At 71.0% G+C, this 57,237-nt stretch carries 52 protein-coding genes and 1 riboswitch (2 of these 53 running past the window's edge); of the genes, 33 read left to right on the top strand and 19 right to left on the bottom strand.

Going from position 1 to position 57,237, the window contains the following annotated elements; all coding sequences use genetic code 11:
• A protein-coding gene (locus JYA75_RS05535; RefSeq protein ID WP_065923318.1) for an SRPBCC family protein crosses the window boundary here: on the top strand, positions 1-567 show its 3' portion. It extends 111 nt beyond the left edge of the window; 567 of the gene's 678 nt are visible here — the last part of the coding sequence; its start codon lies beyond the left edge, outside the window; it ends in the stop codon at positions 565-567.
• Positions 568-676: 109 nt separating this feature from the next.
• On the opposite strand, the gene JYA75_RS05530 is transcribed toward JYA75_RS05535, so the two are convergent.
• The 3 genes from JYA75_RS05530 to JYA75_RS05520 are packed head-to-tail and all read right to left on the bottom strand — an operon-like array spanning position 677 to position 5,572.
• The gene (locus tag JYA75_RS05530; RefSeq protein WP_203329769.1) at positions 677-3,391 is read right to left on the bottom strand and encodes a molybdopterin cofactor-binding domain-containing protein; all 2,715 of its coding nucleotides are present in this window, start codon (positions 3,389-3,391) and stop codon (positions 677-679) included.
• Complete coding sequence (locus JYA75_RS05525; RefSeq protein WP_203329768.1) at positions 3,388-4,197, bottom strand: FAD binding domain-containing protein; 810 nt, start codon at positions 4,195-4,197, stop codon at positions 3,388-3,390. The genes JYA75_RS05530 and JYA75_RS05525 overlap by 4 nt, the downstream gene beginning before the upstream one ends.
• Before the next feature lie 4 nt (positions 4,198-4,201).
• Complete coding sequence (locus JYA75_RS05520) at positions 4,202-5,572, bottom strand: 8-oxoguanine deaminase (RefSeq protein ID WP_203329767.1); 1,371 nt, start codon at positions 5,570-5,572, stop codon at positions 4,202-4,204.
• A 142-nt stretch (positions 5,573-5,714) separates the two neighbouring features.
• Here JYA75_RS05520 and JYA75_RS05515 point away from each other — a divergent pair, with 142 nt between their 5' ends.
• The gene (locus tag JYA75_RS05515; protein WP_043796904.1) at positions 5,715-7,187 is read left to right on the top strand and encodes a PucR family transcriptional regulator; all 1,473 of its coding nucleotides are present in this window, start codon (positions 5,715-5,717) and stop codon (positions 7,185-7,187) included.
• A 10-nt stretch (positions 7,188-7,197) separates the two neighbouring features.
• Here the strand turns inward: JYA75_RS05515 and pucL are convergent, their stop codons facing one another.
• The 3 genes from pucL to uraD are packed head-to-tail and all read right to left on the bottom strand — an operon-like array spanning position 7,198 to position 8,961.
• The gene (gene pucL / locus JYA75_RS05510; RefSeq protein WP_185713288.1) at positions 7,198-8,112 is read right to left on the bottom strand and encodes a factor-independent urate hydroxylase; all 915 of its coding nucleotides are present in this window, start codon (positions 8,110-8,112) and stop codon (positions 7,198-7,200) included.
• Between the two features lie 4 nt (positions 8,113-8,116).
• Positions 8,117-8,443: a hydroxyisourate hydrolase gene (gene uraH / locus JYA75_RS05505; RefSeq protein WP_006944145.1), complete on the bottom strand. Its 327-nt coding sequence runs from the start codon at positions 8,441-8,443 to the stop codon at positions 8,117-8,119.
• Positions 8,443-8,961, bottom strand: a complete 519-nt coding sequence (uraD, locus tag JYA75_RS05500; RefSeq protein ID WP_203329766.1) for a 2-oxo-4-hydroxy-4-carboxy-5-ureidoimidazoline decarboxylase — start codon at positions 8,959-8,961, stop codon at positions 8,443-8,445. The genes uraH and uraD overlap by 1 nt, the downstream gene beginning before the upstream one ends.
• 155 nt (positions 8,962-9,116) lie before the next feature.
• Between uraD and JYA75_RS05495 the strand changes: the two genes are divergently transcribed.
• Positions 9,117-10,019, top strand: a complete 903-nt coding sequence (locus JYA75_RS05495; RefSeq protein ID WP_029546642.1) for an LLM class F420-dependent oxidoreductase — start codon at positions 9,117-9,119, stop codon at positions 10,017-10,019.
• A 19-nt stretch (positions 10,020-10,038) separates the two neighbouring features.
• Here the strand turns inward: JYA75_RS05495 and JYA75_RS05490 are convergent, their stop codons facing one another.
• Positions 10,039-10,767 (bottom strand): helix-turn-helix domain-containing protein, encoded by a 729-nt coding sequence (locus JYA75_RS05490; RefSeq protein WP_065923313.1) that lies wholly within the window; start codon positions 10,765-10,767, stop codon positions 10,039-10,041.
• A 92-nt stretch (positions 10,768-10,859) separates the two neighbouring features.
• Here JYA75_RS05490 and JYA75_RS05485 point away from each other — a divergent pair, with 92 nt between their 5' ends.
• The 5 genes from JYA75_RS05485 to JYA75_RS05465 all read left to right on the top strand — a co-directional run bounded on the left by JYA75_RS05485 (position 10,860) and on the right by JYA75_RS05465 (position 15,801).
• The gene (locus tag JYA75_RS05485) at positions 10,860-11,309 is read left to right on the top strand and encodes a hypothetical protein (RefSeq protein ID WP_006944152.1); all 450 of its coding nucleotides are present in this window, start codon (positions 10,860-10,862) and stop codon (positions 11,307-11,309) included.
• An 81-nt stretch (positions 11,310-11,390) separates the two neighbouring features.
• Positions 11,391-11,867, top strand: a complete 477-nt coding sequence (locus JYA75_RS05480; protein WP_006944153.1) for a hypothetical protein — start codon at positions 11,391-11,393, stop codon at positions 11,865-11,867.
• A gap of 13 nt (positions 11,868-11,880) precedes the next feature.
• On the top strand, positions 11,881-13,707 hold the full coding sequence (locus tag JYA75_RS05475) for a glycoside hydrolase family 15 protein (protein WP_239010532.1): 1,827 nt from the start codon (positions 11,881-11,883) through the stop codon (positions 13,705-13,707).
• 52 nt (positions 13,708-13,759) lie between these two features.
• Positions 13,760-14,401 carry a hypothetical protein gene (locus JYA75_RS05470; RefSeq protein ID WP_006944155.1) on the top strand — a complete coding sequence of 214 codons (642 nt, stop codon included), beginning with the start codon at positions 13,760-13,762 and terminating at the stop codon, positions 14,399-14,401.
• A complete protein-coding gene (locus tag JYA75_RS05465) occupies positions 14,398-15,801 on the top strand; it encodes an FAD-binding oxidoreductase (RefSeq protein ID WP_050036126.1) in 1,404 nt (467 codons plus the stop codon). Before JYA75_RS05470 ends, JYA75_RS05465 begins: the two co-directional genes overlap by 4 nt.
• 46 nt (positions 15,802-15,847) lie before the next feature.
• On the opposite strand, the gene JYA75_RS05460 is transcribed toward JYA75_RS05465, so the two are convergent.
• Complete coding sequence (locus tag JYA75_RS05460; RefSeq protein WP_080688420.1) at positions 15,848-16,294, bottom strand: MarR family transcriptional regulator; 447 nt, start codon at positions 16,292-16,294, stop codon at positions 15,848-15,850.
• Positions 16,295-16,535: 241 nt separating this feature from the next.
• On the opposite strand from JYA75_RS05460, the gene JYA75_RS05455 reads away from it, so the two are divergent.
• Complete coding sequence (locus JYA75_RS05455; protein ID WP_203329764.1) at positions 16,536-17,183, top strand: maleylpyruvate isomerase family mycothiol-dependent enzyme; 648 nt, start codon at positions 16,536-16,538, stop codon at positions 17,181-17,183.
• Positions 17,184-17,248: 65 nt separating this feature from the next.
• Here the strand turns inward: JYA75_RS05455 and JYA75_RS05450 are convergent, their stop codons facing one another.
• From JYA75_RS05450 to JYA75_RS05440, 3 genes are all read right to left on the bottom strand, one after another.
• Positions 17,249-17,914, bottom strand: a complete 666-nt coding sequence (locus JYA75_RS05450; protein ID WP_203329763.1) for an FMN reductase — start codon at positions 17,912-17,914, stop codon at positions 17,249-17,251.
• Entirely contained in the window at positions 17,911-19,056 is a 1,146-nt protein-coding gene (locus JYA75_RS05445) for an LLM class flavin-dependent oxidoreductase (RefSeq protein WP_203329762.1), read from the bottom strand. The genes JYA75_RS05450 and JYA75_RS05445 overlap by 4 nt, the downstream gene beginning before the upstream one ends.
• 93 nt (positions 19,057-19,149) lie before the next feature.
• A complete protein-coding gene (locus JYA75_RS05440) occupies positions 19,150-19,980 on the bottom strand; it encodes an oxygenase MpaB family protein (protein ID WP_043796829.1) in 831 nt (276 codons plus the stop codon).
• A gap of 258 nt (positions 19,981-20,238) precedes the next feature.
• Here JYA75_RS05440 and JYA75_RS05435 point away from each other — a divergent pair, with 258 nt between their 5' ends.
• Together JYA75_RS05435 and JYA75_RS05430 are read left to right on the top strand one after the other, a co-directional pair.
• Entirely contained in the window at positions 20,239-20,919 is a 681-nt protein-coding gene (locus JYA75_RS05435; protein ID WP_203329761.1) for a class I SAM-dependent methyltransferase, read from the top strand.
• Positions 20,920-20,975: 56 nt separating this feature from the next.
• The gene (locus JYA75_RS05430; RefSeq protein WP_044475677.1) at positions 20,976-21,806 is read left to right on the top strand and encodes an alpha/beta fold hydrolase; all 831 of its coding nucleotides are present in this window, start codon (positions 20,976-20,978) and stop codon (positions 21,804-21,806) included.
• Between the two features lie 9 nt (positions 21,807-21,815).
• Here the strand turns inward: JYA75_RS05430 and JYA75_RS05425 are convergent, their stop codons facing one another.
• Positions 21,816-22,799 (bottom strand): DUF389 domain-containing protein, encoded by a 984-nt coding sequence (locus JYA75_RS05425; protein ID WP_006932499.1) that lies wholly within the window; start codon positions 22,797-22,799, stop codon positions 21,816-21,818.
• 138 nt (positions 22,800-22,937) lie between these two features.
• On the opposite strand from JYA75_RS05425, the gene JYA75_RS05420 reads away from it, so the two are divergent.
• From JYA75_RS05420 to JYA75_RS05405, 4 genes are all read left to right on the top strand, one after another.
• Positions 22,938-23,288, top strand: coding sequence for a sigma factor-like helix-turn-helix DNA-binding protein (locus JYA75_RS05420; RefSeq protein WP_006932498.1), 351 nt, complete (start codon positions 22,938-22,940; stop codon positions 23,286-23,288).
• Complete coding sequence (locus JYA75_RS05415) at positions 23,240-23,686, top strand: hypothetical protein (protein ID WP_065923311.1); 447 nt, start codon at positions 23,240-23,242, stop codon at positions 23,684-23,686. Before JYA75_RS05420 ends, JYA75_RS05415 begins: the two co-directional genes overlap by 49 nt.
• An 84-nt stretch (positions 23,687-23,770) precedes the next feature.
• Positions 23,771-24,223 carry a DUF6069 family protein gene (locus tag JYA75_RS05410; protein WP_029546655.1) on the top strand — a complete coding sequence of 151 codons (453 nt, stop codon included), beginning with the start codon at positions 23,771-23,773 and terminating at the stop codon, positions 24,221-24,223.
• 401 nt (positions 24,224-24,624) lie between these two features.
• Complete coding sequence (locus JYA75_RS05405; RefSeq protein WP_203330149.1) at positions 24,625-25,794, top strand: globin domain-containing protein; 1,170 nt, start codon at positions 24,625-24,627, stop codon at positions 25,792-25,794.
• 13 nt (positions 25,795-25,807) lie between these two features.
• Here JYA75_RS05405 and JYA75_RS05400 read toward each other — a convergent pair whose 3' ends face one another.
• From JYA75_RS05400 to JYA75_RS05380, 5 genes are all read right to left on the bottom strand, one after another.
• Positions 25,808-26,299, bottom strand: a complete 492-nt coding sequence (locus tag JYA75_RS05400; protein ID WP_203329760.1) for a TspO/MBR family protein — start codon at positions 26,297-26,299, stop codon at positions 25,808-25,810.
• A gap of 35 nt (positions 26,300-26,334) precedes the next feature.
• Entirely contained in the window at positions 26,335-26,565 is a 231-nt protein-coding gene (locus JYA75_RS05395) for a hypothetical protein (RefSeq protein WP_029546658.1), read from the bottom strand.
• A 217-nt stretch (positions 26,566-26,782) separates the two neighbouring features.
• Positions 26,783-29,371, bottom strand: coding sequence for a cation-transporting P-type ATPase (locus tag JYA75_RS05390; protein WP_203329759.1), 2,589 nt, complete (start codon positions 29,369-29,371; stop codon positions 26,783-26,785).
• A gap of 180 nt (positions 29,372-29,551) precedes the next feature.
• A complete protein-coding gene (locus tag JYA75_RS05385; protein WP_029546660.1) occupies positions 29,552-30,853 on the bottom strand; it encodes an MFS transporter in 1,302 nt (433 codons plus the stop codon).
• A gap of 101 nt (positions 30,854-30,954) precedes the next feature.
• Positions 30,955-32,622: an AMP-binding protein gene (locus JYA75_RS05380; protein ID WP_203329758.1), complete on the bottom strand. Its 1,668-nt coding sequence runs from the start codon at positions 32,620-32,622 to the stop codon at positions 30,955-30,957.
• 287 nt (positions 32,623-32,909) lie between these two features.
• Between JYA75_RS05380 and JYA75_RS05375 the strand changes: the two genes are divergently transcribed.
• The gene (locus JYA75_RS05375; protein ID WP_203329757.1) at positions 32,910-35,228 is read left to right on the top strand and encodes an FHA domain-containing protein; all 2,319 of its coding nucleotides are present in this window, start codon (positions 32,910-32,912) and stop codon (positions 35,226-35,228) included.
• Between the two features lie 16 nt (positions 35,229-35,244).
• On the opposite strand, the gene JYA75_RS05370 is transcribed toward JYA75_RS05375, so the two are convergent.
• Entirely contained in the window at positions 35,245-35,823 is a 579-nt protein-coding gene (locus tag JYA75_RS05370) for a hypothetical protein (RefSeq protein ID WP_050036131.1), read from the bottom strand.
• Positions 35,824-35,913: 90 nt separating this feature from the next.
• Between JYA75_RS05370 and JYA75_RS05365 the strand changes: the two genes are divergently transcribed.
• Positions 35,914-36,963, top strand: a complete 1,050-nt coding sequence (locus JYA75_RS05365) for a helix-turn-helix domain-containing protein (RefSeq protein ID WP_037202103.1) — start codon at positions 35,914-35,916, stop codon at positions 36,961-36,963.
• A 7-nt stretch (positions 36,964-36,970) separates the two neighbouring features.
• Here JYA75_RS05365 and JYA75_RS05360 read toward each other — a convergent pair whose 3' ends face one another.
• Entirely contained in the window at positions 36,971-39,340 is a 2,370-nt protein-coding gene (locus tag JYA75_RS05360; protein WP_203329756.1) for an FdhF/YdeP family oxidoreductase, read from the bottom strand.
• 167 nt (positions 39,341-39,507) lie between these two features.
• Here JYA75_RS05360 and JYA75_RS05355 point away from each other — a divergent pair, with 167 nt between their 5' ends.
• From JYA75_RS05355 to JYA75_RS05280, 16 genes are all read left to right on the top strand, one after another.
• Positions 39,508-41,082: an FMN-binding glutamate synthase family protein gene (locus JYA75_RS05355; RefSeq protein WP_102800091.1), complete on the top strand. Its 1,575-nt coding sequence runs from the start codon at positions 39,508-39,510 to the stop codon at positions 41,080-41,082.
• A gap of 107 nt (positions 41,083-41,189) precedes the next feature.
• The gene (locus JYA75_RS05350; RefSeq protein WP_006943616.1) at positions 41,190-41,360 is read left to right on the top strand and encodes a hypothetical protein; all 171 of its coding nucleotides are present in this window, start codon (positions 41,190-41,192) and stop codon (positions 41,358-41,360) included.
• A gap of 313 nt (positions 41,361-41,673) precedes the next feature.
• The gene (locus JYA75_RS05345; RefSeq protein WP_006943619.1) at positions 41,674-42,705 is read left to right on the top strand and encodes a sulfate ABC transporter substrate-binding protein; all 1,032 of its coding nucleotides are present in this window, start codon (positions 41,674-41,676) and stop codon (positions 42,703-42,705) included.
• A 37-nt stretch (positions 42,706-42,742) separates the two neighbouring features.
• A complete protein-coding gene (gene cysT / locus JYA75_RS05340) occupies positions 42,743-43,594 on the top strand; it encodes a sulfate ABC transporter permease subunit CysT (RefSeq protein ID WP_082120333.1) in 852 nt (283 codons plus the stop codon).
• On the top strand, positions 43,591-44,397 hold the full coding sequence (gene cysW, locus JYA75_RS05335; protein WP_050036132.1) for a sulfate ABC transporter permease subunit CysW: 807 nt from the start codon (positions 43,591-43,593) through the stop codon (positions 44,395-44,397). The genes cysT and cysW overlap by 4 nt, the downstream gene beginning before the upstream one ends.
• On the top strand, positions 44,394-45,407 hold the full coding sequence (locus JYA75_RS05330; protein WP_029546667.1) for a sulfate ABC transporter ATP-binding protein: 1,014 nt from the start codon (positions 44,394-44,396) through the stop codon (positions 45,405-45,407). Before cysW ends, JYA75_RS05330 begins: the two co-directional genes overlap by 4 nt.
• Before the next feature lie 281 nt (positions 45,408-45,688).
• Positions 45,689-46,660, top strand: a complete 972-nt coding sequence (locus tag JYA75_RS05325) for an amino acid ABC transporter permease (protein ID WP_050036133.1) — start codon at positions 45,689-45,691, stop codon at positions 46,658-46,660.
• Positions 46,657-47,439: an amino acid ABC transporter ATP-binding protein gene (locus JYA75_RS05320; RefSeq protein ID WP_050036134.1), complete on the top strand. Its 783-nt coding sequence runs from the start codon at positions 46,657-46,659 to the stop codon at positions 47,437-47,439. The genes JYA75_RS05325 and JYA75_RS05320 overlap by 4 nt, the downstream gene beginning before the upstream one ends.
• Before the next feature lie 20 nt (positions 47,440-47,459).
• Positions 47,460-48,419, top strand: coding sequence for an ABC transporter substrate-binding protein (locus JYA75_RS05315; RefSeq protein ID WP_050036482.1), 960 nt, complete (start codon positions 47,460-47,462; stop codon positions 48,417-48,419).
• Between the two features lie 27 nt (positions 48,420-48,446).
• Positions 48,447-49,577, top strand: coding sequence for an FAD-dependent oxidoreductase (locus JYA75_RS05310; RefSeq protein WP_050036135.1), 1,131 nt, complete (start codon positions 48,447-48,449; stop codon positions 49,575-49,577).
• The gene (locus tag JYA75_RS05305; protein WP_029546671.1) at positions 49,574-50,077 is read left to right on the top strand and encodes a GNAT family N-acetyltransferase; all 504 of its coding nucleotides are present in this window, start codon (positions 49,574-49,576) and stop codon (positions 50,075-50,077) included. The genes JYA75_RS05310 and JYA75_RS05305 overlap by 4 nt, the downstream gene beginning before the upstream one ends.
• 227 nt (positions 50,078-50,304) lie before the next feature.
• Positions 50,305-51,549, top strand: coding sequence for an LLM class flavin-dependent oxidoreductase (locus JYA75_RS05300; protein WP_029546672.1), 1,245 nt, complete (start codon positions 50,305-50,307; stop codon positions 51,547-51,549).
• Entirely contained in the window at positions 51,546-52,904 is a 1,359-nt protein-coding gene (locus JYA75_RS05295) for an NtaA/DmoA family FMN-dependent monooxygenase (RefSeq protein WP_050036136.1), read from the top strand. Before JYA75_RS05300 ends, JYA75_RS05295 begins: the two co-directional genes overlap by 4 nt.
• A gap of 12 nt (positions 52,905-52,916) precedes the next feature.
• Complete coding sequence (locus JYA75_RS05290; protein WP_235431137.1) at positions 52,917-54,338, top strand: MFS transporter; 1,422 nt, start codon at positions 52,917-52,919, stop codon at positions 54,336-54,338.
• Positions 54,339-54,383: 45 nt separating this feature from the next.
• Positions 54,384-54,478: riboswitch (SAM riboswitch) on the top strand.
• Between the two features lie 204 nt (positions 54,479-54,682).
• On the top strand, positions 54,683-56,314 hold the full coding sequence (locus JYA75_RS05285) for an ABC transporter substrate-binding protein (protein ID WP_050036137.1): 1,632 nt from the start codon (positions 54,683-54,685) through the stop codon (positions 56,312-56,314).
• 3 nt (positions 56,315-56,317) lie between these two features.
• Positions 56,318-57,237, top strand: the 5' portion of a protein-coding gene (locus tag JYA75_RS05280; protein WP_203329755.1) for an ABC transporter permease. The gene runs 112 nt beyond the window's last position; only the first 920 of its 1,032 coding nucleotides appear in the window; it begins with the start codon at positions 56,318-56,320; its stop codon lies off the right edge, out of view.

Genomic DNA, 57,237 nt, shown 5'->3' with positions numbered 1-57,237 from the left:
GTCGACGGCAACACCTTCACCGGCACGGTGAAGATCAAGATGGGACCGGTACAGCTGCTGTACAAGGGCACCGGGGAGTTCGTCGAGACCGACGAGCAGGCCCGCCGGGCGGTCATGGAGGCCGCCGCGAAGGACTCGCGCGGCAACGGCACCGTGAACGCGACGTTCACGATCACCCTCGTCGGCGACGGCGACCGCACCGAGGGCACCGTCGTGACCGACCTGTCCATCACCGGCAAGCCCGCCCAGTTCGGGCGGGGCATGATCTCCGACGTCGGCGGCAAGATCATCGAGCAGTTCACGGCGTGCCTGGCGGACAAGCTCGGTGGCCCGCCCGCCCCGGTGCCGATGCCGGAGGCCGCCGCGCCCCCACCCCCGGCGGGCGGGGCCCCGGAGGTGACCCCGGCCGTGCCGGTGACGGCGGCACCACAGCCCACCGAGGCCGCGCCGCTGGACCTGATGCAGTACGCCCGCGGGTCCGTACTCAAGCGCGTCGGCCCGGCAGTGGCCGTGTCGGCGCTGGTGGCCCTGATCGTCTACCTGCTGCTGCGGCGCCGCCACCCCTGAGACCGCCTGTTCGCCCCTCCCCTCCTCGAGCGAATGTATCGTTCCGTCGGCCTGATCGAGTGAGCGATACATTCGCTCGGCACGGGCGGGCCGACGGAACCGGCGCCGATCACTGCAGCAGCCGCCAGATCCGGTCGCGGGAGAGCGGCAGCTCGTGCGGCCGGACCCCGATCGCGCGGCGCACCGCGTTCGCCAGCGCGGGCGCCACCGGGTTGAAGGGCGCCTCGCTCATCGACTTCGCGCCCATCGGGCCGAGCGCGTCGTAGGTGTCGGCGAAATACACCTCGGTGCGGGGCAGGTCGGCGTACTGCGGAATGTGGTAGTTCCGCAGCGCATCGGTGACGACGCGGCCGGTGGCGTCGGTGACGAGTTCCTCGTACAGCGCGACCCCGATCGCCTGGGCGGCGCCGCCCTCCACCTGGCCGCGGCACTGCTCGGGGTTGACCACGACGCCGGCGTCGGCGGCCTGCACCGACTGCAGGATCCGCAGCTCGCCGGTGCGCACGTCGACGGCGACGCGGAAGGCCTGCACGTTGAACGACAACGAGCGAGGCAGGCCGCCGTGGCTGCCCTCGGCCCGCAGCGTGCCGCCGGCCGCGTCGAGCAGTTCGCCGGGGCTGACGAGGCGGCCGCCCGCACGCACCCCGTCCGCCTCGGGCACCGCGTCGTCGGGGTCGGTGCCGGTGATCTGTCCGGCGAGTTTGACCATCCGCCGGCGCAGTTCCCGCGCGGCGGCGAGCAGGGCCTTGGCGGCGACGACCGTCCCCGACGATCCGTACGCACCGGTGTCGTGGGTGGTGACGTCGGTGTCGGACTGGCGGATCCGGATGCGGTCGGGGTGGGTGGCCAGCTCGGTGGCGACGATCTGGGTGTGCACGGTGGTGGTGCCGTTGCCGAACTCGGCGGTGCCGACCCGCGCGAGATAAGTGCCGTCGCGCAGCAGTTCGACGGACGTGTCGGCGACGTGCCCGCCCGGCGGGTTCGACGCGATCATCGCCAGGGCCATGCCCTCACCGACGCGCCACTGCGGCCCGGCCGGTTCCCCGGCACCGCCTCGGCGCATCGCGTCCTGCACCAGGTCCAGGCACTGGTCCAGCCCGTAGCTGCCGAAGATCAGATCGCCGCCCTCCGGGTGCGCGCCCACCAGGTCGTCGCCGGGCACGACGACGTTGCGCCGCCGCAACTCGTACGGGTCCATGCCGAGTTCGACGGCGAGCTCGTCCATCGCCGACTCGATTGCGAAGATGATCTGCCCCAGCCCGTAACCGCGGAACGCGCCGGAGGGACGGTTGTTGGTGTACACGGCCTGGGCGTCGACCCGCTTGTTCGGGCACCGGTACACCTCGACGGATTCGCCGCATCCGTGGAACATCACTCCCGCCGAATGGTTTCCGTAGGCGCCCGCGTCGGAGAGCACATCGATCGCCAGGGCGGTGAGGACGCCGTCGGCACCGGCCGCGACCGTGACGTCCACGCGCATCGGATGCCGGCACGGCGCGACGGTGAGCTGATCGGTGCGGGTGAACTCCCACTGCACCGGGCGTCCGGTGCGCAGGACGGCCGCCGCGACGACGTCCTCGGCGAGCATCTCCTGTTTGGCGCCGAAGCCGCCGCCGACGCGCGCGGCGAACACCCGTACCCGATCGCGGTCGAGACCGAAGATGTGGCACAGCTCGTCGCGGACGAGGAACGGCACCTGCGTGGAACTGCGGATCACCAGGCGGCCCCCGGTCGCGAGATCACCGCTGCCGTCGATCCACCCGATGGCGCCGTGGGTCTCGAGGTGGGTGTGCTGCACGCGCTGCGTCTGCCACCGGCCGCGCACGACGGCGGCGGCCGCGGCAACGCCGGCGTCGACGTCACCGACCTCGCCGTGCAGTTCGGCGACGAGGTTGCGCGACGGATCGGCGATGCGGTTCTCGGGTCCCTTGTCCGCGTGCAGCAGCGGAGCGCCGGGCCGGCGCGCCTCGTCCGGGTCCAGGACGTACGGCAGCACCTCGTATTCGACGGCGAGCAGGCGACATCCCTCCTGTGCGAGCGCCGGGGTCTCGGCGACGACGGCCGCGACCCGCTGCCCGTGGTGGCGCAGGATCCGGTCGAACAGCACGGTGTCGTCGGGGTCGTCGTCCCGGTGTTCGTGGCGGGCCGTGGAGTACGCGACGGCCGGGGCGTCGCGGTGACAGAGCACCGCGTGCACGCCGGGCAGTGCCTCGGCGGCGGTGGTGTCGATCGAGACGATCCGTGCGTGGGCGTGCGGGCTGCCGAGCACGGCGACGTGCAGCGCACCGGCGACGGTGGTGTCGAAGGTGTAGGGCTCGGCGCCGGTCACCACCCGCGCGGCGGCCGGGGCACGCAGGGACCGCCCGCAGGAGGGCCCGGGCGCGGGCGCCTCCACGTTGGTGACGCCGCGCAGCGCGTCGTCGACGGACCGGTAGCCGGTGCACCGGCACAGGTTCCCCTTGAGCCGGTTCGGCAGGTCCGTCAGATCGTCGTCGGTCAGGGTGGCGGCGGTGACGATCATTCCGGCCGTGCAGAATCCGCACTGGAACCCGGCGGCGTCGACGAACCGCTGCTGCAGCGGATGCAGATCGTCACCGGTACCGAGGCCGGCGACGGTGGTCACGGCGTGGCCCTCGGCACGCACGGCGGGAAAGACGCACGAGTGCACCGCCTCTCCGTCGACGAGGACCGAGCAGGCGCCGCAGTCGCCGGCGTCGCAGCCCTTCTTGACCTCGAAGTGGGCGTGCTCGCGCAGCAGCGTGCGCAGGCACTGTCCCGGCCGGGGGTCGGCGTCGAGTTCGCGGCCGTTGACGGTGAACCTCACGACAATTCCTCCCGGATCTCGTCGGCCAGGACGGCGGTGACGGTGCGGCGCCAGTCGGCGGCGCCGTGTGCGTCGGTGAAGTACGCGTCGGCCGGCACACCGGTACGCAGCGCGTCGGCGAGTTCGCCGGGCGTGGGTGGATCGGGGAATCGGAACACGTAGGGCCGCACGGTCGCGGCGGTCACCGACAGCGTGAAGGCGCCGTCGGGGCCGACGCGGCCGATCACCACCGCGCCGGAGCGGCCGAGTGGGGCGAGCGCGATCTTGCGGAACGCGGTGCGCGACGCCAGCGCCGCCGCGGGGACGTGCACGCTGCGCAGCACCTCGCCCGGCCCGAGCAGATTCGTTCCGTTTCCGGTAACGAACTGCTGCACGGGAATCCGTCGCTCCGCGCCATCCGGCGCCCAGATCAGGGCGGTGGCGTCGAGCGCCGTGGCCAGCGAGATCATCGCCCCCGCCGGGAACGCGAGGCAGACATTGCCGCCGACGGTGGCGCGCTTCCAGATCTTCCACGAGGCGAGCAGTGCCGCCGCGCACTGATGGAACAGCGCTGCGCTCGGCCATGTTTCGGTGCCCGACAGCGCGGCGAGGCGTTCCACGGTGCAGGTGGCCGCGATCTCGAGACCGGCGTCGGTGACGGTGAGAGCGGGCCAGCGCAGCCCGGACAGGTCCAGCAGCCGGCGCAGGTGCGGCTGCGGCTCGGAGAACAGCCACGTCCCGCCGCCGACGAACGCCGTAGCAGCGTCGGCGACGAGATCCTCTCGGGCGCAGGCTATGTCGTATGCAGTCACGGTGTGCAGGTCCATGCGCTCACCCCGCCTTCGCCACCAGGGCGTCGTGCGCGGCGGCAACCTCCGCGGCCACCGACGTCTCGTCGACGGTGCGCACCTCGTCGCGGCGCACCACCTCGCGACCGTCGATCAGCAGCAGCTCGAGCGGCGGCGGGGAGCCGAGCACGAGCGCCGCGACGGGATCGGTGATGCCCGCATGGGCGAGCGTGTCGATCCGCCACAGCGCGAGGTCGGCGAGCTTGCCGACCTCCAGGGAGCCGATCTCGTTCTCCCGGCCGAGGACCCGCGCCCCGCCGACGGTCGCCAGTTCCAGGCTCTGCCGGACCGTCATCGCGCGCGGCCCGCTGCGGGCCCGGGCGAACAGCGCGGCGTGGTGGGCCTCCTCGAGCATGCAGCACGACTCGTTGCTCGCCGCCCCGTCGACCCCGAGACCGAGCGGCACCCCCGCCGCGTACAGGTCGGCGGCGCGGGCGATGCCGGCACCGAGGCGGGCGTTGGACGTCGGGCAGTGCGCCGCGCCCGTGCCCGAGGCGGCGAGCACCCCGATGTCGCGGTCGTCCAGGTGCACGGCGTGCGCGTACCAGACGTCGGGGCCTGTCCAGTCGAGCGACTCCATGTACTGCACCGGATTGCAGCCGAACCGCTCCATGCAGAAGTCCTGCTCGTCGAGGGTCTCCGCGAGGTGGGTGTGCAGCCGCACCCCCAGATCGCGGGCGAGCACCGCGGACTGCTTCAGCAACTCCGTGCTCACCGAGAACGGCGAGCACGGTGCGAGCGCGATCCGCAGCATGGACCCGAACGACGGATCGTGCCACCTCTCCACGGCCCGTTGGCTCTCGACGAGGATGGTGTCGAGGTCCTCGACGACGTGGTCCGGCGGCAGGCCGCCCGCGCTCGCGCCGAGGTCCATGGATCCGCGGCACGGGTGGAACCGGACGCCGACGTCCGCGGCCGCGGCGATCTCCGCACCGAAGACGTCGCCGCCGTCGCGCGGGACCACGTAGTGGTGGTCGGTGCTGGTGGTGCAGCCGGTGCGGACGAGGTGGGCGAGGGCGCCCTTCGCCGCGACGTGCACGGCGTCGGCGTCGATCCCGCCCCAGACGGGGTACAGCGTCGTCAGCCACTCGAAGAGGGTGTGGTCGACGGCGAGGCCTCGGGTGATCCACTGGTACAGGTGGTGGTGGGTGTTCACCAGGCCGGGCGTCAGCACACAGCCGGTGCCGTCCACGAGGGTGGCGCCGGCGTAGCCGCGCGGCTCGCCGGCGCCCACGGCGACGATCCGGTTGCCGTCGACGACGACGTGCCCGCGCCGGTACTCGGCCCGTCCGGCGTCCATCGTCACCACGTGCGCGCCCTGGATCACGATCGGCCGGGTGGTGTTCGGCTGCATCGGCGTTGCTCCTCACGCTCGTCGACGCTCCCAGTCAACGCCCCGGAAACCGCAACATCCCGGTCGGCACACACGAAACGGAACCGAAATATCGGCTTCGTATTGTGCGATCGTCCAAACCCGTCACCCGGAGGTGAACGCCGTGCTGCTACAGGATGTCCTCGACGCACCGGAGCTCGGAATCCGCCTGCTGCACGGCGACTCCGATGCGCTCACCCGCCCGGTGCTGCGGGCGTGCACGACCGACATGCCCGATCCCACCCGCTACGTGAGCGCGGGATCGTTGGTGTTCACCGGCCTCGTCTGGCGGCGCACCGCGGCGGACGCGGACCTGTTCGTCACGCTGCTCGCCCGCGCCGGGGTCTCCGCCCTCGCCGCCGGGGAGGCGCTGCACGGGCAGGTGCCGTCCGACGTGGTCGAGGCCTGCGTCCGGCACGGGATACCGCTGCTCTCGGTGCCCGAGGAGGTGCCGTTCAGCCGGGTCATCGAGTACATGACCGGCCGGATGGCCGGGGCGCGGATGGACCGGTTGCAGACCGGCCTGGCCCGGCAGCGACGGCTGCTCACCGCGGTCGCCGACGGGTGCAGCCTCGACGAACTCACGGACCGGACCGCCCGGGAGTTCGGGGTGCCGGCGTGGCTGCTCACCGCCACCGGGATGCCCGTCGCCGGCGCCGATCCCCTGCCCGACGAGGATGTCGACGCCCTCACCAGGACCGCGCTGACCGCCGATCGCCTGCCCGCCGAGGTGGCGGGGGGATACACGGTGCTGCCCGTCGGTTCGGGGCTCGCCGACCGGATCGGCTCGTGGTACCTCGTGGTCCGGCACGCCGGCACCCCGGACGCGGAGTGCCTCGACGCCTTCGGCGAACTCGCCGCGGTGGCGGCCCTCGACCGGGTGCGGCGGGAGGAACGCCGCCGGCTCGGGTGGGAGGCCGCGGACCGGACGCCCCCCGGGGGCGACATCGACTGCGGCAGATCACCGGTCGCCGTGGTGGTCGACCGTGCCCCGGCCGGCACCCCGGAGCAGCGCGCCGCGATGCGGGCCGCCGTGCAGGACGCGTTGTCCGGCGCCGTCACCACCGTCGACGTCGCCGGGCGCGTCGTCGCGCTGGTCGACGGCGACGAGTCCGAGGTGGTTGCCGCGCTGCGGCGGCGCCTGGGGCGCCTCGCTCCCGCGCTGGCCCGGACTCGCCTACTCGTCGGTGTCAGTGCTTGCGGCACAGGCGAATCCGTTGACGGCGCGGTGCGCTCCGCGGCCGCCGCCGTCGCCGCGGCGCGCGGCGACGCGGGGGCGGTGTGCGTGCGGGCGGCCGAGCTCGATTCCGCGCTCGGGTTGTTCACCGCCGTTCCCGATCAGTTGCGCCGCGCGTTCGCCGGGCGCATCCTCGGTCCCGTGCTCGAGCACGACCGGCGCACCGACGCCGGGCTGCTCGCCACCCTCGAGGCGTTCCTCGACTGCGACGGCTCCTGGCGCCGCACGGCGGACCGACTGCACGTGCACCTGAACACGGTCCGCTACCGGATCGGCCGCGTCGAGGCACTCACCGGCCGCGACCTCGGACGCATCGGCGACCGGCTCGACGTGTACCTCGCCGTGCGCGCCCTGGCGTGAGGGCGGCGCGTCAGACGGCGCCGGTGTAGGCGTCCCAGGCGATCCCGGCGTCGGGGGCGTCCTCGCGCTGCACCGTCGCCTGGATGAGGCCGTAGGGCCGGTCGTCGGCGTGGAAGACCTCGTTGTCGTTGGCCACGCCGAACCGCTCGAGGTCGTAGACGAAGTGATGCTTGTTGGGGGCCGACAGCCGGATCTCGGCGACGAACGGGTACTTCTCGAGCACGGCGCGTCCCATCTCGAAAAGAGTCTGCTGCAGTGCTTTCGACTGAAGGTTCGCGAACCGCTCGAGCATGGTCGCCTTGATCCCGGCGTAGGTGGCGTCCCAGTCGACGTCGGTCGTGGTGAACCGCCACCTCGCGACGAGGCTCGTCGCCATCACCCGGTCGCGAGTCGGCTCGAGGACCGTGTACGGATCGGTGAGGAACCCGGCGAACTCGGAACCGGTGGACTTGAGTACGACGAGGTCCTTCAGCCCGCCGATCACCCATTCCCGGCGCGCCCGGCCGGAACCCTGGACGGTCACCGCGGCGGTGCGTACCTCGGAGCCCTTCCGGGTCCAGGTGTGGTCGTGCCCCACACCGTCGACGGCGACGCGCTCCCAGGCGTATTCCTCGATCTCGATGCGAGCCGAGTGGACGGGTTCGACGTCGTCGACGAAGTGCCGCGCGAGGGCGAGGGCGTAGGTCTCGACGAACTCGACGCCCTTGGCGTAGGCGTAGATCGTCTGCTTCTGGGTGTCGGTGGGCAGGACGGTGCCCTGGTCGCCCTCGAGGTGCGCGGCGCCGAAGTCGCCGCGCAGGCAGGACGAGACGTTCATGTCGCGGATCTCGTGCCGCGGGGTGTCGCGATGGATCCGCACCACGCGGTTCTCGGCCTTGCCGTACTGGTGCGGTCCGAGAACGATCTTGCCGGTCAGTTCGGTCATGGGGTCAGCTCCCGCGGTAGGTGGAGTAGGCGAACGGGGACAGCAACAGCGGCACGTGGAAGTGATTGCCGGCCACAGAGATCCGGAAGGTGACGACGACCTCCGGATAGAAGGGGACGATGTCGCGCTCGGCGAACCAGTCGCCCGTGCCGAAGGTGAGGGTGTAGGTGCCGGGCGGCAGGGGCTCGTCGGTCAGTGCGCGGATCCGGCCGTCGTCGTCGGTGCGTCCCGTCCCGAGGACGCTGCCGTCCGCGCCGGCCAGGGCGACGTGCACTCCGGCTGCCGGAGTCCCGGTGGTGGCGTCGAGCACGTGCGTACTGAGGGTGCTCATCACCCGCCCCCACGGGACGCGACGTCGGCCTCGTCGAGCACGAGACGTTCGAGCCGGAGCCGGGTGATGTCGGCCAGGGCGGAGCGCACCTCCGCGGCCTCGGTGGCGGGATCGTTGCCGAGGCGGCGGTGGAGGATGTCGAGCAGCTCGGCGGCGGACCGCCCGGCCGCGCGCACGAGGTACACGTGCCCGAACCTGTCCTCGTAGGCACGGTTGCCGACGGCGAGGGCGGCAAGGATCCGGGCGTCGGCGGTGGCGACGGCCGACTGCTCCCGCTGCGACGACGCGCTCTCCGAACGTTCCCCGATGCGCGGATGCCCGGCCAGGGCCTCGGCCCGGCCGTGGTCGTCGAGACCCGCGATCGCGACGGACACGGCGTCGAGCAGGGCCGGACGGTCGCCGTACGGGCGTCCGGCGGCCACCCGGGCGGCCCAGGTCGCGCCGGCGCAGCAGGTCGTCAGCAGCGCGACGGCCTCGGGTTCCGGCAGGGCGTCGAACTCGGCGACGGTGTACGGCACGGGAGCCTCCTTCGTTCCGGTGTCTCCACCCTCGCGCAGGCGGGGCGGCTCCCGGGGTGCCCGCAGCTACAAAGTCGGCCGCGGTCCGGCGGAGGGGTTTGGACGATCATCCAGGGCCGCGGTCCGGGCCGACCGCCACCGATCGACCGCCCGGAATGAAACCGGCGGCGACGGAGGTTGGACCCGGCGTGACGGATTCGACGAAGGCAGAGAACACGACGCAGACTCCCCCGCTCGGCCGCTTCGGCGTCTGGCGGCACGCGACCGGCCTCCCACCGGAGACCGGAGCCGAGATCGAGAAGCTCGGCTACGGCACCATCTGGATCGGCGGTTCGCCGCCCGCCGACCTCGAGGTGGCCGAACGCCTCCTCGACGCCACCGAGAACATCGTCGTGGCCACCGGCATCGTCAACATCTGGACCGCCCCCGCCGACGAGATCGCGGCCTCCTACCACCGGCTCGAGGAACGCCATCCCGGCCGCTTCCTGCTCGGTGTCGGCGTCGGCCACCCCGAGGCGCACGGTGAGACGTACCGCAAGCCCTACGCGGCACTGGTCGAGTACCTGGACGTGCTCGACCGCGAGGGCGTGCCCGAGGCGCGGCGGGTCCTCGCCGCGCTGGGACCGAAGGTGCTGAAGTTGTCCGCGGACCGGGCCGCCGGAGCCCACCCCTACCTCACCACCCCCGAGCACACCCGCGAGGCGCGCGCCGTTCTCGGCCCGGGCGCCGTGCTCGCCCCCGAGCAGAAGATCGTGCTGTCCACCGACGTCGCCACGGCCCGCACCATCGGCCGCAAGGCCGTGGCCAACCCGTATCTGAAGCTGCGCAACTACCGTGCGAATCTGGAACGCACCGGCTTCACCGCCGAGGAACTCGACAACGACGGCACCGACCGGGTCGTCGACGCGCTCGTCGCGCACGGCGACGCGGAATACATCGCGTCGCGTCTGCGGGAGCACCTCGACGCCGGGGCGGACCACGTCGCGGTCCAGGCCCTGCCGATGCGGGACGACCCGGTTCCGGCCCTGCGGGAGGTCGCCGCGGCGCTCGGGCTCTGAGGCCCGGAACCGCGACGACTCACCGCTCTACGCCCCGGATCCGGACGCAGCAGAACCCCGGTTCCGGGGCGAGTTCCGCGCAGAGCCGGTCGGTCCCGAGTCCGGCGACGACCCCGTCGAGCAGGGCGAGGTTCATCCCGCAGACCAGTTCACGGTGCTCGTTCGCCAGCCGGTCGAACGGGCAGTTCGCCAACCGCATCTGCCCGTCGCCGGACAGGCGCGGCTCGTAGCCGTGCCGGGCGAGCAGCCGCGCCATACGTTCGAGGTCGGTACCTCCCGCGTCCATAGGACCGGGCACCGTTCCGGCGGGCACGGCCGGGGTGGCCGCATTCGCGGCAATACGCCGGCCGTGCTCGACGGCAGCGGTCCGCACCGCCTCCGCGATGGGCACCGAGTCGCGCATCGACCGCTCGATCGCGGCCGCCAGAACCTCCCCGGCGAGGTCGTAGCGCCGCTCGGGCAGGGAGATCGACAGCTCGCGCGACGAGCGCCGATAGAGCTTCGACGGCCGTCCTGCACCCGGGCCCGTCCGCCCCGAGAGCCTGCGGTACTCCGTCTCGAGCAGGCCCTCCTCCACGAGCCGGTCGAGGTGGAACCTCGCTGCGTGCAGCGGCAGGCCTACCGCGGCCGCAGCCTGCTCGCGCCCGACCGCGTCCGTTTGTGCGGCGACGTAGCGGTAGAGGGACCTTCGAGCCGGGTCTGCCAGCGCACCGATCCCCGACGCCTGTTCGGCGAACTCGTCCTGCACGATTCCCCCTTCTAAAAGAGAAACTTCTTGACGTAATCTACGTCACACTTCTAAAATCAAATCTACTCTCTCTTAGAAGTCAGGAGACTTCGATGAGCCACACGCCCACCTCCCCCACCACGCTCCACTCCACCCCGGCCGGCACGAACGCCGGCGCCCGCCAGGCATTCGTCCTTCTCCGGACCGTGTTCACGGTGGCCCCGATCGCCTTCGGTCTCGACAAGTTCGCGAACCTGCTCACCGACTGGGAGCGCTACCTCGCACCCTGGATCGACGACCTCGTCCCGGGCACCGCCCACCAAGCCATGCTCGCGGTCGGCGTGGTCGAGATCCTCGCCGGCATCGTCGTCGCGATCAGACCCGCCATCGGCGGCTACGTCGTGGCCGCATGGCTGCTCGGCATCATCGTCGACCTGGTCACCCTCGGCGGCTACCTCGACATCGCGCTGCGCGACTTCGGATTGGCGGTTGCCGCCCTCGCCCTGGCCCGGCTGGCCACCGCCCCGGTGACTCGCCGCGGACCCACCCCGGGCACATCGTGAAACCGAGCCACCGGTTCACGGACGTCCGACGGCGACCGTGGACCGGCGGCAGCGACCTCCCCACCGAAAGGTGACTCCGCCATGGACTGGGCCGGATGGGCGCTCTTCGGATCGGTGGCCACCACCGCCCTGACCGCAGTCATGATCGCCGCCCAACTGGCCGGTTACAGCCGCCTGGATCTGCCGCTCGTGCTCGGCACCGTCGTCACCGCCGACCCGGATCGTGCCCGGGTGGTCGGATTCTTCATCCACCTCGCGATCGGCCAGGCCTTCGCACTCGGCTACGCCGCCACCTTCGCGCTGCTCCACCGGGCGACGTGGTGGCTGGGCATGCTGCTCGGCCTGCTGCACGTCGCGGTCGCCTTGACGGTCCTGCTGCCACTACTGCCGGGCGTGCATCCGCGCATGGCCTCCCATCGAGCCGGGCCACGGAGCACCGCGGTCCTCGAACCACCCGGACTGCTCGGCCTGAACTACGGTGCGCAGACCCCCGCCGTCGCCGTCGCCGCCCATCTCGTCTACGGCACCGCACTCGGCCTTCTTCTCCAGGTGCGCTGAAATGACTTTCAGGATGACCGATTTCGACGAGAGTGGCATCGAGGACAGGGCGGGCACGCAGACCCGGATCGCGGACTACGGCCTGCTGGGCGACACCCGCACCGCGGCCCTGGTCTCCGGCGACGGATCGCTCGACTGGCTCTGCGTGCCCCGCTTCGACGGAGATCCCGTCTTCGGCCGACTCGTCGGCGGAGCGCCGGCGGGGCGGTTCCGGCTCGGGCCCGAGGGGCATGCCACCGTCGTCCGGCGCCGCTACCGCACGCACACCGCAACGCTGGAAACCACCTGGGACCTCGGCAACACCCGGCTCACCCTGAGCGAGGCGATGATCGCGGAGGTGGCCGGACGGCTGCTCCCGGCGACCGTCCTCGTGCGTCGCCTCTCCGTCGAGGGCGAAACCGGGCGCGCCGTCGTCGAATTCGATCCGAGGCTCGGTGAACGCCACCGCCCCCCGAAGGTGCGGCGCGGTCCCGACCTCGTGTGCGAGTGGGGCTCGCTCGCCCTGTCCCTGGCCTGCGACTCCGGCACCCCGATCCCGCCGGGCCGGCCGACCTCGATCCTCGTGACCCCGCGGCATCCGGTCACCGTCGTCCTGACTGTGGCCCACCGCGAGCCGCTGATCCACCTCCCTCCCGCCGCGGCCTGGGAGCTCGTGACCGAGGACGAGGCACGCTGGCGGGCGTGGACGGCGGAGATCGCTCACGATCTGCCCTGTCGTGAGGCCGTCGTGCGAAGCCTGCTGACGCTGCGGCTGCTCACGTATTCCCCGTCGGGGGCGCCGATCGCCGCCCCGACGACGTCGTTACCCGAGTGGCCCGGCGGGGTCCGGAACTGGGACTACCGCTACGCCTGGCCGCGCGACGCCAGCATCGGCGTCGCAGCCTTCCTGGGCGCGGGCAAGGTCGACGAGGCACGCGGGTTCCTCGGATGGCTCCTGCACGCCAGCCGCCTGCAGCGGCCCCGCCTGCCGGTCCTGTTCACCCTCGACGGCCGGCACGCCCCCGCCGAACGCACCCTGCCGGGATGGCCGGGCTTCGCGGGCAGCGTACCCGTGCGGCTCGGCAACGACGCGGCCGATCAGCATCAGCTCGACGGCTACGGCTGGGTCGTCGACGCCGCATGGACGTTCGTCCGCTCCGGTCGGCCGCTGAATTCGGAAACCTGGCGCATGGTAAGGGGATTCGCCGATCACGTCTGCGCACGGTGGCGTGACCCGGACGCCGGCATCTGGGAGATCCGGGGCGACGCCGACCACCACGTGCACTCCAAGATGATGGCCTGGCTCGCCCTCGACCGGGCCCTGCGCATCGCCGAGACCCACCGCCTGTCCAGCCGTCGTCGCCGGCGCTGGCTCGCGGCGCGAGACGACCTCGCCGACGAGGTGCTCGCCCGCGGCTTCGACCGGATCGGAAATCGGTACACCCGCACCTACGGGTCGCGTGACATCGATGCCGCCCTGCTCGTGCTCCCCGTCCTGGGCATGGAGGATCCGGACTCGCACCGGGTGCGCGGCACGATCGACGCGATCCGCAGCGAGCTGTCGGCCGGAGGCCCTCTGCTCTACCGATATCCCCCCGGACAGGACGGGCTGCCCGGCGTCGAGGGCGCGTTCCTGCCGTGCTCCTTCTGGCTGGTCCAGGCGCTGGCCTTCACCGGCCGGCGGACCGAAGCCGGGGAACTGTTCGAAACGCTGCTGCGGCGCGCCGGCCCCCTCGGCCTGCTCCCGGAAGAGGTGGACCCGGGCACCGGCGCCTACCTCGGCAATTACCCGCAGGCGCTCACCCATGCCGCGGTGGTACAGGCCGCCCTCGCCCTCCGGGCTCACGGGGGATGCGGATGAGCGGGGCCTCCGGGACCTTCTCTCCCCGGCTCCGGTGTGGAACAGTTTCCTCATGGCGATCCTCACGATCGCAGGCGTCGCGACAGCGGTGAGCGCATTCGCCTTCTACCGCCGGTGGCACCTGCGGTGGGGAGCGACGACCGCCGAGCACGCCGGTGCGATGCCCGGAGACGACATCCTCTCCTCGGCGACGTTCACTGCGACCCGTGCCCTCACGATCGAGGCGCCGGCCGAGTGCGTGTGGCCGTGGATCGTCCAGGTCGGCTACAACCGGGCCGGCTTCTACTCCTACGACCGTCTCGACAATCTGGGGCGGCCCAGCGCGACGACGATCGATCCGCGCCTGCAGTGCATCGAGGTCGGCGACGTGGCGGCGCCGATGGCGAGTCGGGCCACGGCGGCGACGTCCTTCCGGGTGCACTCCTTCGATCCGGGGCGCTGCCTCGTCTGGGCGAAGCCGGATTCGACGTGGTCGTGGCGCCTCGATCCCATCGACGACGGGCGACGGACCCGGCTCGTGAGCCGGTTGAAGGCCTCCTACCGGCCCACGCCGTCGCTTCCGCTCACCGTCGCGCTGATGGAACTGGCCGATTTTCCGATGATGCGCAGGATGCTGCTCGGCATCCGGGAACGCGCCGAACGCCTCGCCGGAGACGATCCCGCCTGCTCCCGGCAACGTCTGGAGGACACATGACTCGTACGACCGGCGACCTCGGCATGCTGCGGGCCGCGATGGAGGGCCCGGTTCTCGGACCCGGCGACGCGGACTACGACGAAGCGCGCACGGTGTGGAACGCCGACATCGACCGCCGCCCGGCCGCGATCGCACAATGCCGGAGCACCGCCGACGTGAAGGCGGCGATCGCCTACGCGACCGAGCACGGAATGGAGATGGCCGTGCGCGCGGGTGCGCACAGCACCGCGGGCGCCTCCGTCGTCGACGACGGCCTGGTGATCGACCTCGGATCGATGGATCACGTCGTCGTCGACCCGGAGAGCAGGCGAGTACGGGTCGGCGGGGGCGCCCTGTTGCGTGACCTCGATGCCGCCACGCAGGCCCACGGGCTCGCCGTCCCGGCCGGTCTGATCAGTCACACGGGCGTCGCGGGACTGACGCTGGGCGGAGGAATGGGCTGGCTCACCCGGCAGGCCGGATTGAGCATCGACAACCTCGAGTCGGCCGAGGTCGTCACTGCCGACGGCCGGATCCTGCGTGCCGCCGAGGACGAGAATCCGGACCTGTTCTGGGCGATCCGGGGCGGCGGCGGCAACTTCGGGGTGGTGACGGAGTTCGAGTTCCGCCTGCACGAGGCCGGCCCCGTCGTGCAGTTCGGGCTCCTGTTCTGGGGCCTGGATCAAGGCACCGAGGTGTTGCGGCTCGCCCGGGAGGTCATCGATACGCTGCCCCGCGAGCTGAACATCGTGATCGCCGGCGTGAACGCCCCACCCGCCCCGTTCGTGCCCGAGCAATATCACCTCCAGCCCGGCTATGCCTTCCTCGTCACCGGTTTCGGAGCACCGCAGACGCACGAGGACGCGCTGGCGCGGATTCGGCGCGCTCTGCCACCGCTGTTCGAGTACGTCACGCCGATGCCCTACGTCGACGTGCAGCAGCTGCTCGACGAGGGCAACGCGTGGGGCTTCTACTGCTACGACAAGGGTTGCTACGTCGAAGATCTCTCCGACGATCTGATCGCGACAGTCGTCGATGTCGTGCCGCAGAAGAACTCGCCCCTGTCGCTCCTGTTGTTCTACCGGCTGGACGAGGCGTACTGCGAAACGAGGGAGGACGACACCGCTTTCGGCGGCGGACGGACGCCACGCTTCGCCGTCTTCATCGTCGGCGTCTGTCCCGATCCCGGTCTGCTGCCACCGGAGCGGGCCTGGGTGCGGTCCGTCTGGGAGGCCCTGCGCCCGTATTCGGTCGGCATCGGCGCGTACGTCAACTCCATGGCCGAGTTCGAACAGGACCGGGTGCGCGCCGCCTACGGCCCCACCAAATATGCCCGACTGGCCGAGATCAAGGCGAAGTACGATCCGCACAACGTCTTTCATCGGAACGCCAACATCGTTCCCGATGTACGGCGCGCGTGACACCGACGGATGAGCGCCCCACGTCCGGTGGGACGTGACCGGGCGACTACTCCCCCGACGGCCGGTACGGATCGGTGATCTCACGGAGCAGGGTGAGCGCCTCGCGCAGCTGCTTCATCCGGCGCGCGCCGAGATGCTCGGTCCACTCGGCCTCGATCCGCGCCTCCTCGGCCCGGGCGACGTGACCGGCCTCGGCGCCGCGCGGAGCGATCCGCACGAGTCGCGCGCGGGCGTCGGTGGGGTCGACCGTGCGTTCGACGTAGCCGGCCCGCTCGAGCTGGTCGACGAGGAAGCTGGCTGTCTGCTTGGCCACCTGGGCCTGTTCGGCGAGAACTGTCAGCCGGGTCCCACCGGGTCCGATCCGGGCGGCCACCCGCGCCTGGGCGAGCGTGATGTCGTCGTAGCCGGCGCGCCGCAGCGCCGCGAGAATGCGGTTCTCCGCCGAGCGCTGGGCGATGAACATCAGCACGGCGGCACTGAGGTCCTCGGCCATCATCCTCCCTTGCCGATAGTCCGATCATCGAACTATATTGGTACCAACATCGTACTGATTGTGCCCGTCCGGGAGGTGCGATATGACCGGCGAACCGATCGCCGGGGACTCGATTCCCCGCGGCCACGACGCCGTGCGCGTCTTCGAGGGCGCGAGTGCTGTCCGGCTTCGCGGACGTCTTCGAGCTCGAACGCACCAGGACCCGGCCACCGGTGTTCCGCTGAGACGGAAGGACCCGGCGATGAACGACGACGAGGTGTGGGCCGCGATCGACAGCGAGCGACGACGCACGGCGGACCTGCTCGGGCAGCTGTCCGACGACGAATGGGCACAGCCGTCGCTGTGCGACGGCTGGACGGTACGCGACGTCGCGGCCCACCTGACCCTGCAGCAGCTGACCGTCGGGGACTGCGTCCGGATGGTTCTGCGTCATCCCGGCCCGCTGAACTCGATGATCTGCGCCGCCGCCCGCCGACGGGCGGCCCTGCCGACCGACCGGTTGATCGCGGACCTGCGCGCGACGATCGGTTCCCGCCGCCGCAACGTGGGGCTGACCAGCCTCGAGCCCCTGAGCGACATCCTCGTGCACGGCCAGGACATCGCGATCCCGCTGCACCGCGACCTCGAGATGCCGGTGACCGCGGCGGCCGCGGCGGCCACCCGCGTGTGGTCCTTCGGCGGCAGGGGCAAGGCCCGGGTCTTCCGCTCCCTTCCGCTGCGCGGCTACCGGCTCACCGCCACGGACGCCGAATGGTCGGCCGGGGAGGGGCCGGAGATCCGGGGGCCGATCTCCGCGATCCTGTTGCTGCTCACCGGCCGCCGCGTGGCGCTGCCCCTGGTGTCCGGGCCGGGCGCGGACGAGTTGCGCGCGCGGTTGCCGGCCGGGTGATCAGGTTTCGGATGCGGCACGGCCTACCCGGCCCGCTCCGCGCCACGCCGCGGTACGACGAGTTCTCAACCCATGTGGGCGCGCAGCAGGTCCTGGAACGGCGTGCCGGGGGCGCGCAGCGAGTTCCCCGACGGGCGCGGCCGCGCCGGGGAGGACGCGGGCGTGAAGCCGTCCACACCGGTCCGTTCACCGACGACGAGCGCTGCGAGTTCCTCGGCCGCCCGCCGGATCCGGCTGCCGAGGGCGACGCCGGCCTCCCCGTCGCCGAAGTCCTCGGTCGCGGCGAACACGCCCGTGGGGACGACCACCGCGCGCAGGAACGTCAGCAGTGGACGCATCGCGAAGTCGAGCACCATCGAGTGCCGGGCCGAGCCCGCGGTCGCGGCGACGATCGTGGGCATGCCGTTCAGCGCGTCGGTGTCGAGCACGTCGAAGAACATCTTGAACAGGCCGCTGTAACTTGCGGTGAACACCGGAGTGACGGCGATCAGACCGTCGGCGTGCGACACCTGCTCACGCGCCCGCGCGACGGCCGGGGCCGGCAGGCCGCCGGTGGCGAACGTGGTCGCGAGATCGGTTGCGAGATCGCGGAGTTCGACCACCTCGACATCCGCGGACTCACCCCGCGCGCCGACCGCCGCGGTGACGGCGGCGGCGATCCGGTCCGCCAGCAGACGCGTCGACGACGGCTGCGAGAGCCCGGCGGTGACGACGACGATGCGGCGGCTCATCGGGCGTCGGCCTCCTCGGCGGCGGACAGATCCACCTTTGCGGGAACCACGAGGCGGTGCGGGGAATCCGGACCCGCGGCGACGAGCGAGGCGTGCGTCGGGGGCTCCGACGGCACGTGCGCCGGGCGGCGTCGTTCGAACTCGGTGCGCAGCACGGGCACGACCTCGCGGCCGAGGATCTCGATCTGCTCGAGCACCACGTCGAGGGGCAGACCGCCGTGGTCCATGAGGAACAGCTGCCGCTGGTAGTCGCCCGCGTAGTCGGCGAAGCCCAGGGTGCGCTCGATCACCTGCTCGGGGGTGCCGACGGTCAGCGGGGTCGTCGCGGAGAAGTCCTCGAGCGACGGTCCGTGACCGTAGACGGGGGCGTTGTCGAAGTACGGCCGGAAGACGCGCTTGGCCTTCTCCTCGGTCTCCGCCATGAACACCTGGCCGCCGAGGCCGACGATCGCCTGGTCGGCGGCGCCGTGGCCGTACTGCTCGAACCGGGTGCGGTAGAGGCTGATCATCTGCTGGATGTGTTCCCGGTTCCAGAAGATGTTGTTGTGGAAGAAGCCGTCGCCGTAGAACGCGGCCTGTTCGGCGATCTCCGGCGAGCGGATCGAGCCGTGCCACACGAACGGCGGGGTGTCGTCGAGCGGCCAGGGGGTCGAGGTGTAGCCGCGCAGCGGGGTGCGGAACTTGCCTTCCCAATCGAGGGCCTTCTCCCGCCACAGGCGGCGCAGCAGGTGGTAGTTCTCGATCGCGAGCGGGATGCCCTGGCGGATGTCCTTGCCGAACCACGGGTAGACCGGGCCGGTGTTGCCGCGGCCCATCATGAGGTCGACGCGGCCGCCCGAGAGGTGCTGCAGCATCGCAAAGTCCTCGGCGATCTTCAGCGGATCGTTCGTCGTGATCAGCGTCGTGGCCGTGGAAAGGATCAGTTTCTCGGTCCTGGCGGCGATCCAGCCGAGCATGGTGGTGGGCGACGACGGGACGAACGGCGGATTGTGGTGCTCGCCGCTCGCGAAGACGTCGAGCCCGACCTCCTCGGCCTTCAGCGCGATCTCCGTCATCGCGACGATGCGTTCGTGCTCGGTGGGTACGCGGCCCGTGGTGGGGTCGCGGGTCACGTCGCCGATGGTGAAGATGCCGAACTGCACGATGAGCCTCCGTCAATAGTTGATTACTCAACTATACGAACCGGTGCGGTGCGGGCGATATTCCGGCCACCCGGACACCGGCGCGGCGGCATGTCAGAAGACGGGCAGGCCCAAGCGGCGCCGCAGGCGCAGGTCGACCAGATACGCCTTCCACGGAATGCTCCACAGTCCCGGCGTCAGCCGGTGCACGGCGCGCAGCAGGCGCAGGTACCGGGCGAAGGCGCGCTGATCGTCCGACGACCACTCGAATTCCATGACCGCGCGGAATTCCGGCGGTAACGCTCCTCGTGTGACGAGCCGGAACGGGCGGCCGAGCGCTCGGTGTATCGCGTAGCCGGCCCGGCCCAGCCGGACCTCGAGGAAACGGAGGTCCGCCAGGGCGGCGAGATAGGTACGGACTTCGTCCGTCATCGACACCTCGTCCAGGCCCGCACGCCACACGCTGTCGTACTCCTCGCGCGTGACCGGCCACGCCCCGGGCCGCACGTTCAAGGTGGTGCCCAACGTGGCCCCGTCGCGAAGCACCCGCTCGTACTCGGCGTCGGTCAACGGACCGTGCAGGTATTCGTACTGGTCGACGAAGTACTTCAGCAGGCACACCGCCACCCACAACTGCAGCTTGGGAGAGTTGGCGCTGTAGGGGGTCACCGAATCCGGCCCGGACACGACCCGGGCGTGGATTCGCCGTACCGCTTCCCGCACGTAGGCGCGATCGTCCTCGTTGCCGAATACCGCCACCGCGAGGTACGTCGTGGTGGTGCGGGCGCGCTTGACGGGATGCAGATCCGCCCGGCCGGAGTGCACCGCGCTCTCGATCACTCCCTGCCCCACTCCGGGCACGGCCAGTTGCATGATGACATTCGCCGCGTTGATCGATCCCCCCAGAGGCGAGACAAGATCACCGACGGTACGGATCGTCCGCATACACCCTCCATCTGACAACGATCGTACTCACTTTACGCTGCACATCGACCCCACCTCAACGGCCCGCAGACCATTCGATCGAGCGTCGCCGGGTGCTCGCTACGGAGCGGGACGCGAGCGGGACCGTCTGCCGGGTCCACGATTCGGGCCCGCCCTCGGAGGCAGCCGAGGCACCATGTGTCGATCGGCATCGACGCCGGCGCGCCCGACCGCACAGGGCCGGCCGTCCACGGCCGGAAGTCACGAGGAAGGCACGGCATGGAACATGTCGACCGCGGCGCCCTGGACGCCCAGCGCGGACACTGGCAGCGCACCTATCGCGACAACCCGACGATGTACGGTCCCGCACCGAGCGAGCCTGCCCGGCGCGCCCTCGAGCTGTTCGACCGCGAGCAGGTGCGTGAGGTCCTCGAACTCGGCGCCGGCCAGGGCCGGGACACGCTGGCCTTCCTCCGGGCCGGGTTGTCGGTGACCGCGCTCGACTACGCGCCCGAGGGCCTCGGCGAACTCCGGCGCGTCGCGGCCGAGGCCGGCGTGGCCGACCGGCTCACGACCCGCGTGCACGACGTGCGTGAACCCCTGCCCGTCGCCGACGCGTCCGTCGACGCCGTCTACAGCCACATGCTCTTCAACATGGCCCTCACCACCGAGGAGATCGACGCGCTCGGCACCGAAGTGCATCGGGTGCTGCGCCCGGGCGGCTGGCACGTCTACACCGTGCGGCACACCGGCGACGCCCACTTCGCCACCGGGACGGACCGGGGCGACAACCTGACCGAGCACGGCGGGTTCGTCGTCCACTTCTTCGATCGGGCACTCGTCGAGCGTCTGGCGCAGGGATTCACCGAACCGCAGGTGGAAGCCTTCGAGGAAGGCGGCCTGCCGCGGCGACTGTGGCGCGTCACGCAGCAGAAGATCCGGCCCCCGCCCGCGGGATGACGCCCTTTCGCGCATTTCGCGCCCCCGGACACCCGCCGGACGCGAGGATGGGCGACATGGTCGGCAGGCTCGCCCTCGTAGGGCTGATCGCGGCGTGCAGCATCGCGACCGCCGCACCCACGGCGGGCGCCGAACAGCGTGCCGCGGAGGCAACGACCGGCCCGCCGCAGAGCACCTTCGGCGCCGCGCTCGCCTACTCGCTGGCGCATCCCGGCGTCGTCCCGGCCGGGACGAACGATGTCGACTGCGTGCCCACACCGGCGCACCCCGAACCGGTGGTGCTCGTCCACGGCTTCCTCGAGAACTCCTACGCCAACTGGGCCGGATTGGCACCGGCGCTGAAGGCCGAGGGGTACTGCGTGTTCGCACTCGACTACGGCGCACCGCCGGGCGAGCCGTTCAAGGCGCGCGGGCCGATCCCGGACGCCGCCGGCGAACTGGCGGCGTTCGTCGACACCGTCCTGGCCGAAACCGGCGCCGAGCGAGTGAGCATCGTCGGTCACTCCAAGGGCGGCGCCGTCCCCCGGTGGTACGTGCGGTTCCTCGGCGGGGCGGACAAGACCAGCCGCATCGTCGGGCTGGCGCCGGCGAACTACCCGTCGCTCGGGCCGCCGTCGGTCGCGCAGGATGCCGTGCTCGCCGAGCTCAACGCCGGCAGCGACACCGTCGAGGGCGTCTCCTACACGGTCGTCGCCACCAGATACGACCAGGTGATCATCCCCTACACGGCGTCGTTCCTCACCGGGCCCGGCGCGCAGAACATCCTGCTGCAGGACGTGTGCCCCGCGAACACCGCCGACCACGTCTCGATCCCCTACGATCCGGTCGCCGAGCAGCTGGTGCTGGCCGCGCTGGACCCGGCCGGGGCGCGGCCGGTCGTGTGCTGAGCGCCGCCCCTACCCGCCGGGCAGGCGCCGCGTTCCGCCGATCACGAGGGTGACCTCCACGTCGACGTCGCGCAGCCCGGCCTCGTTCAGGGCGTCGCGCAGGGTCGCCGGATCCGCCTCGGGCGGCGGCCCGAGCGCCTCGATCCACAGCACGGACTCGCGGAATCCGATGTCGGTGATCACCCAGCCCTGCTCCTGCGCCCACTGCTCCGCGACGGGGGCGACGTCGGCCTTCAGCGTCTCCTGCCGGATCACTCGCGTGCTGGACACCCCCAGGGGGACCGCGACGAGCACGACCGCGGCGACGACCGTGAGCACGCTGAGGCCGCGCAGGTCCCCGACCGTACGGCCGGCGCGGTGCGCCGCCCCGCGCACCCCCGCCAGCAGAAAGACCAGGGTGCCGGTGGCGACGATGGCGGCGACGTTGGTGGCGAACAGCAACAGGGCCCCACCGGCCTGCCGCGGCGCGCCGGACTCGAGGGTCAGGCCGACCACCGCGAGCGGCGGCACGAGCGAGATCGCGATCGCCACCCCGGGCAGGGTGTCGGACACATCGCGGCGCACCAGCGCGAAGGCCCCGACCGCACCGGTGGCCAAGGCGGCGACGAGGTCGATCATCCGCGGCGCGACCCGTCCCGCCACCTGGCTGTTGTTCTGCGCGAGCACGTCCAGCGGATCGAGCAGGCCCACCGCGAATCCGGTCGCGACCACCGCGGCCGATCCTGCCACGACGAGCAGCGCGGAGGCGATCAGGTTGCGGTGGTCGTTGAGGACGACGGCCAGCGCGGTCCCGACGATCGGCGTCATCAGCGGCGCCACGATCATGGCGCCGATGACGGTGGCGGTCGAGTCCGCGACGACGCCCGCCGAGGCGATGACCGCGGCCAGCACGAGCAGGGTCCAGAACGTCGCGCGCCGGGAACGGGGCCGGGCGTCCTCGGACAGGAACAGGGTGGAGGTCATCCGCTCGATGTCCTCGGTGGTGGGTCTCACGAAAGCCTCCTGGTGCGTCGTTCCGCGAGTGCATCACAGCAGACGCCGCGCGCCCACAGGATCGGGACACCGGTCCCTTCCGTCCGGGACACCGGTCGCGACACGATGTCCCGCACCGGACGGAGGAGGACGCACGCGGTGACGACGGACGAGGCGGTGACGACGGACAAGGCGGCGACACGACCCTCGACGCTGATCGCTGCCCTCCCGCACCGCTACCGTGCCGTGCTGCACTTGCGCATCGCGTGTGGCCTGTCGATCACCGACACGGCCCGTGCCCTGAACACCGATGCCACCTCCGTCCGGCTCGCCCAGCACCACGCCCTGAACCTGCTCCGGCAGCAGCTCGGCCACTCCCGGAACATGTCGGACCCCCGGCGCACACTGATCACAGAACCGGGGACCACCTCGCCCGGACGTACCGAGGAGGAGCGAGTGCCATGGAAACGGGGTGTGGGGCCTTCTTCAGCTGGACCTCACGACGGGTGACGTTGCCGCACTGCCTGCGTGCCGTCGCGGCGGGAACACCCACGCAGTCCGGGCTGACTCTCGATCACCGGGTCGCCTCGGGCACCGTCCGCGGCCGGCTGCTGGCCTATCACGACGCCGACGACGACGCCGACTACGTGGCCCTGCTGGTCGGCGACGTGGCCGGATCGGACGACGTGCCCGTGCGGGTGGTCGACGAGGAGCGACTGCTGGTGGAGGGTGCGCGCAGCACCGAGCCGGCGGAGATCCTCGTGGGCGCCCCCGACGCCCGCGACCCGGATGCGGAGCAGCGGGAGCTCGACCGGCAGCTGTGCCTGGGCGGCCCCGTGCGTTCGATGCTCGCGCATTCCGGTGCCCGTTCGGTCACCGTGGACTGGTGCGCGGTGGCCGCGGCATAGCTTGCGCGGAACGGACTTGACCTCGAGTCGACTCGAGGTTGAACGATGAGCGACGTCAGTTCATCGGCCCTTCCGGAGGACACCATGAGTGTTGTCAAGCCTCTCGACCGCACCACCACGTCGACCCTGCCCGCCTTCTCGCTCAGCCGTCCGATGGCGGTGCTCGTCCCGGTCGTCGTGGCTCTCGTCGCCAACGTCGCACTGTGGCTCGTCGGCCTCGCCGCCGGCGGCTCGTTCGAGGTGACCAACGGCGACACCGTCGAAAGCGCCGCCCCGGGCGGCGTTCTCGTCATGACCGTCGTCCCGCTCACCGTCGGCATGAGTCTCGCGGCGCTGCTCAGCCTGCGCTGGTTCGGCATCATCCGCGTCGCCGAGGTCGTCGGCGCGGTGGCCGCGCTCGGCACCATCGCGTCGACGATCGTCGCCGACTTCGACACCCCGAGCACGATCACGCTGTCGCTGATGCACGTGGTGATCGCACTTGTCGTCGTCGCGGGGCTCGAGGCGATGCGCAACCGCATTGCAGCCCAGCGGTAACCACCGGGGCGACGCAACCGTCCCGGGGAACCGGCCCGAAGGTCCCGATTGTCGCGGGACCTTCGGGCCGCCGCCGCACCCTCCGGCGACGGTGACCTACGGCACGGAGACCGACGCGTCTTCCGTTCCTCCCCCAGGCACCTTCGCGGCGATGCGGGCACCGCCTGCAGGTGGTGCCGGTCGCACACGCGGCGCCGGCATTTCGTCCACATGCTTCGTCCACAGGACCGAAGTACCCGACCGCCCGGGACGTACGTCCCGAGATCTGTTCCCCGGCCGACCGTTCCGGGCACAGGGCGATTCGCGACAAGCAGTATTCCGCCCTAGAGTCGCTCCCCGGTGCGACGCGTCCGGCATGCGCCGCGCCGCACACGGACAGGATCGCGGAGGTGGCGGACATTGTGGACCCGAGACTGTGTGCGCTGATCCGCAGTAACGTCGAGGCCGTGTCCGCCCGCCCGGACGGCCTGCAAACCCTGTCGAAAGCGTTCTACGCCAACCTGTTCGCGCGTCATCCCGAGACCCGGCAGTACTTTCCCGCCGCCATGGGCGAGCAACGCGAACGCATCCTGCACGCCGTCGTCCACGTGGTGGACCGGCTGAGCCGACCCGAGACCGTCGTCCCGTTCCTCGAGCAGCTCGGCCGCGACCACCGCAAGTACGGCATCGAGCTGTGGCAGTACAAGGCGCTCACCGAGGCCCTGATCGATGCGGTGGCGCAGGCCGCCGGCGACGACTGGACCACCGAGCTCGACGACGCATGGCACCACGCGCTGCACCTCGTCGCCACCACGATGACCGAGGCCGCGGCCGCCGAAACCGGCCCCGCCGCCTGGGTGGGCACCGTCGTGGAGCACCGCAGACCGCTCGACGACGTCGCCGTCGTGCGCCTGGGGCTCGACCAGCCGATGGCGTACGAGCCGGGACAGTACGTGAGCGTGCAGGTTCCGGGGCGGCCGCGCATGTGGCGTTACCTGTCACCGGCGACGCCGCCGGACGCGGACGGCGCCGTGGAGTTCCATGTCCGTCGCGTCTCCGGCGGCTGGGTGAGCCCGTACATCGTGAGCCACGCCCGCGTCGGCGAGACGTGGGTGCTCGGCTCACCGATCGGCGCCCTGGGGGCGGAGACGATGCGGCCCGGCCCCGGTCGGCCGCGCCCGCTGCTGATGATCGCGTCGGGTACCGCGATCGCCCCCATGCGGGCCCAGCTCATGGCCCTCGCCCGGCGTCCCGCCACGCGGGCGGTCACCGTGTTCTACGCCGGGCGCTACCCGTGCGATCTCTACGACCTGCCGACCCTGTGGCACCTCGCCCGCACCAACCCGTGGCTGACGGTCGTGCCCGTGACCGAGTCGCCGACCGACCCGTGGTGGTTCACCGGCCCCACCGATCCGCCGGCCGGGCTGTCCCTCCTGGAGGGCCCGGTGAGCCGGTGCGTCGCCGAGGCCGGGGACTGGTCGGGGCACGACGTGCAGATCGCCGGGTCCCCCGCCATGATCCAGGCGACCAAGTTCCGGCTGCAGGCCACCGGCGTGCCCGCGGACCGCATCCGCCACGACCCGCTCTACTGACGACCGCGCTCGGTCAGGACCGGTTGAGCCGCGCGATCCGGCCGCTGAGGACCGTGGCGAACGCGCACCACACCGCGTACGGGCCGAGCGCGGCCCCCGCCGCCGGCTTCGCGAGGGCGGCGCGGCGCGGCAGGTCGGCGCTGCTCACCGCGAGCGCCCCGGCGACCACCGTCGCCGGCACGAGCCGATGCGCCTTGAAGAACACCCACGACCAGGACGCGTTGAGTGCCAGGTTCACCGCGAGGGCGGCCCGGTAGTAGGTGGCCTCGTCGACCCGCGCCTCCGATTCGAGCTCGTCGATGGCCACCGCGGAACTCACCGCGATGTCGCCGTACAGCGCCGTCCACACGACGGGGAAGACCGCACTCGGCGGCTGGAACGACGGCTTGCGCAGTCGCCGGTACCAGCGTGTGTCCACGTCCCGGGAGGCGATCGATCCCACCACCGCCGTCGCGGCGGTCGCCGCGGTCGTTCCGAGCAACGTGCGGCCGAACATGCTCGACATACCTGCTCTCCTTACTCCCGCCGTCGGCGAGGTCGTCACATCGCGAGGTCGTGGATCTGGGGGAAGGGCCGCTGCGGATGCGGCGGCGAGGGCTCGGGATCCGGCTCCGGCGGGAACGGCGGCTGCGGCTCCGGTGGGGTCGGCACCGGGTTCGGCTCCGGTGGGAACGGCGGCGGCGGCGTGGGCGTCGGCGGGATCGGCGGGGCAGGCTCGGGTGAGCCCGGCTCCGTGTCCGGGTCCGGTGCGGTCAGGCCGGGGACGATCATGGCGGGTCACTTCCGATCATCGGCGAGCGGTGTTCCGGGGATACCCGGTGCCGCGGCGGCGCAACCCCAGGTTCGGCACGTCAACGACGTCGACGGCCCGCACGTCTCCGTAGTGCTTGTGCAGAGCCCTAACTGTGACGACATCCATGCGGCTCCTCCCCTTCGGTCCCATCGTGCGCGTGCGGCGGGATGCCCGCACCCCGAACGCCCCGGGGGCTCACTGCCGGCGACGGCGCACCCGCTTGTACACGGAGTCGACCACGAGGACCGCGGGGATGCCCAGCAGCGCGACCCCCAGCGCCTCGAGCGGCGGAACCGCGTGCCCGAGAACGTCGGCGACCGGGCCGACGCCGAGGAAGACGACGAGGGCGACGAGTTCGGCGAGCACGGCCCACAGCAGCAGCCGGTTCGAGCCCCACCCGAGCTGCCACGGCGGCCGGGTCGCGCTGCGACAGGCGAACGCGGCGCCCACCTGACCGAGGACGACGGCGGTGAACGCGGCACCGGAGGCAGCGAGGAGTGCCGTCCCGGTGGGAAATTCGCCCCCGGGGCGCCAGCCCGCGACGAGCAGCGCCACGAGGAACGCGCTCATCTCGACGATCGCCTCGGTCGGCCCGAGCACACCGAACACCCGGACCAACAGGGTTCCGTCGACGAGGTGGCGGCGTTCCGGCGGGCGTTTCAGCGTGTCCCGGCTCGGGGGCTCGCCACCGAGGGCGAGCGCCGGCAGCAGATCGGTGCCGATGTCGATGCACAGGATCTGCAGCACCCCCAGGGCGAGCGGGAACTGCCCGCCCGACAGGCCCCACAGCGCGAAGGGCGTCAGTTCGGCCACGTTGGAGGTCAGGTGATAGCTGAGGAAGCGGCGGATGTTGGCGTAGGTGGCACGGCCCTGTTCCACCGCGGTGAGGATGGTCGCGAAGTCGTCGTCGAGCAGCACCAGATCGGCGGCCTCGCGCGCGACGTCCGTGCCGCCCTCACCCATCGCCACCCCGATGTCGGCCTGCCGCAGGGCCGGTCCGTCGTTGACGCCGTCACCGGTCATCGCCACCACGTGGCCGCGGTCCTGCAGGGCCTTGGCCACGCGCAGCTTCTGCTCGGGCGAGACGCGGCTGATCACGATGCCGTCCCGGTCGAGCAGGGCACCGAGCAGCTGATCGTCCTCGGGCAGGTCCTTGCCCTGCACCACCCGGCCCGCGGGCCCGAGCAGCCCGATCTCGCGGGCGATGGCGCGCGCGGTCTCGGGATGGTCGCCGGTGAGCATCGCGACCTTGATGCCGGCGCCGCGGGCGGCCCGCAACGCGGCCGGGACGGCGGTCCGCGGCGGATCCTCCATGCCGAGCAGGCCGAGGAGTTCGAGGTCGCGTTCGGCGAGGTCCGGGTCGGTCTCCGCGCCGGGATCGGTCAGGGTCCGGCGGGCGACGGCGAGCACCCGCAGGCCCCGCGACGCCATGTCCGCGAGCGCCTCCTCCGCCCGGTCGACGAGTTCGCCCGGGTCGGCGCAGCGCGGAAGCACCGCGTCCGGGGCGCCCTTGAGGAGCAGCTGCCCGCCCACGATCACCGATTCGCGGCGGCGCCGGGGGTCGAACACGAACCGGCGGGTGACCGGCCCCGGCTGTGCGCCGGGGCCGGCGAGACGGGCCGCGAACGCGGCGATCGCCGCCTCCATCGGGTCACCGACCGCCCGCCACTCGTCGTCGTCGTCGAGGGTGATCCCACCCTTCGAGGCGGCCGCACCGGCGAGACCGGCGGTCGCGGCCGCCGCCACCGCCGGCTCCGGGCCGGTCACCTCACCGGTGGGCGCATACCCCTCCCCGCGCACCGCCACGGTCCCGGCCGGGGTCCACGCCTCGACGACGTTCATCTGGTTCTGGGTGAGCGTGCCCGTCTTGTCGGTGCAGATGAACGTCGTCGAACCGAGGGTCTCGACGGCCTCGAGGTTGCGCACCAGCGCGTTGTCGCGGGCCATGCGCTGCGCCCCCATCGCCAGCGACAGCGTCACGGTGGGCAGCAGTCCCTCGGGCACGAGGGCGACGGTGATGCCCACCGCGAAGAGGAAGGCGTCCTGCCAAGAGATCCCCACCAGGAGAGACACGGCGAAGAACACCGCGCCGACGCCGACGGAACCGAAGGCGAGCGTCCGGACGATGCGCTGGATCTCCAGATCGAGCGGGCCGGGTGGACGTCGCACCGAGGTGGTCAGGGCCGCGATACCGGCGAGGCGGGTGTTCGCACCCGTCGCCGTGACGATCCCTTCGGATTCGCCCTCGGCGACGAATGTTCCGGCGAACACGGCCGCGCCGGCCGTGCGGAGCACCGGTTCGCTCTCCCCGGTGAGGGTGGATTCGTCGAAGGTGCAGCGGCCCGCGACCGCGAGGGTCAGATCGGCCGGGACCCGGTCGCCGCCGGTGAGCACGACGACGTCGCCGACCACCAGGTCACGGGCGTCGACGGTGCGCAGCGCCCCGTCGCGCCGCACGACGATGGTGGTGGGCAGCAGCTCCCCCAGGCGTTCGGCGGCCTTCTCGGCGCGCTCCTGCTGCACGAAGGCGAAGATGCCGTTGACGACGATCACCACGATCACGGCGATGCCCAGCTCCGGCATGCCCGCGACGAACGCGAGGGCCGAAGCGAACCACAACAGCAGCGCGAAGAAGTGCGTGAGCTGCGCGATCAGCCTGCGCCACCACGGCACCCGTCGCGCGGCCGGAAGCTGGTTCGGCCCGTCCCGGCGGAGCCGCGCGGCGGCCTCCCGGCCGGTGAGCCCGTCGCTGTCGAGCAGCTGCGCACCGGAATCTGCCTGCACACCGCCTCCTCGCCCACGGGATCGACGTGTCACCGCGACGAGGAGCGGGTACAGCACGCCGGGACCGGTCCCGCCGCTGCGGCAGCCCCAGCGTAACGGCATCCGGTCCGGGCCGCGGGACGTCGCGGGACACGGCTGCGCCCCGCCGTTCCGTGCCGGCGGGGCGCAGCCGATCGTCCGTCAGGCGTGTTCGAGGCGGATGCCCTTGGTCTCCTTCATGAAGACGCAGGCGATGCCGGTCAGCACGCACAGCACCATGATGTACACGCTGAACGCCCATCCGATGCCGCGGCCGATCAGGAGCTGATTCAGGTACGGGGCGGTTCCGCCGAACACCGCGACGGAGAACGAGTACGCGAAGCCGATCGCCTGGGTCCGCAGCCGGGTGGGGAAGCTCTCCGACAGCGTCGCCGACAGCACCGACGCGGGGACGGACACGACGAGCAGCGCGACGGTCGTCGCGACGAGCAGGGTCCATCCGGCCGAGGAGATCATCATCGTCAGCGGCAGCTGCAGCACGAGCATCAGTGCGGCGAACGCGAACAGCATCGGGCGGCGGCCGATCCGGTCGGACAGCATGCCCCAGAAGGGCAGGGAGACGAGCGCGATCGACTGGGCGATCACCGACATCCAGTAGGCGACGTCGGGGTCCATCCCCTGCTGGGTGATGGCGTAGGTGGCGACGTACGACGTCCAGGTGTAGTGGGCGGCGGTGATGCCGGAGGTCATGCCGATCATCAGCAGGATCGCGCGGACGACGGTCTTCCGCGGGATGCGCGGCTGCTCGTCCTGCTCCTGGTGGGCGTCGAACACGTCGCTCTCGTCCATGCTGCGACGCAGGTACAGGGCGACCAGGGCCAGGCAGGCGCCGATGAGGAACGGGATGCGCCAGCCCCATTCGGCGACGGCGGTTTCGGAGAGCGACGAGGTGACGGCGCCACCGATGCTGTAGGCGAGGACCGAGCCACCGAAGATCGCGATGAAGGCGACGCTGCCCCACATCCCGCGACGGTGCGGCGGGGCGATCTCACCGACGTACGAGTAGGCGGTGGCCGATTCGCCGCCGTGGGCGAAGCCCTGCATGATCCGCGCGGCGAGCAGGATCAGCGACGCCCACGCCCCGATGGACTCGTAGGTGGGCATGATGCCGATGACGAGGCTGCCCGTCGCCATCATGAGCATCGTGGTGACGAGGACGAACTTGCGGCCCCGCCGGTCGGCGATGCGGCCGAACACGATGCCGCCGAGGGGGCGCATGAGGAAGCCGACAGCGAAGACCGCGAGCGTGGACAGCAGCGCGGAGATCGGATCGGAGTTGTTGAACATCACCGCGGCGATGAACGGTGCGAAGACCGCGTAGGCGCTCCACTCGTACCACTCGAGCACGTTGCCGACCGCGCTGGCGAACAGCGATTTCTTCTTCGATGCCAGGGTGGGCGCGGTGTCGACCGCACCCCGGGTGTTCCGGACGTCGGTGTTCACGTCGTATCTCTTTTCGTTCGCGGGAGCGGTGGCCGAATGTCACATGGGTTCGATGTGACCGAACCCGTGTGACATTCGGTCACGCCGGAGGGGACGGACCGTCAGGCGGTCGGGGTGGGGATCGCGCGGTCGCGCAGGTCGCTGCGCCGGATCTTGCCGGTCTGGGTCTTGGGGAGGTTCTCGACGATGTGGACCCGGCGGGGCCGCTTGTAGGCGGCGAGGCGGTCGCGGACGAAGTCCACGAGCTCGCGCTCGGTGGTGTGGGCGTCGCGTTCGAGCGACACGTACGCCACCACGGATTCGCCCTGGTAGTCGTCGGGCTGGCCGACGACGGCGGCCTCGTGGACGGCGGGATGCTCGTACAGGGCGTCCTCGACCTCGCGGGGCCACACCTTGTATCCGGAGACGTTGATCTGGTCCTTCAGGCGGTCCACCAGGTAGACCCAGCCGTGCCGGTCGATGATCGCACCGTCGCCGGTGCGCAGCCGCCCGTCCGGCAGGGTGGCGGCGGACGCCTCGGGGTTGCGCCAGTACCCGGAGATCACCTGCGGGCCGGACAGTTCCAGTTCACCCTGCTTGCCGGGTTCGACGTCGGCGCCGTCCGCATCGACGACACGCGCGTCGAGCAGGGGCAGCGGGACGCCGATCGCGAGGGTGCCGCTGGCGGGGTCGACGGGTGCCCGCCGCCCGGGCGGTACCGCGATCACGCCGGAGGAGGTCTCGGTCATGCCGTAGGCGTTGTGGATGTACTTGCCGAACTTCGCTTCGAACTTCTCCACGGTCGCGGGCGGGATCGGCGCGCCGCCGGAGTAGAGGGTCTTGATCGAGGCGAAGTGGCGGGCCTCGGCGCCGGGGGTTTCGTACAGGGCGTTGAACACCGTGATCGAGCCGATCGTGAACGTGACCCCGTGCTCGACGAGGGCCTCGAGCGCGACCTCGGCGTTGAAGCGGTTCGCGAAGACCAGGGCGGTGTCGTGCACCAGCGCCAGCGTGGCGTTGATGACGGCGCCGGTGATGTGGAACAGCGGGGCGACGGCGAACACCGCGTCGCCGGCGGCCAGGCCGACGAAGGAACCGAAGGTGGTGGCCACGGCCAGCACGTTGGCGTGTGTGTTCATCGCACCCTTCGGCGGACCGGTGGTGCCCGAGGTGTAGGCGAGCAACGCGACGTCGTCGCCGGTGATCTCGACGTGGGGCGGCCGCCGGCCCCGGTGTTGTTCGATCAGCTCGACGAGGTCACCGTCGGGCGCGGCCACGGCGCGGTCCGTCGACGGGAAGACCCGGGCGTCGTCGCGGGTCTGGAAGTCCAGGTCGCTGGTGCTGAGGATCCACCGCACGGAGCTGTCGCGGACGGTGTCCGCGGTCTCCGCGACGGCGGTGTCGGCGCACACGATGCCGACGATCTCGGCGTCGTCGACGAGGCGGCGCAGTTCGGCCCGCCGGTACATGGGGTTGAGCACGAGCGCCGCGGCCCCGAGCTTCCACAACGCGAGCAGGGTCAGCGCGTACTGGGGGATGTTCTGCAGGTAGATGCCCACCCGGTCGCCGCGCTGCACCCCACGGGCGGCGAGGGCGACGGCGAGGGCGTCGGAGAGCTCGTCGGTCTCGCGGGCGGTCAGCACACCGTCGAAGTAGGCGATGGCCTTGCCGTCCGGGTTGGCATCCACGCGGGCGCGCCACGCGTCCACCAGGGAGACGAACGGCACCGCCGGCTCGGGATCGAGCCCGTTCGGGTAGAGCGCGGTCCAGGGGCGCTTCTCGGACGTCACGACGCAGTTCCTTCCACTCGACTGCGGAACCTTCCCCGCCACGACCGATCGCTCGGTCGGTAAGCGGTCTGTTAGTAGTGTCCTGGGCCACACAAGCGCCTGTCAAATCGGGCACACCACACTCGCGCCGTCCTCGTCGACGGCCTGGCCTGGGCATTCCCGGAGTGGGAGAATCGGAGATCGACCGGCTCCCGGCGCACGATGCGACGAGCGGTCGGAAATCGTCGGTGGGCGGTCGAGGACCGCACGTCGGTGCGAGCGGACACGTCTGACGGAAGGCCGAGACGATGGACGACCTGGAGACCCGGCACGCGCAGGTCCTGCTCGAATGGGACGACGGACGCGCCGGCTACGGCCCCGGCGCGACGGTGCGCATCGGCCGCGACCGATCGATGGACGTCACCCTCGACCACCCGGTGGTCTCCCGCGAACACGCGTTCCTGCACTGGGACGACGGGTGGTATCTCGTCGACTCCGGCAGCAAGAACGGGCTTTTCGTCGACGGCCGCCGGGTGGAGCGGGTCCGGGTCACCGGGACCGTCGTCGCCAGGCTCGGCGACCGGGCCGAGGGACCCGACCTCCGGATCTCCGTCGCCGAACCCGAGGCGACCCGCGAACGCAGATGGGGCCTGCTCGACCAGCTGACCGCGGTCCGCGCCGGCGACACCCGCGGACCGCTGCGCCGGCCCCGCCCCGCGCCCCGGCCCGGCGACGTGTCGATCGGCCGCGCCGCCGACAACGCCGTCGTCGTCCCCGACGTCCTGGCCTCCCGGCAGCACGCGGCCCTGCGCACCGGACCGTCCGGTCTCGAGATCGAGGACCTCGGCAGCGTCAACGGCACCTTCGTCGCCGGCACCCGGATCACCCGCGCCGCCCTCACCGAGGGCGACGTCGTGACGATCGGCAACACCGACCTCGTCGTCCGGGACGGCACCCTCGTCCCCCGGGAGAAGGTGGTGGCTCCCGCGACCGGTGGCCTGCGGGTCCGCGCCGTCGGGCTGACCATCGACGGGAATCGTCGACTGCTCCACGACGTCACCCTGGCCGCGCCGCCCGGCACGCTCACCGCCGTCATCGGCCCCTCCGGCGCCGGCAAATCCACCGTGGCCAAGATCGTGTCCGGCACCGGCAACCCCACCGACGGGGTCGTGGAGTTCGACGGCCACAGCGTGCACGCCGAATACCAGGCCCTGCGCTCCCGGATCGGTCTCGTCCCCCAGGACGACGTGCTCCACCGGCAACTCACCGTCCGCGAGGCCCTCGGCTACGCCGCCGAACTGCGGCTGCCGCCGGACACCACCCGCGCCGACCGCGACGAGGTGATCGCCCGGGTGCTCGCCGAGCTACAGCTCACCGAGCACGCCGGCACCCGCGTCGACCGCCTCTCCGGGGGCCAGCGCAAGCGCGCGTCGGTCGCCCTCGAACTGCTCACCGGGCCGTCGCTGCTGATCCTCGACGAACCCACCTCCGGCCTCGACCCGGCGCTCGACCGGCAGATCATGACCACGCTGCGCCGCCTCGCCGACTCCGGCCGGGTCGTCCTCGTCATCACGCACTCGCTGTCCTACCTCGAACTGTGCGACCAGGTGCTGCTGCTCGCCCCCGGCGGCAAGACCGCCTACGTCGGGCCGCCCGGCGAGGTCGGCACCGCCCTCGGCAGCACCGACTGGGCGGAGATCTTCGCCCGCGTCGCGGCCGAACCCGACGCGGTGCACGCCGAGCACCTCGCCCGCAGCGCGGCCGTCGACCATCCCCCCGCCGCCGCCCCCGGGCCGCTGGGCCGCCCCGCCCATACCTCCCGCCGCCGACAGCTGAGCACCGTCGCCCGGCGGCAGATGCGGCTGATCCGTGCCGACCGCGGCTACCTCGTCTTCCTGTCGCTGCTGCCGTTCATCCTCGGCGGGCTGTCGATCCTGGTGCCCGGCAGCGACGGATTCGGCCCACCGAGCCCCGGGGCGGAGCCCGGCGAGCTGGCGTTCATCCTCATCCTGCTGATCCTCGGCGCCTGCTTCATGGGCTCGTCGCTCACCGTCCGGGACCTCGTCGGTGAACGGATGATCTACCACCGCGAACGCGCCGCCGGGCTCGCGCCCTCGGCGTACCTGATCGCGAAGATCGTGGTGTTCTGCGCCGCCGCGATCGTGCAGTCGCTCGTGCTGGTCCTCGTCGTCCTCGTCGGCAAGGGCACCCCCGGGCCCGGCAGCGTGATCCCCTCCGGCAGCGTCGAACTCGTCGTCGACATCGCGCTGACCACGTGCGCCTGCGTGGTGGTCGGCCTGGCCCTGTCGGCCGTCGCCCGGTCCGGCGAACAGGTGATGCCGCTGCTCGTCGTGACGGTCATGGTGCAACTCGTGCTCAGCGGCGGCCTGATTCCGATCACCGGGCGCGCCGTGCTCGCCCAGCTGTCGTGGCTGTCGCCGTCGCGCTGGGGCTATGCCGCGACCGCCTCGACCGTCGACCTGCGTGCCAAGGACCCGACCGCCGAGGCCGACGTGCTGTGGCAGCACGCCCCGTCGTGGTGGCTGCTCTCCACCGGGATGCTGCTCCTCCTCGGCATCGTCTACGCCACGTTCACCTACACCCGGTTGCGGCTGCGCGCCCGGTGAGCGCGATGCCGATGTCTCACACGAGGACGAGCGCGACGGCGACCGCGATGTCGAGGACGGCGCAGAACTCGGCGAAGGAACGGTCCACGGTGACGCGGAGCCGATGGTGGACGAGATCCCACACGCCGTGCAGGAACCATCCGGCCGCGACGATGTACCGGGCTACGTCCGGATCGACGGCGAGCGCGACCAGGCCGAGCGCCCCGAAGGCGACCATGCCGGCCGCCTGGACGAGGAAACGGCGGTCGCGCAGCCGGCCGCGCACCGCGCCCACGACGACCACGACCGCCGCCGCGGCGCCGATCAGCACCGTCGACGGCACGACGTCCAGCGCCCGCACCACGAACCACGCCGTGTAGGAGGCCGGGAACACCACCCACACCGCACGCGGGCGGTCGAGCACGGCCGTGACGAGATACAGGAACGGCAGCAGCATCATCATCTCGGTGAGGATCTCGACGCTCGCCTCGGCGGGCGTGCCGATCAGAGCGAACGCAAGAGCCGCCACCGTCGGCCAGCGCTGCGCCAGGAAGGCCGGCCCGGCCGAGCGGCGCGATGCGGGGCGGGCCGTGCTCACGGCCGTCGTGGTGTCCATGAGGTCTCCCGGGGGCAGTGGTGGGGGATGCCTCCACGATCGGCGGCCGGGGCCGGCCGGGCGAGACCCGGGCGCCGGACAGGTCCGGAAATTTGGGATCCCTGTCCGCCGGACACGTCGCGTCCGGGCCCGGCTCCGGTTACGGTCGACGGTGTGGACGAACGACTCGTGGTGGTCGTCGGCTACGACCGGGCGGAGCTGCTCGACATCGCCTGCGTGACGACCACGTTCGCGGCGGCGAACCGGTTCGGCGCGGTCCCGGCGTACCGGGTCGAGCTGGCCACCCCCGGCGGGGCCGCGATCACCTGCGACACCGGGCTCGTGCTGGCCGGACAGCGACGGCTCGAGCGGCTCGTCGGAACGCTCGACACCCTCGTGGTCTCCGGTGGCTTCGGGCACATCGACATGGCCGACGACGCCCGGTTCGTCGGCCACGTGCGCCGCCTGGCGCGGGACAGCCGCCGGGTGGCGTCCGTGTGCACGGGCGCCTCCGTCCTCGCGGCCGCCGGTCTGCTCGACGGCCGTCGCGCCACCACTCACTGGGCGTTCGCCGATCGGCTCGCCGCGCGGTATCCGCAGGTGCAGGTGGATCCGTTGCCGATCTTCGTGCGCGACGGGCACGTCGCCACCGCCGCCGGCGTGACCAGCGCCCTGGACCTCGCCCTCGCGTTCGTCGAGGAGGACCACGGCCCCGACATGGCCCGCCGGGTCTCCCGGGCCCTCGTCACCTACCTGCAGCGGCCGGGCAACCAGGCGCAGATGAGCATGTTCACCACGGCCCCCGAACCGAAGGACCGCGGGATGCGGCGCCTCGTCGACCACATCACCACCCACCTCGACGGCGATCTGTCGGCCGCCGCGCTCGCCGCGCGCGCCGGGATGAGCGAACGGCACCTCACCCGGATGTTCCTGCACCACCTGCACGACACACCCGCCCGCTACGTCCGCCGGGTTCGGCTCGAGTCCGCCGCCGTCCTGCTCACCACCACGTCGCTGCCGGTCACGGCGGTCGCGGCGCGCTGCGGCTTCGGCACGGCCGAGACGCTGCGGCAGGCGTTCACCCGTCGCTACGGGGCGTCACCGGCGGCGTTCCGCGCCGGTCACTCGCGTACCGCGGCCCGGCACACCGGGGCCGGCTGAGCGGGTCTCAGGACAGGTACTCGGGGTCCGGGCAGGTCTTGTGCGACCAGTCCGACCCGAGGCGGCCCTGGTGCGAGTCCTCCGGGCACTCGCCGCTGCGCTCGCCCGCGCGCGCCAAGGACACCACGACGGATTTCGAGGTAGGGCAATTGCTCTGGCGTGCAGTCGAATCCAGCGGTACCAGCTCGTTGGTCTCGGGATAGTAGGCGGCCGCCGAGCCGCGCGGCGTGTCGTACTCGACGATCCGGAACGACCGCGCGCACCGGACCCGCTCGTCGCCGTCCCACCGGGTGAACAGGTCGACCAGGTCGCCGTCGTCGAAGCCGAGGGCGGCGATGTCGTCGCGGTGCAGGAAGATCACCCGCCGCCCGCCCTCGATGCCGCGGTACCGGTCGCTCAGCCCGTAGACGGTGGTGTTGAACTGGTCGTGGCTCCGCAGGGTCTGCAGGATCACGTGCCCCGGGGGCACCTGCAGCACGTCGATCGGGGAGACCGCGAACTCGGCCCGCCCGGAGGCGGTGTGGAAGGAGCGCGAATCGCGCGGCGGATGCGGCAGGACGAAGCCGCCCGGCCGCCGCACGTTCACGTCGTAGCTCTCGCACCCGGGCACCACCCGCGAGATCAGGCCGCGGACGACGCCGTAGTCGTCGCGCATCGCCTTCCAGCCGAGGCCGTACCGGTCCCCCAGCGTGGCCTCGGCGATCCGGGAGACGATCTCGACCTCGGACTTCAGGTGCGCGCTCGCCGGCGGCAACGGTCCGCGGGACGCGTGGACCGAGCACGTGGAGTCCTCGACCGTCACGAACTGCGGGCCCGACGCCTGCACGTCCTGCTCGGTGCGGCCCTTGGCCGGCAGGATCAGCGCCGTCTCGCCGCACACGAGATGCGACCGGTTGATCTTGGTGGAGACCTGCACCGTCATCCGGGCCCTGCGCATCGCCGCCGCGGTGACGTGGGTGTCCGGCGCGGCCTGCACGAAGTTGCCCCCGAGCCCCATGAAGAAGCGGGCCCGGCCGTCGCGCAGGGCCCGGATGGAGTCGACGGTGTCGAAGCCGTTCTCGCGCGGCGGATCGAAGCCGAACTCCCGTTGCAGCGCATCGAGGAAGTGGGCCGGCGGCCGCTCCCAGATACCCATGGTGCGGTCGCCCTGCACGTTCGAATGCCCGCGCACGGGGAACAGACCCGCGCCCCGCTTGCCGATGTTGCCCTGCGCGAGGGCCAGGTTGGTGACCTCCTTGATGGTGGCCACCGCGTTGCGGTGCTGGGTCAGGCCCATCGCCCAGCAGAACACCGTCGCGCGCGAGTCGCGCAGCAGCGTCGCCGCCTCGGTGATCTGCTCCCGCGACAGCCCCGTGGCGGTGGTGACGACGTCCCAGTCGACGCCGGCGACGTGGTGGCGCCACTGCTCGAAACCGTGGGTGTGCCGTTCGATGAACTCGTGGTCGAGCGCGTCCCATTCCACGAGCAGCGAACCGAACGCCTGCAGCAGCGCGAGGTCGCCGTTCAGCGCGATCGGCAGGTGCAGGTCCGACAGGTCGGTGCCGCGGCCGACGACCCCGCGTGGGGTCTGCGGATTGCGGAAGTTGACCAGGCCCGCCTCGCGCAGCGGGTTGATCGACAGGATCGTGGCGCCGTTGCGTTTCGCCTTCTCGAGGGCGGTCAGCATGCGCGGATGGTTCGTCCCCGGATTCTGGCCCTGCAGGACGATGAGCTCCGCGTGGTACACGTCGTCGAGCGTGACGCTCGCCTTGCCGATGCCGATCGACTCCTGCAGCGCGATGCTGGTGGACTCGTGGCACATGTTGGAGCAGTCGGGCAGGTTGTTCGTGCCGAAGGCCCGGGCGAACAGCTGGTAGGCGAATGCCACCTCGTTCGAGGCACGCCCGGAGGTGTAGAAGATCGCCTCGTCGGGGCTGTCGAGCGCCTCGAGTTCCGCACCGATCAGGGCGAACGCCTCGTCCCAGTCGATCGGCTCGTAGTGGGTGGCGCCGGGCCGCTTGATCATCGGATGCGTGATGCGGCCCTGCCGGCCGAGCCAGTGCTCGCTGTGCGAATCCAGGTCGGCGATGCTGTGTGCGGCGAAGAACTCGGGAGTGGCACGGCGCCGGGTCGCCTCCTCCGCCACCGCCTTCGCACCGTTCTCGCAGAACTCGGCGACCGATCGATGTCCCGGGTCCGGATCGGGCCACGCACAGCTCATGCAGTCGAAGCCCTCGGCCTGGTTCAGCCGCAACAGCGTCTGCGCCGTCCGGATCGGTCCCATCCGTTCGAGGGACCGCTTCAGCGACACCGCCACCGCGGTCGGGCCCGCGGCGTGATCCTCGGCGTCGTCGACCTCGAGGTCGCGCTCGTCGTAGTCCCGATCGTGTCTGCGCATCGCCGGCCCCTCGTCGTCCACACCGTGTCCGCGGTCGTCCACACCGTGTCCGCGCGCCCGGGTGCCCCGCGCACGCGTGTCGGTGCACTGCCTACCCGCCCGGCCCGCTCCCGAAACCGCGTTCACGAAGGTCGGCGGGCATCGCGGCAGCGTCGTACGGTGGCCCCATGAAGTGGTCGAAAGCCCTCGGAATCCCCGCCGCGGCGATGGCCGCGGTCGCCTCGTACGACCTGCTGCAGCGACGCCACGCGCTGCTACGCAACTTCCCCGTCGTCGGGCACGGCCGCTACCTGCTCGAAGCGGTCGGTCCCGAGTTGCGGCAGTACATCACCACCGGCAACGACGAGGAGCGCCCCTTCACCCGCGATCAGCGTCGCTGGGTGTACGCGTCGTCGAAACTCGTGAACAACACCTTCGGTTTCGGCACCGACAACGACGTCGAATACACCGACGGTTACACGATCATCAAGCACCGCACGTTCTCCGAGACCCCGCCGTCGGCGGCGCCGCACGCCGGGGAGGAGCTGCGGATCCCGTCGGCGAAGATCCTCGGCGGGGCGCGCGGGCGGGCGAAGGCGTTCCGGCCGCAGTCGATCGTCAACATCTCGGCGATGAGCTTCGGCTCGCTGAGCGGGGCCGCCGTCTCGGCGCTCAACCGCGGTGCCGCCGCCAGCGGGTGCCTGCACAACACCGGCGAGGGCGGGCTGTCGCGCTACCACCGCAACGGGGCAGACCTGATCTTCCAGATCGGCACCGCGTACTTCGGCTGCCGCGACGAGGAGGGCCGGTTCGACCTGGCCCGGCTGAAGGCCGTCGTCGAGTCGGCGCCGGTGCGGGCGATCGAGATCAAACTGAGCCAGGGTGCCAAGCCCGGCCTCGGCGGCCTGCTGCCCGGAGCCAAGGTGACCCCCGAGATCGCCGAGATCCGCGGCATCCCGGAGGGTCGCGACTGTGTCAGCCCGTCGCGGCACACCACGTTCCACGACGTCGACAGCATGCTCGACTGGATCGAGCTGATCGCCCACGAGACCGGGTTGCCGGTCGGCATCAAGTCGGCGGTCGGCGACATGGCGTTCTGGCAGAACCTCGTCGACGCGATGTGCAACTCCGACCGCGGCGTCGACTTCGTGACGATCGACGGCGGCGAGGGTGGCACGGGCGCCGCGCCGCTCGTGTTCACGGACGCGGTCTCGCTGCCCTTCCGCAGCGGCTTCGCCCGGGTCTACAAGCTGTTCACGGAGGCGGGCCTCAGCGACGACGTGACGTTCATCGGCGCCGGCAAGCTCGGACTGCCCGACAACGCGGTGGTGGCGATGGCCCTGGGCTGCGACATGGTCAACATCGCGCGGGAGCCGATGCTCGCGATCGGCTGCATCCAGGCCCAGAAGTGCCACACCGACCGGTGTCCGACGGGCGTCGCCACCCAGAACCCGTGGCTCGAGCGCGGCCTCGACGTCGAGCTGAAGTCGGTGCGCGCCGCCAACTACATCCGGGCGCTGCGCCGGGACATCTTCAAGCTGGCCGAGGCGTGCGGCGTCGCGCATCCCGGTCTGATCACCCCGACCGACGTCGAGGTGGCGGACGGCAACCGCCGCGCGATCACGCTCGCGGAAATGTACGGCTACCAGCCCGGCTGGGGCCTGCCCGGCGCGTCGGACCGGGAAGAGATCACGCGGCTGATGCTCGGGGTCGCCGCGGCCGAGGGGGGCGAGGGCTCGCCCGGCGCGCGCACAGTGCCGTGACGCGGGTCGGGTCGCTGTCCAGAATCCGGACAGTTCGGGGCGCCGATCCCGCGTCACGCTGGAGCACGACCACTCGCGACACCGCGGAACCCGCCGGGAGGCAGATCGTGATCGACAAGATGTACGCCACGGTTCTCACCGTCGGCGGTGTCGTGTTCGCCGGCTGCCTGCTCCTCGGCGAGGCGATGGACGCGATGGGCGGCGGGGGCGGCGGTCGCGTCACCGGACTGCGCGCGCTTCCGGGCGACACCGCCGAACAGGCCGAGTGCCTCTGCTAGAGTCTGCCGCGTGTCCGCTACCGCCGTGCCTCGCGTCCGCCATGAACTGGCGCTGATCGCTGTCGGCGTGCGCGCGGTCGCCGACGTCGACTGTCGTCGCTGACTCCCGTCACCAACCCTTGCGGCATCGTTGCCGCCCCCGGTTGCCGAGGAGTCGCGTCGCCCCGTCCGGCGTGACATTCGTCGGCCCGACTCGTTCGGGTCCACGTCTCCGCCACCTTCGTCCGTCCTGCGAAGCGTCTCCTCGAACCGGTGTGCCCGGGTCCTCCCCCGGTCTCGCACAGAGACACTCCTGCAGGAAAGGCATCACCTCATGAAGAGACGTTCGGGTCTGTTCGTCACCGCCCTCGCCGCCCTCGGCGCGACCGTGCTGACCGCGTGCTCCGGCGGATCCAGCGACACCGTGGGCGGAGGTGAGAGCAGCGGCGACGGCTCCGGCGGCACGATCAACCTGTACGCGTACGCCGTGCCGAAGCCCGGATTCGACAAGCTGATCCCCGCCTTCCAGGCCACCGAGGAGGGTGCGGACGTCGAGTTCCAGCAGTCCTACGGCGCCTCCGGCGATCAGTCCCGGAAGGTCAAGGACGGCGCCGAGGCGGACTTCGTCAACTTCTCCGTCGAGCCGGACATCACCCGTCTCGTCGACGCCGGGCTCGTCGAGGCCGATTGGAACTCCGGTCCGTACAACGGAATTCCCTTCGGTTCGGTGGTGACGATCGTGGTGCGCGAGGGCAACCCCAAGAACATCACCGACTGGGACGACCTGCTGCAGCCCGGCCTCGAGGTCGTCACGCCCAACCCGTTCAGTTCCGGCTCGGCCAAGTGGAACCTGCTCGCCCCCTACGCGGCGAAGAGCGACGGCGGCGCGAACCCGCAGGCGGGTCTGGACTACGTCACCACACTCGTGAACGAGCACGTCAAGATCCAGCCCAAGTCCGGTCGCGAGGCCACCGAGGCGTTCCTGCAGGGCTCCGGCGACGTGCTGCTCAGCTACGAGAACGAGGCGCTGTTCATCGAGCGCAACGGCGACCCTGTCGAGCACGTCACCCCGCCCACCACCTTCAAGATCGAGAATCCGGCTGCAGTGCTCACGAATTCGAAGAACGCCGAGAAGGCACGGGCGTTCGCGGACTTCCTCTACACCCCGCAGGCGCAGCGTCTGTGGGCGGAGGCGGGCTTCCGTCCCGTCGACCCCGCGGTGGCGGAGGAGTTCGCGGCCGACTTCCCGCAGCCGGCGAAGCTGTGGACGATCGCGGACCTGGGCGGCTGGAAGGCCGTCGACGAGCAGTTGTTCAAGGCCGAGACCGGCTCGATCGCCGTGATCTACGACAACGCCACGAAGTAGAGCCCGGACAGTGAGTATCACCGACAGCGCCACCGGGGTGGGATCGAGGCCGGCTCCCGCCCCGGCGGCGCGCCGCCGCACTCCGCTGCGTGCAGCCACCGGCACGGTCGGACCGCTCGGCATCGGAGTGGCCGTGCTGTGGCTGTCCGTCATCGTTCTGTTGCCGCTCGCGGCGCTGGCCACCGAGGCGTTCGCCGACGGTCCGAGTGGCTTCTGGAACGCCGTCACCGCCCCGGCCGCGCTGGCGACGCTGCGGATCACCGTGGTCGTCTCCGCAATCGTCGCGGTCGTCAACGTGGTCATGGGCACCCTCATCGCGTGGGTACTGGTGCGCGACGAGTTCCCGGGCAAGAAGTTCGTCAATGCCCTGATCGACCTGCCCTTCGCGCTGCCCACCATCGTGGCGAGCATTGTGCTGCTGGCGCTGTACGGGCCGGAGAGCCCGATCGGTATCCATCTCAACGCCTCCCAGCCGGGGCTCGTCGTCGCGCTGGCATTCGTGACGCTGCCGTTCGTGGTGCGTTCGGTGCAGCCGGTGCTCCTCGAAGCGGACCGAGAGGTGGAAGAGGCCGCGGCGTCCCTCGGCGCGAACAACCTGACCATCTTCCGGTCCGTGGTACTGCCCGTGCTGACCCCGGCTGTCGTCAGCGGTGCCGGGCTCGCGTTCGCCCGTGCCCTCGGCGAATACGGATCGATCGTGCTCATCGGCGGTAACATCCCGTACGAGACCCAGGTGGCGTCGCAGTACATCCAGCAGCAGATCGAGATCGACCGCCCGGTGAACGCTGCCGCGGTGTCCGTGGCACTGCTGCTCATCGCCTTCGTCGTGCTGTTCGTGCTGCGCCTGGCAGCCGGACGCAGCCTGCGCCGGGAGGAGGAGGACCGATGAAGGTCTCCCCGTGGACGCGAATCTCGCTGCGGACGATCGCACTCGCCTACCTGTTGGTCCTGTTGCTCGTTCCGATCGGGGTGATCCTCTACCGCACATTCGAGAACGGCGTGGGTGCGTTCCTCCAGTCGATCAGCACGCCCGCGGCGATCTCGGCGTTGAACCTGTCGCTGCTGATCGTCGCCATCGTGGTGCCCGTCAACGTCGTGTTCGGTGTCGTCGTCGCACTTGCGCTCGTGCGCGGCCGGTTCCGCGGCCGCGGGCTGCTGCAAGCCGTGGTGGACCTGCCGTTCGCCGTCTCGCCGATCGTCGTCGGTGTCGCCCTGATCATGCTGTGGGGTGCCGGCGGGTGGTTCGGAGGTGTCGAATCCCTCGGATTCAAGGTGATATTCGGGCTACCGGGCATGGTGATCGCCACGATCTTCGTCACCTTGCCGTTCGTCGTGCGCGAGGTCGAACCGGTGCTTCACGAGATCGGCCAGGAACAGGAGCAGGCCGCCGCGACACTCGGCGCGAACGGCTGGCAGACGTTCCGGCGCATCACCCTCCCCTCGATCCGGTGGGGCCTGACGTACGGCGTGGTCCTCACCGTCGCCCGCGCGCTCGGCGAGTTCGGGGCTGTCATCATGGTCTCGTCCGGCTTCCCCGGCGTGTCCCAGACCCTGACGTTGCTGGTGCACTCCCGCTACATCGACGACCACAACACCTTCGGCGCCTACTGCGCCGCGACCCTGCTCATGGCCATCGCCGTGATCGTGCTGCTGCTGATGACCCTGCTCGACCGCAAGAGGAGTACCAGATGATCACCGTCACGGGCGCACGAAAGAACTACGGCGACTTCGCGGCCCTCGACGACGTCGACATCGAGATCCCGTCCGGGTCGCTCACCGCGCTGCTCGGACCCTCGGGGTCCGGTAAGTCGACGCTGCTGCGGTCCATCGCCGGACTGGAAACCCTCGATGACGGCATCGTGCGCATCGGCGGCGACGACGTGACCGGCGTGACCCCGCAGAAGCGGGACATCGGTTTCGTCTTCCAGCACTACGCGGCGTTCAAGCACATGACCGTCCGCGAGAACGTCGCGTTCGGATTGAAGATCCGCAAGCGGCCCAAGACCGAAATCGGCCGCCGCGTCGACGAACTGCTCGGCATCGTCGGGCTCGACGGGTTCCAGCAACGCTATCCGGCACAGCTGTCCGGCGGCCAGCGCCAGCGCATGGCCCTGGCCCGCGCCCTCGCCGTCGATCCCAAGGTGCTGCTGCTCGACGAACCGTTCGGCGCGCTCGACGCCAAGGTGCGCGCCGACCTGCGCACGTGGCTGCGCCGCTTGCACGACGAGGTGCACGTGACCACCGTGCTGGTCACCCATGATCAGGAGGAGGCGCTCGACGTCGCCGACCGGATCGCCGTGATGAACCGGGGCCGCATCGAGCAGGTCGGAACCCCGCGGGACCTGTACGACCGGCCCGCGAACGACTTCGTGATGTCGTTCCTGGGCAATGTCTCCAGGCTCAACGGAAAGTTGGTGCGGCCGCACGACATCCGTCTCGGTCGCGAACCCGATCTCGCCCGCGCCCAGGACGCGGGCACCGCCGGGTCCGTGGGTGTCACCCGCGCGACGGTGGAGCGGGTCGTGCACCTCGGGTTCGAGGTCCGCGTCGAGCTGCGCAACGCCGCGACCGGTGAGGACTTCACCGCGCAGGTCACCCGCGGCGACGCACGCGCTCTCGGTCTCGCGCCCGGCGAGACCGTCTATGCGCGCGCGACCGAGGAACCGGCGCTGCCGGAGACGACGCGGGTGCCGATCGGCTAGAGCCACGCCCGCCCACCGGCGCCTCACTCGGCCGAATGTCACACAGGTTCAGTTGGATCGAACCCGTGTGACATTCGGCCATTCAGGCGTGCGGTATCACCCCGCGGACTGCTCGGGTCCTGCGGCGGGTTCGAATCACCCGGATCGGAATCCGTGACGAGCAGGACCCCGCCGGGCGACAGTGATCTCCACGCGCCCCGCCCGCTCGGTGTGCACGCCGATCACTCACCCGAGATCCGTGAAAGGTACTACCCGATGAACGCTTTCCCCGGTGGGTCGGCGTGAGCGCGCCGACCGGGATCCGTCCCGCGCCGGCGAGCACCGCCGAGCCCGACGACGCCGGGCTGGTCGTCGCCCCCGCCCGCCACCCGCTGCGCTGGCTGGTCGCCGCCCTCGCCCTCGTCCTGGTGGCGCAGTTCGTGCACGGCCTGGCTACCAACCCGGGCTGGGACTGGGCGACGTTCGCTCGGTACTTCACCGCACAGTCCGTGCTCTCGGCCCTGGTGGTGACCATCGAACTCACCGTGTGGGGAACGGTTCTCGGATTCGGGCTCGGCGTGCTGCTCGCCGTCGGCAGGCTGTCCAGGAATCCCGTCCTGCAGGTGGTCTCCTGGGTGTACATCTGGGCATTCCGATCCATCCCGCTCATCGTGCAGCTGCTGTTCTGGTTCAACATCGCGTACCTGTACCGAACGCTGTCGCTGGGTGTCCCGTTCGGACCGTCGTTCTTCGAGTTCGAGGTCACCGGCGTGATCTCCGGCTTCACCGCCGCGGTGATCGGCCTGGCCCTGCATCAGGCCGCCTACTCGGCGGAGATCATCCGCGCCGGCATCATCTCCGTGGACCACGGCCAGATCGAGGCGGCGCAGGCCCTGGGCATCCCTCGCCGCCGGCAGTTCTTCAAGATCGTTCTGCCGCAGGCCATGCGATCGATCCTGCCCAACGCCGCCAACGAGGTCATCAGCCTGTTCAAGGGCACCTCGATCGTCTCCACGATGGCGATCGCCGAGCTGTTCTATCAGGTGCAGGTCGTCTTCGGCCGCAACGGCCGGGTCGTGCCCCTGCTCATGGTGGCCACCGTCTGGTACATCGTGCTCACCACCGCGTTGTCGATCGTCCAGTACTACGTGGAGCGGCACTACGCGCGCGGCTCGTCCCGCGCCCTCCCGCTCACCCCCTGGCAGAAGACCGTCGCCAAGTTCCGCGAGATCCGCGACTCGGGTATCGCCGCACCCCGGGGAGCCACCCGATGACCACGCCGGTCGATCCCACCCCGTACGCCGTCGACGTCCGGGGCGTGCACAAGTCGTTCGGATCCCTCGAGGTCCTCAGGGGTGTCGACCTGAAAGTCCGCAAGGGCGAGGTCACGGTGATCCTCGGTCCCTCCGGCTCCGGCAAGTCCACCCTGCTGCGCACCCTCAACCATCTCGAGAAGGTCGACCGCGGCACGGTCCGCATCGACGGCGAACTCGTCGGCTACCGCCGCCGGGGCAACAAGCTGCACGAGATGCGCGAGAGGGACATCCTCCGTCAACGGTCGCGCATCGGATTCGTGTTCCAGAACTTCAACCTCTTCCCGCACCTGACCGTGCTCGAGAACGTGATCGAGGCGCCGATCTCCGCGCAGCGCCGCGACCGCGCCGAGGTCGAGACGCTCGCCCGGGAACTGCTCGACCGGGTCGGCGTCGGCGACAAGATCCACGACTACCCCAAACAGCTGTCCGGTGGGCAGCAGCAGCGGGTCGCCATCGCCCGCGCCCTCGCGCTGCGCCCGGCCGTGATCCTGTTCGACGAGCCGACCTCCGCGCTCGACCCCGAACTGGTCGGCGAGGTGCTCGAGGTGATCCGCGACCTGGCCCGCGACGGTGCGACCCTGGTGATCGTCACCCACGAGATCGGCTTCGCGCGTGAGGTTGCCGACACCGTCGTGTTCATGGACGGCGGCGTCGTCGTCGAACAAGGTCCGCCCGCGCAGGTTCTCGACCGGCCCACCCAGGAGCGCACCCGCGCCTTCCTGTCCAAAGTCCTCTGAAGTCCTCCCGAAAGGCAATGATGTCCGCGTTGACCCGACGCACGAGGCTGGTCGCCTCGGCCCTGACCGCCGTCGCCCTGCTGTCGGTCGCCGCCTGCGGCACCGACGAGCCCGACGCGGCCGGCGCCGCCGGCTACAACCTCACCGCCGACCAGAACCGCATCACCACCGACCCCGTACCCGAGATCGCGGCCGAGGTCCCGCAGTCCATCCGCGACCGCGGCACCCTCATCGTCACGGGGTCCGCCGGCACCGCACCTCCGCTGCGGTTCTACGCCGACGACGACAAGACCATCATCGGCTCCGAGACCGACTTCGCACATCTCCTCGGCGACGTTCTCGACCTCGACGTCGAGCTCACCGCCGCGGACTGGGCGCAGAACTTCGTGCGCGTCGACTCCGGTGAGGCGGACGTGTTCATCTCCAATGTCACCGTCACGGAGGAACGCAAGGAGAAGTACGACTTCTCCACCTACCGCCTCGACAACCTCGCCTTCGAGGTGAGGAAGGACAGCGGGATCGAGGTGAAGGACCCGAAGGATGTCGCGGGTCTGAAGGTCGGCGTGAGCTCCGGCACCAATCAGGAGGCGCTGCTCGTCGAGTGGAACGAGCAGAACGTCGCCGCGGGCCTCGAGCCCACCGAAATCCTCTACTTCCAGAACGCCACCGACTACTACCTCGCGCTCGGCTCCGGCCGCATCGACGCCTACTTCGGGCCCAATCCGTCCGCGTCGTTCCACGTCATCCAGGCCGGTGAGACCGAGATCGCCGGCACGTTCTCCGGCGCGGGTCCGGACCTGCAGGGCGAGATCGCGGTCCTGACCAAGAAGGACAACGGCCTGATCGAGGCGATCAACGCGGCGCTCAACCACGTCATCGAGAACGGCACCTACCAGCAGGTGCTCGACCGATGGGGTATCGCGAACGAGGCGGTCGAGACGTCGGTGATCAATCCTCCGGGCCTGCCGAAGAAGCAGTAGCCGGACGACAGCCAGGGAGGGACAGCAATGAGCCGGGTGGAGCCCCGGGCCGACGTCGTGATCGTCGGGGGTGGCGTCATCGGATCGGCGGCGGCGTGGCGTCTGGCCACCCGCGGGAAGTCGGTGACCCTGCTCGAGCAGTTCGAGCCGGGTCATCGCCGCGGCGCCTCGCACGGCAGTTCCCGCATCTACCGGCAGGCCTACGACGGCGAGTTCTACACGGCGCTCGCCGGCCGTGCCCTGCCGCTCTGGCGGCACCTGCAGGACACCACGGGCACGGAGGTACTGACCCTCACCGGCGCGGTCGACCACGGACTGCCCGCCGTCGTCGAGTCGCGTGCCCGGTCGCTGGCCACCCTCGGCATCCGGCACGAGGTCCTCGAGCCGTGCTCCGCGGAACGTCGTTGGCCCGGGATACGGTTCGACACGGCCGTCGTGCATCATCCCGAGGCGGGCCGGCTGCACGCCGACCGCGCGGTCGCCGCGTTCCAGGAGGCCGCGGCGCAGGCCGGGGCCGACGTGCGGCACGGGACCGTGGTCGAAAGCCTGCACAGCCACGGACACGGCGTCGACGTGGTCACCCCGGACGCGGTGGTGCGCGGCCGGCATGTCGTCGTCGCGGCCGGCGCATGGTCGCACCGGTTGCTCACCCGGACTTCGGATCCGGCGCCCCGCCTCCCGGCGATGCGCACGACGCAGGAGCAGCCCGCGCACTTCGTTCCCGTCACGGGGCCCGACTGGCCGAGCTTCGTCCATCACCCCGGCGCGTTGCTCACGACAGCCGGCATCTACGGGCTCGGCTCCGAGGACGGCATCAAGATCGGCGAGCACGGCACCGGACCCGAAGTGACGCCCGAGACGAGAACCTTCCGGGCCGACCCCGCCGGCGTCGCGCGGCTCGCCGCCTACGCTGCCCGGTGGCTGCCCGGCGTCGACCCGGGCAGCGCCGTGGCCGACACCTGCCTGTACACCAGCACACCCGACAGCAACTTCGTCGTGGACCGCATCGGCGCCGTCGTCGTGGCCGCGGGCTTCTCCGGGCACGGCTTCAAGTTCGCCCCCGCAATCGGGGAGCTGATCGCGGGGCTCGTCGAGGGCACGGCCGTCGCGCCGGAGCCGTTCCGGTTCGGCACCCGCGAGGCGGTGACCGCGCGATGACCACCGCCCGCCGCATCCAGGTCTGCCCCGTGCGGCAGGACGACCCGCTGGCCGCCCCGCTGCTCGCCGAACTCGCCGTCGAGTACAGCACCCGCTACGAACGTCCGCTCGACGAGCAGATCCACACCCTCACCACCCACCCGGCCGACGAGTTCGCCGAACCCGACGGGACGTTGCTGGTGCTCGTCGAGGACGGAGAACCCGTCGCCGGGGGCGCGTTCCGCCGTTACGACGCGACCACCGCAGAGCTCAAGCGCATCTGGACGTCGAAGGCGCATCGCCGCCGCGGACTCGGCAGACTCGTGCTGGAGGAACTCGAGGCCGAGGCGGCCCGGAGGGGGTACGCCCGCATCTACCTGACCACCGGGTGGCGTCAACCCGAGGCGGTCGCGCTGTACCTGGCCGCGGGATACACCGCCCTGTTCGATCCCGGCCGACCGGCCGAGGAGATCGGGCCGCACCCCTTCGAGAAGACGCTGATCCGGTTGCGGACGGACTGAACCGCGCCGAGCGGCTCGAAGCAGTGCACGAATCGGACATCCGCAGCCGTCGTGACGGGTGCGGACGTCCGATTCTCGTGTGAACTCTCCGCCGCCACGATCCTCCCGAAGACCCCCCCACCAGGCCCGGCAGCATCGCGAGCCCGCGGTGCTGCCGGTGCGCCCTGCTGCCGGACGCCCCTGTGACGCCACCGATCCCCGCCGCACACCGACCAGGAGTCTCGCCGATGACCTCGACAACACCCGTCCACCTCGCCGTCGCGCTCGACGGCGCCGGTTGGCATCCCGCCGCGTGGCGTGAAGAGAATTCACGCCCCGACGAATTGACCTCACCCACGTACTGGGCCGATCTCGTCACCACCGCGGAACGCGGGCTGCTGGACTTCGTCACGATCGAGGATTCCCTTGCCGTACCGGCGAATCCGTGCACGAGCGAGGACCCAGACGCAGTGGACCGGGTACGGGTCCGGCTCGATGCGCACCTGATCGCCGCGCGGGTTGCACCGTCGACCCGGCACATCGGGCTGATCCCGACGATCACCACCACGCACACCGAACCGTTCCACGTGTCCAAGGCGCTGGCCACCCTCGACTACACATCGCACGGCCGCGCCGGCTGGCAGGTCAAGGTGTCCTCCTCCGCGCAGGAGGCCGCACACTTCGGCCGGCGCGACATCCCCGGACTCGACAAGCGCGACCGGCAGGCGCTCGCCGAGAATCGCCTGCCCGAGTTCGTCCACGACCTGTTCGACGAGGCCGCCGACGCCGTCGAGGTCGTTCGGCGGCTGTGGGACAGCTGGGAGGACGACGCGGAGCTCCGCGACGTGAAGACGCGACGGTTCATCGACCGCGACAAGCTGCACTACATCGACTTCGAAGGCCGGTTCTTCCACGTTCGAGGGCCGTCGATCACGCCCCGACCGCCGCAGGGACAGCCGGTGGTCGCACTGCTGGCCCACCGCGACCTTCCGTACGAACTGGCTTCGCGGCAGGCAGATCTGGTGTTCGTCACCCCGTCGGACACCCGCCGCGTGCGTGACCTCGTCGACGAGGTCACGGCGGCGGGGGTGCGGGTCGGGCGTGTCGGTGAACCGCTGCGGGTGTATGCGGACCTCGTGGTCTTCCTCGACACGCCGCGCGAGAGCGGCGCCGAGCGGCTCCGGCGTCTCGACGCACTCGCGGGCAGCGCATTCGACTCGGATGCACTCGTGTTCACCGGGTCGGCGGCCGAACTCGCCGACCGGATCGGTGAGTGGCGTCGACAGGGTATCGACGGCTTCCGGCTCCGGCCCGGGGTGGCAGTCGACGACCTCGACGTCATCGTCGACGTTCTCGTCCCGATCCTGCAACAGCGCGAGGTGTTCCGCTCCGAGTACCCCGGCACGTCCCTGCGCGGACTTCTGGATCTGCCGACCGACATTCCCCACCGCTACGCCGTCACCACGGCCGGAACCGAAGGACACGACCGATGAGCACACGCAAGCAGGTCATCCTCGGGGCCTACCTCGGCGGTGTCAATCACCACACCGCATGGTGGGATCCCCGGGCGGGCAGCCAGATCGAGTTCTCGACCTTCGAGCACACCGCCCGTACCGCCGAGCGCGGCAAGTTCGACTTCTTCTTCCTCGCCGAGGGCCTCGTGCTGCGCGAGCGCGCGGGCCGGATCTTCGATCAGGACATCATCGGCCGGCCCGACACCTTCACGGTCCTCGCGTCGCTGGCCGCCGTCACGGACCACCTCGGCCTGGCCGCCACCATCAACGCGACCTTCAACGAGCCGTACGAGCTGGCTCGGCAGATCGCCTCTCTCGATCACCTCTCCGGCGGCCGGGCCGCGTGGAACGTGGTCACCTCCTTCGATGCCTTCACGGGGCGCAACTTCCGCCGCGGCGGCTTCCTGGATCGCTCCCACCGGTACGAGCGCGCGGAGGAGAACCTGACGCTCATCCGTCAACTCTGGGATTCGTGGCGTAGCGACGACATCGTCGCCGACAAGGCCGGCGGCCGGTTCCTGCGTCGACCCGACGCCGGCGCCTTCGAACACCACGGCAACCACTTCGACGTGCACGGCAGGTTCACGGTTCCGCGCAGCCTCCAGGGACGCCCGGTGATCCTCCAGGCCGGGGTGTCCCCGCAGGGCCGGGACTTCGCTGCCGCGAACGCCGACGCCATCTTCTCCCCGTACGGGAAGCTGCCCGAGGCCACGGAGTTCTACCGAGATGTCAAGGCCCGGGCGATCGCTGCCGGCCGCTCCGCCGACGACATCAAGATCCTGCCGTCGGCGAGCTTCGTGATCGGTGACACCGAGGCCGAGGCCGTCGAGAAGTACCACGAGATCCGTAACCAGCAGGTGACCGGGCAGACCGCACTGATCCTGCTCGAGCAGATCTGGAATCGGGATCTGTCCGAATACGATCCGGAGGGCCCGCTGCCGGACATCGATCCCGACCCCGACGCCGAGCCGATCATCCAGGGACGGGCGTTCGTCCACCAGGACCGGTTCGAGACCGTCGCACGGCTCCGCGCGATCGCGGAGGAGAAGAAGCTGACGCTGCGAGAGGTCGTGATCGACCAGTTCGAGCGCGGACCCCTCGTCGGTACCGCGGCACGGATCGCCGAGCAGATCGACGCCTTCGTACAGAACGACGGCTCGGACGGGTTCATCCTCGGTTCGCACCTCGTGCCTTGGGGGCTCGACGATTTCGTCGACGAGGTGGTGCCCCTGCTGCAGGACCGTGGTGTCCTCCGCGTCGAGTACACCGGAACCACGCTGCGGCACAACCTCGGGCTGCGGGTGCCGACCGATCCGGTGGCGGTCGGCGGTTAACCCACCTCCCGCGTGACACTCACCGATCGGGCGCAGACGCCCCGGCAGACGACGTCGGTGGTGCCGGTCTGTGCGGCCGCCGGCTTCACCACCCTGCTCGATTCGTCGGTGCTGAACATCGGCCTTCCCGCCTTGCGGACCGGTCTCGACGCGGGCGTTTCGCAGGTGCAGTGGATCCTGGCCGCATACTCGCTGAGCTTCGGTCTTGCGCTGGTCCCGGCAGGCCGGCTCGGCGATGTGGCCGGCCGGCGGCGGCTGTTCCTCGCGGGCATGACCCTCTTCGCGGTCATGGGGGTGTGCGGAGCTGTCGCGTCCGACCCCTGGACGGTCGTCGCCGCACGGGCCGGTCAGGGGGTCGGGGCCGGCCTGATCAGCGCGCAGGTGCTCGGGATCCTGGCCGAGAACTACACCGGCCCGGCGCGCGCCCGGGCCCTGGCCGCCTACAGCACGGCCGGAGGCCTCGCCGGGCTGTGCGGTCCACTCGTCGGTGGGCTGGTGCTCGGCGCTGCACCCGGGGACTACGGGTGGCGTGTTCTGCTGATTCTCAACGTGCCGTGCGCACTCGTCACACTCGTGCTCGCGGCCCGCCGCCTGCCCCCGGATCGGGGACGACCGTCGGCCCGCAGCGGGGTCGATGCCGGGGGCCTCGCGCTGCTCGCGGCGGCCACGACGCTGGTGATGGTGCCCGTGGTCTCCGAACCGGGTCCGGTGGGTGCGGTGTTCGCCGTCGGGGGAGCGGCGGTCTCACTCGCCACCTTCCTGTGGTGGGAACGCCGTGTCGCCGTGCGCGGCGGCAAGCCCGTGCTGCTTCCCGAACTGACCGGATCCGGCGGATACGTCCTCGGCACCTTGGTCGCACTGTTCTGGTTCGGTGCGGTGCTGTCCCTGAACACCGTCGTGAGCCTGTACCTCATCGAGGGGCGCGGCTATGCCGCTGTCCAGGCCGCCGCCGTGCTGTCCGCCGCCGCCGCGGCGATGGCCGTCGCCTCGGCCGTGGGGTGGCGGGTCGTCGCGCGATACGGCCGGGTGACGGTCGTCGTGGTGGTGGCAGCCGAGATCGCCGTCGTCGGTGGCTACGCCGCCGCTGTGCGGCACGACGCCACGATGCCGGTGTTCGTGGCGCTGGCCGCTCTGTCGGGCCTCTCGGGTGGATTCGTGGATGCACCCAACCGGGCGCTGACGCTCGAGTCGTCCCCGGCGGGCGGTCACGGTGTCGCGGCCGGGTTCCTGCAACTGTCACAGCGGTTGTCCGCGACGGTCGCCCTCGCCGCGGTGTCCGGCCTGTATCTGTCGGCGCTGGCGACGGACGGGGACGACTTCGCCGGTGCCGCGTCGGCCGGCCTCGCGGTGTGCGCCGCCATGCTCGCGGTGTCGCTGCTCTGTGCGCTCGCCGACCGGCGCCGTCGTGCCGGCGCCGGGTTTCGATCACGGTGAGCGAAAGGGTTCTCCGAACTCGTTCGCAACGCGTACGGTCACCGGGAACCATCCAGAGCGACCGAGAGACCCGGCTCGACGACGTCGCAGCAACCCCCTGCCGCCGCAGGTGAGGGTGCTACCGCCGGGAACGATGGAGGAGAAGGCATGGCAGGCGAGGGGTTCGTGGGCGCGTGGGCGCGCCTGCACGTCGACCTGTGCCGTCAGTGCTCGGGCATCTGTCGCCCACGATCCTGTCGCGCCTGAGCGGCGCTACCCAGTCGAAGAACCACGACCGTCTGCCCGGCCGGTGGCATCGCGAAGCGCGATGCCACCGGCGCCTCACGAGATCATGGAGTTCCCCGGTGCCTGTTTCGTTCACCTCCGCCGCCCGACGTCGCGCCGTCGCGGGCGCCACCGCCGCAATCCTCGCCGGTGGGCTCGCCGCGTGCGGCACCGACACGGCGGGCACCTCCCCCGGTGGCGGCACCCCGCAGCCCGGCGGCACCCTGCGCTACGGCCTGTCCCAGGCCCCCACGTGTGCCGATCCCGCGCAGGCCGGCAGCAACCAGACCATCTACGTCGCCCGTCAGATCGTCGACTCGCTCACCGATCAGGACCCCGGGACCGGTGAACTGAAGCCGTGGCTAGCCGAAAGCTGGGAGGTGAACGGGGACGCCTCGGCGTTCACGTTCCGGCTGAAGGACGGCGTGACCTTCAGTGACGGCACCCCGTTCACCGCGGAGTCGGTGAAGAAGAACTTCGACGCGATCGTCCAGACCCTCACCGGCGCCAAGGCAGCGCTGGCGGCGAGCTACCTGTCGGGGTACACCGGCACCACGGTGCTCGATCCACTCACCGCCCAGGTGTCCTTCGCCGGACCGAACGCGCAGTTCCTGCAGGCGTCGTCGACGCTGCAACTCGGCTTCCTGTCCGACAGGGACGTCGCGAAGTCCGCGGAGGAACGCTGCGCCGGCGACCTGTCCGGCACCGGTCCCTTCGTCTACGAGGACTACCAGCAGGACAAGTCCGCCACGCTGGTCAAGCGCACCGGATATTCATGGGGATCCAACGTTTTCGCGCACGCCGGCGAGGCCTACCTCGATCGCATCGAGTACACGATCGTCCCGGAGTCCGGTGTACGCACCGGCAGCCTCGCATCCGGCCAGCTCGACGCGATCAGCGATGCGCTGCCGCAGGATGCTTCCCAGATCGAAGGCAGCGGCGGACGGATCCTCACCACGCCGAACCCGGGTGTCCCGTTCGGTTTCCAGCCGAACGTCACCCGTGGCGTCCTGACCGATCCGGCGGTGCGCGCCGCGATCGTGCCGGCCCTCGACCGCCAGGAACTCGTCGACACCGTCCTCGGCCCCGATTTCCGGCCCGCGACCAGCACCCTCGCCTCCCGCACCCCCGGCTACGCCGCACTCGACGACGTCACCTACGACCCGGCGAAGTCGAAGTCGATCCTCGACGCCGCCGGCTGGGTTCCCGGCCCGGACGGCATCCGCGTCAAGGACGGCAACCGCCTGTCCTTCTCGGTGCTGTTCAGTTCGGTGTTCGCCGGCAACCAGGCTATCCTCGAGCTCGTGCAGCAGCAGCTGCGCGAGGTCGGTATCGACCTGCAGCTCGACCTGGTCTCCACCCCGGAAGCCACTGCCCGGCAGGGCGCGAAGGACTTCGACGCCACCTACTACAACAGCACGCGCGCCGACGGCGACATCCTGCGCACCACGTTCGGACTCGACGGGCGCAACCTCAACAACCGCGGCCCGATCCCGGCGCTGGACGAGGTCCTGTCCGCGCAGCTGCGCACCACCGACCCGGCCGAACGCGGCGAGCTGATCGAGCAGGCACAGCAGCTCGTCCTCGACAACGGCCTGTGGCTGCCGACCGTGGAGCTGTCCCAGGCCATCGGTGCGGCGGGGGCGGTGCAGGACCTGAAGTTCGAGGCCTCCGCCCGGTTGCAGTTCTTCGACACCTGGCTGAGCGAGTAGACGATGGCCCGGTATCTCGGTTCCCGGCTCGTGCAGGCGCTGCTGGTGCTGTGGGCGGCGTTCACGATCTCGTTCGGCGTGCTGTACCTGCTGCCGTCCGACCCGGTGAGCATCGCGGTCGACGGCGCCGGCAGCGGCACACCGGTGGATGCGGCCGCTGTCGCGCAACTGCAGGAGCGGTACGGGCTCGACCGGCCGCTGTGGGAGCAGTACCTCACTGCGTTGAGCAACGCCGTCCGGGGTGACTTCGGCATCTCGATCGTCACGGGACAACCCGTGACCGACGCGATCGCCGCCGCCGTACCCAGCACCCTGGCCCTGGCCGCGGTCGCCCTGGCGCTCGCCGTGCTCCTCGGCACCTCGATCGCGTTCGTCGCCACGTATACGCGCGCCCGGTGGCTGCGCAGCACGCTGTTCTCGCTGCCGCCGCTCGGTGTCGCGGTTCCGACCTTCTGGGTGGGACTTCTTCTGCTCCAGCTCTTCTCGTTCCGGATGAAGCTGCTTCCGGCATTCGGCGACCAGGGCATCGAGCATCTGGTGCTGCCCGCGATCACCCTCGCGCTTCCCACCGGTGCGGTGATCGCGCAGGTCCTCGCCGCGAGCCTGCAGACCACATGGCGGCAACCGTTCGTCGAAGCAGCTCGCGCCAAGGGCGCGTCCCGGTGGCGCCTCCAGACCCGGCACACACTGCGGCTGTCCAGCATCCCCGCATTCACCATCGCCGGGGTGACAGTCGGCAACCTGTTGGCGGGGTCCGTGGTCGTCGAGACGGTGTTCTCCCGCGCCGGTGTCGGTCGTCTGACCCAGACTTCGGTTCTGGCGCAGGATATTCCCGTCGTCCAGGGCATCGTGGTCTTCAGTGCGGTGATCTTCGTGCTCGTCAACCTCGCGGTGGACCTGGTCTATCCGCTCATCGATCCGCG

Source organism: Rhodococcus sp. PSBB066, from assembly GCF_017068255.1.
GTDB lineage: Bacteria > Actinomycetota > Actinomycetes > Mycobacteriales > Mycobacteriaceae > Rhodococcus > Rhodococcus aetherivorans.
Note: the sequence above shows the minus strand (reverse complement) of the source record. Positions and strands in the feature narration are given on the sequence as shown.

Coding starts and splice junctions, on each gene's coding strand:
- JYA75_RS05520 (WP_203329767.1), bottom strand. CDS start 5,572: ATGCAGCCGAACACCACCCGGCCGATCGTGATCCAGGGCGCGCACGTG.
- cysW (WP_050036132.1), top strand. CDS start 43,591: ATGAAGGTCTCCCCGTGGACGCGAATCTCGCTGCGGACGATCGCACTC.
- JYA75_RS05465 (WP_050036126.1), top strand. CDS start 14,398: ATGACTCGTACGACCGGCGACCTCGGCATGCTGCGGGCCGCGATGGAG.
- JYA75_RS05435 (WP_203329761.1), top strand. CDS start 20,239: ATGGAACATGTCGACCGCGGCGCCCTGGACGCCCAGCGCGGACACTGG.
- JYA75_RS05305 (WP_029546671.1), top strand. CDS start 49,574: ATGACCACCGCCCGCCGCATCCAGGTCTGCCCCGTGCGGCAGGACGAC.
- JYA75_RS05300 (WP_029546672.1), top strand. CDS start 50,305: ATGACCTCGACAACACCCGTCCACCTCGCCGTCGCGCTCGACGGCGCC.
- JYA75_RS05450 (WP_203329763.1), bottom strand. CDS start 17,914: ATGAGCCGCCGCATCGTCGTCGTCACCGCCGGGCTCTCGCAGCCGTCG.
- JYA75_RS05480 (WP_006944153.1), top strand. CDS start 11,391: ATGGACTGGGCCGGATGGGCGCTCTTCGGATCGGTGGCCACCACCGCC.
- JYA75_RS05320 (WP_050036134.1), top strand. CDS start 46,657: ATGACCACGCCGGTCGATCCCACCCCGTACGCCGTCGACGTCCGGGGC.
- JYA75_RS05330 (WP_029546667.1), top strand. CDS start 44,394: ATGATCACCGTCACGGGCGCACGAAAGAACTACGGCGACTTCGCGGCC.
- JYA75_RS05525 (WP_203329768.1), bottom strand. CDS start 4,197: ATGGACCTGCACACCGTGACTGCATACGACATAGCCTGCGCCCGAGAG.
- JYA75_RS05430 (WP_044475677.1), top strand. CDS start 20,976: ATGGTCGGCAGGCTCGCCCTCGTAGGGCTGATCGCGGCGTGCAGCATC.
- pucL (WP_185713288.1), bottom strand. CDS start 8,112: ATGACCGAACTGACCGGCAAGATCGTTCTCGGACCGCACCAGTACGGC.
- JYA75_RS05370 (WP_050036131.1), bottom strand. CDS start 35,823: ATGGACACCACGACGGCCGTGAGCACGGCCCGCCCCGCATCGCGCCGC.
- JYA75_RS05315 (WP_050036482.1), top strand. CDS start 47,460: ATGTCCGCGTTGACCCGACGCACGAGGCTGGTCGCCTCGGCCCTGACC.
- JYA75_RS05495 (WP_029546642.1), top strand. CDS start 9,117: ATGAAACCGGCGGCGACGGAGGTTGGACCCGGCGTGACGGATTCGACG.
- JYA75_RS05295 (WP_050036136.1), top strand. CDS start 51,546: ATGAGCACACGCAAGCAGGTCATCCTCGGGGCCTACCTCGGCGGTGTC.
- JYA75_RS05485 (WP_006944152.1), top strand. CDS start 10,860: ATGAGCCACACGCCCACCTCCCCCACCACGCTCCACTCCACCCCGGCC.
- JYA75_RS05470 (WP_006944155.1), top strand. CDS start 13,760: ATGGCGATCCTCACGATCGCAGGCGTCGCGACAGCGGTGAGCGCATTC.
- JYA75_RS05355 (WP_102800091.1), top strand. CDS start 39,508: ATGAAGTGGTCGAAAGCCCTCGGAATCCCCGCCGCGGCGATGGCCGCG.
- JYA75_RS05410 (WP_029546655.1), top strand. CDS start 23,771: ATGAGTGTTGTCAAGCCTCTCGACCGCACCACCACGTCGACCCTGCCC.
- JYA75_RS05400 (WP_203329760.1), bottom strand. CDS start 26,299: ATGTCGAGCATGTTCGGCCGCACGTTGCTCGGAACGACCGCGGCGACC.
- JYA75_RS05395 (WP_029546658.1), bottom strand. CDS start 26,565: ATGATCGTCCCCGGCCTGACCGCACCGGACCCGGACACGGAGCCGGGC.
- JYA75_RS05455 (WP_203329764.1), top strand. CDS start 16,536: ATGAACGACGACGAGGTGTGGGCCGCGATCGACAGCGAGCGACGACGC.
- uraH (WP_006944145.1), bottom strand. CDS start 8,443: ATGAGCACCCTCAGTACGCACGTGCTCGACGCCACCACCGGGACTCCG.
- JYA75_RS05310 (WP_050036135.1), top strand. CDS start 48,447: ATGAGCCGGGTGGAGCCCCGGGCCGACGTCGTGATCGTCGGGGGTGGC.
- JYA75_RS05345 (WP_006943619.1), top strand. CDS start 41,674: ATGAAGAGACGTTCGGGTCTGTTCGTCACCGCCCTCGCCGCCCTCGGC.
- JYA75_RS05475 (WP_239010532.1), top strand. CDS start 11,881: ATGACCGATTTCGACGAGAGTGGCATCGAGGACAGGGCGGGCACGCAG.
- JYA75_RS05360 (WP_203329756.1), bottom strand. CDS start 39,340: ATGCGCAGACACGATCGGGACTACGACGAGCGCGACCTCGAGGTCGAC.
- JYA75_RS05375 (WP_203329757.1), top strand. CDS start 32,910: ATGGACGACCTGGAGACCCGGCACGCGCAGGTCCTGCTCGAATGGGAC.
- JYA75_RS05415 (WP_065923311.1), top strand. CDS start 23,240: ATGGAAACGGGGTGTGGGGCCTTCTTCAGCTGGACCTCACGACGGGTG.
- JYA75_RS05440 (WP_043796829.1), bottom strand. CDS start 19,980: ATGCGGACGATCCGTACCGTCGGTGATCTTGTCTCGCCTCTGGGGGGA.
- JYA75_RS05460 (WP_080688420.1), bottom strand. CDS start 16,294: ATGGCCGAGGACCTCAGTGCCGCCGTGCTGATGTTCATCGCCCAGCGC.